Genomic DNA, 57,671 nt, shown 5'->3' with positions numbered 1-57,671 from the left:
ATGTTCTTCTGTCATACATTGGTTCTCTTCTATTCGGATTCTCATTTAGTCGAATTCCGAAAAGTTTTGCATCGTCACCGTCATCATCGCCAAAACCGATTTGAAAAGCAAATTTATAATTCAAGGTATCCAATTCTTTCACCTCTCCATTATTTCGTTCTAATAATGCAATTTTGTTGTTAATAATGGCAATTCTATCTTCAATATTCAAAGCTCTCTTTTCGGCCGCTTCCATTTTCAGAGTATCTGCTTCTTCTTGTGTGATTTCGCCTTTCTCTAATCTTTTAGAAATCGCTTCTATTTCAAATTTTAAAGCTTCCTTTTCTTGTCTAGTTACACTTAGCTTTTGCTCATTTAAGATTTCTACTGTTTTTTGATAATCTTCTTGCGCTACTGAATTTTGCACCATAAATAGGGTCAGCATCACGATTAAATACATTGTAATTGTTCTCATTTCGATTTTGATTTTTTTTGATGAATAAAACTCCGCCCCCTGTCCCTATAGCATATTATAGAGATTTAGGATAAAACGATTTGTGTTTGATTAATTATTGCGGTCTGCCACTGCAGTTCGCACTTTTATAAAACCGGCTTTTAAAGAATTAAAAATTTGGTCTCGAAAAGATTGATCAAGTTCTTCTTCAACCTCTGTCAACAAAGCCATTGCATCGACAGATTTATCTGTATTAAATATTCTATCTCGTAAAATTTCGTCTTGTGCTCGTTTCAATAACGAATCTACTTCTGCATCTGTGACTGCACTATTTTGCTCTAAAACATCTACCTGCGCAACTATAGCCGCAATTTTAGAATTTATAATTTCATCTGAAATTATTAGTTTAGAAGTAGTTTTTTCTGAAGATACATTCTCAACAACTGCTATTTCAACGGCATCATTTAAAGTTTTGTTCTCTTGTACTTCAGGTATTTTATACTTCTCAATTTCAACAGCCACACTTTCTGCCTTTGTATTTGTTTCTACTAAAACCACTTGTTCTTCTTTAAAAGTCACTGGTTCTTTAGCAATTACTTCTTCTAAAGTATCTTCTTTTTCTATGTCAACAATTTCTACTGGAATATCATTTACCACATCACTTCCATTAAAGTAAAAGAGTGCAACACCTATTAATACAACAACACTTGCCGCAACGCCCATCCATAGATACACAGGTTTCTTTTTTGCAGTATCATCATTTAATTCTGATGAAATTTTAGACCAAGCATTTTCTGACGGATGAATCTCCCGCTCTTGTAACTTGGCTTTTATATGTTTTTCAAATTTATCGGTTTCCATACCCTATAATATTTTGTTGCCTTAATTGTTCTTGAAGCAATTTTCGGGCTTTTAATAACTGAGTTTTTGAAGTACTCTCTGTAATTGAAAGCATTTCTGCGATTTCTTTATGCTTATACCCTTCGACTGTATAAAGCACGAATACCATTTTATAACCTTGCGGCAAAGCATCTATCAATTTTTGAATATGCTCGGTATCTAAATCGGTACTTTGCGATATTTCTTCAGATTGATTCTTTTCGTACACCTCATCATCATACACCACAAACTGCTGCTTTCGTAAATAAGAGATACTTTCTCGAATCATTATCCGCCTTAACCATCCTTCAAAACTACCTTCGAACTTAAATGTTTCTAGCTTGTTGAACATTTTTAGAAAACCTTGTACCATTACATCCTCGGCGAAATGAATATCTTTAATATACTGACGGCAGACACTCAACATTTTTGGAGCATGTTTTTTATACAAACGCTCTTGCGCATCGCGGTTACCCGATATTGCTTTTTTAATGAGCTGCTGCTCGTTTTTATAAAAAGGTATAATTTTCAAAATATTGGTTTGGTCTTCTATTAGCATAGACGCAGAAGAAGTAACTATAGTTGCCTGAAGATAATAAAAAAATAAAATTAATTTTTAAACTACTGAATTACAGCTATTTAAAAATTATTAAATTAAGAAATTTTTTACCGGATCTACATTTTACGATTCACCACGTAATTCACCATCAACTCTAAAGCACTTTTATACTCAGAATCAGGATACCTACTAAGCAGTTCTAACGCTTCGTCTCTATATTGTAGCATTTTAGTTACCGCATAATCCAATCCGCCTTTGTCTTTTACGAACCCGATAACTTCTTTGACCCGTTTTCTATCCTTATTGTGGTTTTTAACGGAATTGATTACCCAGCTTTTCTCTTTTTTAGTACAGTGGTTCAGTGCATATATTAATGGCAAAGTCATTTTTTGCTCTTTAATATCGATACCTGTTGGCTTTCCTATTTGTTTGGTTCCATAATCAAAAAGGTCGTCTTTGATCTGAAACGCCATACCGCAGAGCTCTCCGAATTTTCTGAAGGTTTCTACATCTGTACTATCTGGCTTAACCGAGCAAGCACCCAGCGAACAGCATGCCGCAATCAACGTTGCCGTTTTCTGCCTGATGATATCGTAATAGACATCTTCGGTAATATCTAAACGTCTAGCTTTCTCTATTTGTAATAATTCGCCCTCGCTCATTTCGCGAACGGCAACAGAAATAATTTTAAGCAGATCGAAATCTTCGTTATCTATGGAAAGCAATAGTCCTTTAGACAGTAAATAATCACCTACCAAAACAGCAATCTTATTTTTCCAAAGGGCATTTATTGAGAAGAATCCCCTGCGTTTATTACTTTCATCAACAACATCATCATGAACCAATGTAGCGGTATGTATCAATTCTATAACCGAAGCACCACGATAGGTGCGCTCGTTTACTTCGCCGCCATTCAACAGTTTTGCTGTTAAAAAAACAAACATAGGACGCATTTGCTTCCCCTTGCGATTTACGATGTAGTGGGTGATCCTATTCAGTAGCGCCACCTTAGAGGTCATTGAATCTCTAAACTTAGATTCAAACAGCTCCATTTCCTGATAGACAGGTTCTTTTATTTGCGCTACTATTTTCAGGTGCTATATATTAGAACTCCAAAATTAGTCAAAAGCTATCAGTTAACAGTAGTTGGCAAGGAGATAATAAAGTTTAGGAGTTAGGAGTTAGGAAAAAAAATAAATTCAAAATACAAGTGCAAGTGCAAAACTCAAGTTCAAGTTCAAAAATGCTTTTGGCTTTTGGCTTTTGGCTGTATTACAACTATTTAACTTCGCTAAAAACTCAAAATCAAAAAAGTCTATTATCTAAATTCTATTTTCTCTATTCGACCTAGTACTTCAGAATTCATACTTATTACTTTGTACTCTTTACTTAATACTTAATACTTATCACAAAAATCAAGATTTATTCGCCAACTGCCCACATGCGGCATCAATATCCTTTCCTCTAGAACGACGAACGGTTACTATTATATTATTCTTTTCTAATGTATTCACGTAGCGATCTATGGCTGCGTTTGAGGCTTGCTTGAACTCGCCATCATCGATAGGATTGTATTCTATTAGATTTACTTTAGAAGGTGCGAAACGGCAGAATTCTACCAAGGCATCGACATCTTTCTGGGTGTCGTTAATTCCGTCCCAAACTACATATTCGTAGGTTATTCTACTTCTTGTTTTCTCGTACCAATACACTAAAGACTCTCTTAAATCGCTTAAGGTAAACTTGGCATTAAACGGCATAATTGAAGTTCTGATCTCGTCGATGGCGGAGTGTAATGAAACAGCCAATTTGAATTTCACCTCATCATCTGCCATTTTCTTAATTAACTTAGGTACCCCAGAAGTTGAAACGGTAATTCGTTTTGGAGACATCCCCAATCCGTCAGGAGAAGTAATCTTATCAATTGCCTTTAAGACATTGTTATAGTTCATTAAAGGCTCTCCCATCCCCATAAAAACAATATTGCTCAATGGTCTTTCGAAATACAAGCGACTTTCGTTGTCTATGGCAACAACTTGATCATAAATCTCATCAGGATTCAGATTTCGCATACGTTTTAAGCGAGACGTTGCACAGAACCTACAGTCTAAACTGCACCCAACCTGACTAGATACACAGGCAGTGGTTCTTGACTTTGTCGGTATCAGCACCGATTCTACAATTAAATCGTCATGCAAGCGAACGGCATTTTTAATAGTACCGTCACTACTACGCTGCATTAAATCGACCTTAATATGGTTGATTACAAAATTAGCTTCTAGCATCTCTCTAGTTTCTTTCGATAGACTTGTCATCACATCAAAAGAATAGGCAGCTTTTTGCCATAACCATTCATATACTTGATTTCCCCTAAAAGCTTTGTCACCATTAGAAACAAAGAATTCTCTAAGCTGCTCTCGCGTTAGTGCCCGAATATCTTTTTTCTTTATTTCTTCCATCACGTTAAAGGTAGGTATTACTAATTATAAAAACCCGCTTTCTCCATTTGCAGATAAAGCGGGATTTTTTATTTATCCTTTTAACCAAGGATATTTTGAACTTATATAATCAACATGGCATCACCATAAGAGTAGAACTTATAGCTTTCCAATATTGCTTCTTTATACGCTTTGTTCATTAAATCATGACCCATAAATGCAGATACCATCATCAATAATGTAGATTTTGGCAAGTGAAAATTTGTGATCATCGCATTTGCTATACTAAAATCGTAGGGAGGAAAAATAAATTTATTCGTCCAACCTTCATAAGTATTCAACGTATGTTTAGATGAAACAGCGCTTTCTAAACCTCTCATTGCTGTAGTACCTACTGCACAAATACGACGTTTTTCTCTCTTTGCATTATTAACAATGTCTGTAGCTTTCTCATCAATAAATAACTCTTCGCTATCCATTTTATGCTTAGAAAGATCTTCAACTTCTACTGGGTTAAAAGTACCTAAACCAACATGTAACGTTAGTTCTGCAAAATCGACACCTTTAATCTCCAAACGCTTTAATAAGTGTTTAGAAAAGTGAAGACCTGCCGTTGGAGCTGCAACAGCACCTTCATGCTTTGCATAAATCGTTTGGTAACGACCTTCATCTTCTGGCTCAACTTCTCTTTTTATGTATTTAGGTAATGGAGTTTCACCTAATTCTCTAAGTTTTCTTCTGAAATCAACATATGCACCATCATATAAGAAACGTAATGTTCTACCTCTAGATGTAGTATTATCGATAACCTCAGCTACCAATGTTTCATCATCACCAAAATAAAGTTTGTTACCAATACGAATTTTACGTGCTGGATCTACAAGAACATCCCAAAGACGTTGCTCTTCGTTCAACTCACGCAAAAGAAAAACTTCGATACGCGCACCCGTTTTTTCCTTGTTACCATATAAACGGGCAGGAAAAACTTTAGTATTGTTTAGAACCATTACATCGCCCTCATCAAAATAGTCGATCATGTCTTTGAACATCTTGTGCTCAATTTTTCCGGTATCTCTGTGGATCACCATCAATTTAGACTCATCTCTATTTTCAGAAGGATGCTCCGCCAATAATTCTTTAGGAAGCTCAAAACTAAAATTTGATAATTTCATGTAGCTATTATATTTAATGCAGCAAATTGCGGCTGCAAATATACAATCTGAAGATAGGCCTTGTCAAGTAAATACCTATTTATAATTCTTTTATACTAAAATCTAGTTGTTTTAGATCGTTCCAAAAATCTGGATACGACTTAGAAACTACCTCTGCATCGTTCACAAAAAGTGTAGTTTTCATTGCCAAAGGCGCAAAAGCCATTGCCATTCTATGGTCGTTATACGTATCTATAGCTACATCTGCGTTAATTTCAACCGTTGGCAAGATGGTAAGTGTTTTATCGGTTACCGAAATACGCGCACCTAGTTTAGACAGTTCTGTATATAAAGCTTCTAAACGATCGGTCTCCTTTATTTTTAAAGTATGTAGACCTATTAAATGACAGCCCACTCCCAACCCGAAACAGGTAACCGCTATAGTTTGCGCAATATCTGGCGCATTTGCTAAATCGAATTCATTTTCAGCTAGTACCTTTTTGTCTGTCTTTGTTAAGGTGATTTTATGTTCACCAAATGTAGTTTCTACTCCAAAAGATGCATAAATATCTGAAAGTACACTATCACCTTGAAGACTTTTCTTTTTATATGCCGACAAGGTTATTTCTGTGCCTGGTGCTGCAAGTGCGCAAATACCATAGAAATAGGAGGCTGAACTCCAGTCAGACTCCACCACCAATGTTGTTGGTGCTACTTTAGATTTAGAAGACACTTTGATGATATTATCCTCAAATGAAGTTTCTACACCAATTTCTTCAAGTAATGCTAAAGTCATTTTAATATAAGGCACCGAAGTAATTTTACCGACCAACTCTAATTCTAGTCCGTTTTCTAAACTAGGTGCAATTAATAGTAGAGAAGATATATACTGACTACTCACATTTGCAGGCAAGCTCACTTTATCTTTTACAATACGTTGTCCTTTTATTTTTATTGGCGGATAACCTTCATCTTGTACATAAGAGATTTCTGCCCCCAAAGTTTTTAAGGCATTTACCAAAATTTCAATAGGTCGCTCTGTCATTCTTTTAGATCCGGTAAGAATTACTTCTTTGCCCTCTTGTGAAGAAAAATAACCTGTTAAAAAACGCATTGCCGTACCAGCATGATGAATATCTACCGTACCCTCTGAAATTTTCAAACCTTTTGCCATGACTTGGGCATCATCAGAATTTGAAATATTTTCTATTTTAATATCTGGGAATAAAGCAGCCAATAATAAACTACGGTTAGATTCACTTTTAGAACCTGTTATAGTTATAGTATCTTTTAATTGATGATTTGACGGACCGGTTAGATGGAGTTTCAATGCGTATAATTTTAAAAATAGAACGCCAAATATACGCCTATTTCAACTTTTTATTACTGTGATGACGGTCATGATCTCGCTTTGTTTTTAAATCTAACTTTTTATCGAAAGCTTGTTGTAAATCGATACCTGTTTGATTTGCCAAACATAAAACCACGAACATTACATCTGCCAATTCTTCGCCTAGATCTTTGTTCTTATCTGATTCCTTTTCACTTTGCTCACCGTAGCGTCTAGCAATAATTCTAGCGACCTCGCCTACTTCTTCTGTTAGCTGTGCCATATTGGTAAGCTCGTTAAAATAACGAACGCCATGTTCCTTAATCCAATTATCTACTGCAAGTTGTGCGTTTTCGATGTTCATTACTCTTTATTTTTTGTATCAATCAATATAGTCACGGGACCATCATTCAACAACTCCACTTTCATATCAGCACCGAATATACCTGTACCTACTTTCTTATCCATCTTTGATTCTATAGTAGCAATAAAAGCTTCATATAATGGAATCGCTACTTCTGGTCTTGCAGCTTTTAAATACGATGGGCGATTGCCTTTTTTTGTACTGGCATGTAGCGTAAACTGACTAACCACAATTGCATCGCCTTTTGTAGTTAAAAGTGACATATTCATCACCCCTTCATCATCATTGAAAATACGAAGGTTGGCTATTTTATTCGTAAGCCAATCAATATCTTCTTGGGTATCTTCATTTTCTATGCCGATGAGAATTAGAACACCACCTTCGATGGCGCTAATCTGTTTTCCATCAACCGTTACACTAGCTTTAGAAACGCGCTGTATTACTGCTCTCATTTTTTCTCGTCATGTATATCTACCCTATAATGCTCATCTTCGCCTTTTATCATTTGTAAGTAACTGTTATACCTACTCCATGCAATATCACCTGCATCTAAAGCATCTTTAACGGCACATTTTGGCTCATCTATATGTATACAGTTATTGAACTTACAGTGTTGTTTCAATTCAAAAAACTCTGGAAAATAATTGCCTATTTCCTCCTTTTCCATATCAACAATACCAAATCCTTTTATTCCGGGAGTATCTATAATACGTGCGTCAAAACTTAAATCGAACATTTCAGCAAAAGTTGTGGTATGCTGACCTTGAAGATGTTGTTTAGAAATTTGTTTTGTCTTAATATCCAAATTAGGCTCTATAGTATTGACCAATGTAGATTTACCAACACCTGAATGCCCAGAGAACATAGAGGTCTTGCCTACCATCATTTCTTTTACCTTATCTACATTTTTACCTGTTGCAGCAGAAATACCAATACAGGTATATCCTATTTTACGATAAAGGGCCGCCAAGAATTTGATCTCATCTAACTCTTCTGGTGTGTATGTGTCAATTTTATTAAATATCAAGACTGCCGGTATTTTGTATGCTTCGGCCGTAATTAAAAATCGATCGATAAAAACCGGATATGTAGGCGGGTTATTCAACGTTACCAACAAAAACACCTGATCTAAATTTGCAGCGATGATATGTGTCTGTTTCGATAAGTTAACAGACTTACGAATGATATAGTTTTTTCGTTTTTCAATTTCATTAATAATACCAAAGGTATCGTCGCCAGTAGTCTCTACCTCAAAACGCACAGAGTCACCAACCGCAACCGGATTTGTACTTTTTATACCTTTAATTCTAAACTTTCCCTTTATTCTACATTCATAGAAATCGCTATCTTCTGCCTTAACAGTATACCAACTTCCCGTAGATTTATAAACAATTCCTACCATTTATCCAAAATCCATTCCTTTTATACAAAGTAACTGCTTTAAATATAAAAATTAATATAAATTTGGAATTAGAACTATATTAGTAAATAACAACCAAAATCAAGAAAATGAAATCCGTTAAAAATTTATTGCTGACGCTAACCTTATCAGCGTTTACTTTTGGGGCAGCCCAGGAGACAATTACAAACGAATCTGTAGTACAAATGGTCGAGCTTGGTTTCGACGATTATATGATTATTGATAAAATAAACACTTCTGATGTAAAATTCGATGCTTCTATTACTGCTTTAGGTGCCATGAAAAATGCAGGTGTTTCTTCTGAAGTTTTGTCTTTAATTATGGATAAGTCTAAACAGAACACAATGTCTAAAACTGGTATTTATTTTACAGATGCAAGTGGTGAAGACAAATTGGTTCAACCAAGTGTATTTTCTGGAGCAAACTCTAATCAAGTTGCACAGAAATTAGTTTCTGGTTTAATCAACGCAAAGCAAAAAGCTCAATTACCGAAAACACAATCGAATAATGTTATTCGTCAAAGTCAGCCAGAATTCACCTTTATTTTTGATCCTAGTGTTACTCAAGTTGATAATATGCAAAACAATCAAGGTAGCGATGCCGGTATTTTTAACTGGTGGTTTAGAATGGCAAGTAACCCTAACGAGTTTGTGTTAGTAAAACTTACTGTAAAAGAAAATAAGAACCTTAGAGAAGTAATTACTGGCAAAAGTAGCTGGATCACAACCAGTAGTGGTATAGACCCTAAATACGCGCTTAACTTTGCCATAGAGGAAATTGAAGGAAATAAATTCAAAGTTACTCCTGATGCTTTAGAGCCAGGCGAGTATTGCTTTATCTACCAAGGTCAAGTACCACAAGGAAGAGAAAACCAATCTGTATTCGATTTCTCTATTCAATAATACTAGCACACATTTATAAAAAAACCCGATGTAAATACATCGGGTTTTTTTATTCCCAATACTTAGTCTTCAATTAATATAGTACCAGAATTAAGGTAATTTATACAATTTATCATGTTTTGAAGTGTTAGTAACTCATAATCATCTAAAAAGATGACCAATAATTAAAAAAACCAAAATCATGAAAAAAAGTATTTTTAGTATTTTATTAATTTTTAGTGGTGCTTTAAGTTTAAGCGCACAGGAGTTTAAAGTAATTACTAGCGTAGAATCTATCGTATCAAGTGGTATGGGACGTTCTAGAATTATAGATGGTAATGAGGAAAAAGACTATGCCGAATTCACCTCTACCCAAACCGAAGATGACAATACGCGTAACAAATCAAAAAGAGATGAGATTAGGGTAAAAGACTTTGATGAAACTAAATTGTTGAATTTCTTTAATATTGGTGGTATCCGTTTTCAGAATATAGCTGCAAATGATGCTGTCATAACTTCTAAGATAAATGCTATGGTTGCTGAAGGATGGGAATTAGCATTTGTTACCAGTGCCGTTGAAAGTGATAGCGGTAAGGGTGATTCCTCAGGTATTTTTATTACCCGATATATTTTTAAAAGATAAAAATTTGAAATAAAAAAAGCCCGGTAAAACCGGGCTTTTTTTATTTAATATATCTTATAACTATTGCGCTAAGTTTATTTCAACGCGTCTATTTTTCTGTCTACCATCTTTATACATATTGGTAGCAATTGGCTTACTTTCCCCATAACCGATAGCAGTTAACCTTGATGGTGAAATACCACCAGTAATTAAAAACTGCAATACGGCTTGTGCTCTTTTCTCCGATAATTTTTGATTGGTGGCTTCAGAACCTATACTGTCCGTATGCCCTTCAATTGTGAAGTTAGCATTTGGGTATTCATTCAATATACCAATAATATCGACCAAGACTGGTGTAGATTCAACTTTAAGCGTAGATTTTCCCGTCGTAAACAAAATTGTTTTTGCATACTCGTTCAAAGACTTTTGAACCTCAGCAGTAACTTCTGGCTCTGGACAACCTTTGTTTGCAACCGTACCCATTTCATTAGGACATTCATCATCTTTATCAACTACTAAATCGCCATCAGAATCTGCCCAAGGACAACCATTATTCTCTACTGGACCTGCCTCATTTGGACATTGATCTTCGTTATCCAATATAGTATCGCCATCAGTATCTACCCAAGGGCATCCATTATTTTCTAATGGACCTGCTTCTTCTGGACATTTATCTTCATTATCCATTACAGAATCTCCATCAGTATCACCCCATGGGCAACCATTATTTTCAATTGGACCTGCTTTTTTAGGACAGCCATCTTCTTTATTAGGAATACCATCACCGTCAGAATCTTTTGGCTGACCATAATACACCGGTATTTTTAAACCTGCATAAACGTCTGCTCCTTGAATCTCATTTTTTGTAAATGTAGATATCAATGACCCTGAACCAATATATAATGGTCCGGCACGTAAACCTGCGCCTACTTGCAAACCGCTATACTGATAGCTACTTACAGGTAAATAAAAACTAAACCACTTACTTTCAAAACGAGGGGTCAAAGAAAATACATTTGCAGTTCTAAGGTTATTCTCACCAGCAGAACGCATAGATACATCTGTATTGAAATTCAAATAAAAATTGTTCTTAATGTTCCAATCTGCATTAAAATGAAGTGCTGTCGGTAAACCAGCTTTCATATCTTCTGTAGCTTGTGTAAACGTATATAGATTCTGTAAATCATCAGAATCTTCAATGTTGTCATAATCATCTTGGGTAATGGTGTTGTTGATATTGTAATTATCAATTAAACTACCCCTATAATTAACGGACCCAATATCAGTAAGAGACAAGCCTAGTTTAAGCTTGTACTTATTCTTGTCTTTCATTACGGTTTTTTCACCGTCTGCGCCCGTAACCACATAATCTTCGTAATTAGGTCTCCACTCATAAACAAAACCTAAATCGAATCCGAACCCGTTTGCATCTGGCACTTCGTAATCATAGTTGTCATCATCATAATCATCTGCACGACCATAAATTAAATCGCCCGTAGATTCTAAAGTTCCTATCGTTGAACTATCAGGCAATGTTGCGCCGTCTGCATCATAATCTATGGTTACATTTCTACCTGTAACATATGCATTACCAAAACCTTTTAAATATTTTAACGAAAGTCCCCCTTTTAAAAAATGCTCCTCTTTATTCATTAATTCTTGAGCGTATGTAATACCTACTTCTGCCCAGCCATGCCCAGCGGCAAAGAAATCTCCTTCATCTACCAAAAAGTCTTGACTTTCATCAATGCTGTCATCTAAATCATCAATACTTTCGCCGTTGAATTCATTACCGGTAACAAAACTTCTTGCCCTAGTGAATACCGCTATAGATGATCTTCTACCTACGTTAAACATAAATGACGGACCTAATATATCTACGTTACCAGAAAAATTATTGTTGCTTGTCAACATTAGGTTCGCATCTCTATCAAAATCAAAATCACTTGACACTAAATCTGAATAACCGACACCTACATAATCATTGGCAAGAAAACCACTTACACCAACTAAATTGATGTCTGTTTTAAAGCGCGAGTCTGCGATATTTGCCGGGTTAGAAATGACTCCGTTTACCCCACTATAATTATCGGTTAAATAGCCAATATAAGATTGTGCTTTTGCTGATAGTGATACTACCAACATGATGGCAACTAATACTGCTTTTTTCATACTTTGGGTTTGGTTAAAATGGTTCTTTAGTCCCCTAAACGATACATATTGGGGGATATTGTTAATACGTACTACTTTTCTTACTATTTAAAAATTAGGCTAAAAAAAACATCCGCATAATACGGATGTTTTTTAGGTATAAAGTTAAGTTAACCTTAAGCGTTTACTATCTTTTCTTGATGACGAATAGACTCTTGGTGAATTGCTTTGAACATACGAAGAACAAACTCTTCACTTAAGCCCTTACTTTCTCCTTCTAGAATCATCGCTCCTAAAATTTCATTCCAACGTGTACTTTGCAATACTGCTACGTTTTTCTCTTTTTTAAGCTCACCGATAGCATCTGAGGTTTTCATACGCTTACCTAAAGTTTCAATTAATTGATTATCAATAATATCAATATTGGCTCTAAGGTTATTTAGCTTTGCATTATACTCAGCCTCCGTATTATCCTCTTTACGAATTTTGAGATCTCTCATGATCTGTACCAATTTGCTTGGTGTCACTTGCTGTGCAGCATCACTCCATGCGTTATCTGGATCATGATGTGTTTCTATCATCAATCCGTCAAAATTAAGATCAAGAGCAGTTTGTGATACATCAAAAATCATTTCTCTATTTCCTGTAATGTGCGATGGATCATTGATAATAGGTAAATCTGGAAATTTAGTTTGCAGATCAATCGCCATTTGCCATTCTGGAATATTTCTATATTTAGTTTTCTCATATGTAGAGAAACCTCTATGTATTACTCCCAAATTTTTAATATCTGCAGTAGCCAAACGCTCAACAGCTCCTAACCATAAAGCTAAATCTGGATTTACAGGATTCTTTACCAATACAACTTTATCAGTTCCTTTTAATGCATCGGCTATTTCTTGAACGATAAACGGACTCACCGTTGATCTTGCGCCGATCCATAATAAATCGATATCGTGCTCTAATGCTAATTCAACGTGTGCACGGTTTGCTACTTCTGTAGCTGTTTTCATGCCCGTTTCTGCTTTAACTTTTTGAAGCCATTTAAGACCCAAAGCACCTACACCTTCAAAATTTCCTGGGCGAGTACGTGGTTTCCAAATACCGGCTCTGTAATAGTTTACATCGGTATCTTTTAAGGAGTGCGCTATACCTAACACTTGTTCCTCTGTTTCCGCACTACATGGCCCTGCTATTACTAGTGGATGGTCTAGGTTTAAGTCATCCAACCATGTTCTCATTTGTTTTGAATTTTCCATTTTAATTATTCTATTTCTTGTTTAACGGTATTCCTATTTAATATTCCTTTAATCTTATTCGTATTGTTCATTTCATTATAAATGCCCTCGTAATCATCGTTTAACAACATTTCTTTAAATGCCGTTAAATTTTGAATATACTCTTCTAATGTTTCCACTACATTTTCTTTATTCTGTTTGAAAATGGGTGTCCACATGGCTGGCGAACTTTTTGCCAAACGCACCGTACTCTCGAATCCACTGCCCGCCATATCAAAAATATCGCGCTCGTTCTTTTCTTTTTCAATCACCGTTTTACCCAACATAAATGCACTAATGTGCGATAAATGCGATACATAAGCAATGTGCTTATCATGAGCTATAGGGTTCATATATCGAATTCGCATACCCACCGCTTGAAAAACTTTCAACGCCCTTTCTTGCAATTTAAAAGCCGTTAGCTCTACCTCGCAAATAATATTCGTTTTGTCTTTGAACAAATTGTTTATCGCTGCAGACGGACCAGAGAATTCTGTTCCTGCAATAGGGTGGCAAGCTAAAAAATTTCTTCTCTTCGGATGATTCTCTAAAGTTTTACAAATTAGCGCCTTCGTTGATCCAACATCAAAAACTACACAATCTTCATTAACGGCATCTAATATGGCAGGAAGCTCTGTTACCATAACATCAACAGGTATACTTACAATGACCATATCTGCCAATTGCAAATCTTGATAGATCGCTTTCTTATCAATAATGCCCAAAGTCAATGCCTCGGCTAAATTTGCTTCATTAGATTCTACGCCATAAACGGTAACATTGTCAAAAGCAGATTTTATATCTTTTGCCAAAGAACCTCCTATTAATCCGATACCTATTACAAATACATTCATAATCATCCGATAACCCCTCTAAAAATTGGGGATATTTTTTTGCTTCACTTTAGTTGATCGCCGTTGTTCTCAACTAATCAAATCTTTTAATTGCTTCTTTTATTTTTTCTTTTGCTATACAAAGCGAAAAGCGAATATAGCCTTCGCCATTACTACCAAATATGGTACCCGGGGTAATGAACAAATCTTTTGTGTACAATACATTATCTATAAAAGCTTCTGATGATACACTGCCTTCTGGTAATTTTGCCCACACGAACAAGCCCACGGCATTTTTATCATATGCACAACCAAGCTTGTCTGCCAATTTAAATACCAACTCTCTACGTTCGCTATATACCGCATTTAAGTTTTCGAACCATCCATCGGCACTTTCTAATGCTGCAATGGCTCCTTTCTGAATACCATAGAACATACCAGAATCCATATTACTCTTCACCTTTAAAATAGCATTAATATGCTCTTCGCTTCCTAATACAAAACCTACACGCCAACCGGCCATATTAAACGTTTTGCTTAATGAATTTAATTCTAAACAAACCTCTTTTGCATTCGGTATACTTAAAATACTCGCAGGTTCGTCATTTAAAACAAAACTGTACGGATTATCGTTTACCAATAGAATTTGATGATGTTTAGCAAAGTCGACTATTTTTACAAACTGCTCTTTGGTAGCCGAAGCACCTGTTGGCATATGTGGGTAACTTAACCACATAATCTTTACCTTAGATAAATCTTGCTTCGCCAATACTTCTAAATCTGGAAACCAACCATTGTCTTCGGTTAAATCATAGTATTTAGGCACTGCACCTACCAAATTAGTTACAGATGTGTACGTTGGATACCCCGGATTAGGGATGAGCACCTCATCACCAGCATTTAAAAAAGAAAGGCTAATATGCATTATACCTTCTTTTGAACCCATTAGGGGTAAAATCTCAGATTCTGGATCGACATCAACACTAAACCTTTTTTTATAAAAATTAGCAATTGCAACTCTTAACTGAGGTAACCCTTGGTAACTTTGATATTGATGCGCACCACTTTCTAAAACCGCACTCTGTATTGCATTCAATACTTCTTGAGACGGAGCCAGATCCGGACTACCGATTCCCATATTTATGATCGGTTTACCTTGCGCCATTAAGCCGCGTACCTCTCTCAATTTTTTTGAGAAGTAGTATTCCTGTATAGTATTTAACCTTTCGGCAGTACGTATCATTGTCTTACATTTTTATATTCACCCAAAACCTTAAAGTCTTCTGCCATGATGTTCAATAGACTTTTTGCTTTAGTAAAATCTGCATAATCAGTAAAAGTGACATCCACAAAAAATGAATACTTCCATGGCGTTTCTATTACCGGCAACGACTGTATTTTTGTCAAATTCAATCTACAATCGCTCATAACATTAAGCACAGCCGCTAAACTTCCCCTTTTATGGTCGGTTATAAACCTTAACGAAGCCTTTGTAATTTCAGCCTCTGGTAGCACATTGTTTTTTGTCTTTACAATGATAAAACGAGTAGCGTTATTTTGTATCGTCTGTATGTCGTTCGCTACGATGTCCAACCCATATAATTCAGCTGCAACTTTTGGCGCGATAGCCGCAACATGCTTTAACTTTTGCTCTTGTATGCGTTTTGCAGTCTCGGCAGTATCTACATCTTCTACCAATTTAATGTTCGGATATTGTCTAAAATAGTCCTTACACTGCAACAAAGCCATCGGGTGAGAACTGACCTCAGTTATATCTTCAATTTTCTGACCTTTTAATACCATTAAATTGTGATGGATATTTAAATAATATTCCCCAATGATGTGTAGATCATTATGGTTTACCAAAGCATAATTAGGAATAATCGAACCCGCAATAGAATTTTCTATCGCCATGACACCTTGATCTGCTTCTTTTGACAATAACTTATCTACCAAAGCATCGAAAGAAAGACATTCTACAAGTTCAATATCATTACCAAAATAATCTATAGCTACCTGATGATGGTTACTTCCTTTAATTCCCTGTATGGCTATTTTTAAACTCATAATTCACATTTCAACTTACTGCTTTACCCTTTAATTATGTTTGGAGTGATTTCAATTTTTAGACAAAAAAAAAGTTCCGATGTACATCGGAACTTAGATTCTATTTTATATTTAAAATATACTACAACAGTCCCGTACCTCTCTTAAAAAAGAAGTAAAAATAAAAACCGTTCCAGAAATATTGTTTTGTCATTGTGATTGTAAACTTTGGCTAATGTAGTAATTATATTTAAAAATGGTCATTTTCCGTTTTATTTTTTTTAAAAATTCAATTTCTATCTCAAAAAGCGAAGCTTTTGTGTTAAAAATTGAATTAATCATCAATTAACACCACGATACCATAAATCAATTAGAAACTGTATTGGGCTGATAATAAAAGGGAATAGTCCACGTAAACTCTTTTACATCACCCAGAGTTTTAGTTACCACCAAGGTATTCTCACCTTTCTGCAAGAACTCTCTATCTATAAAGCCTACAATACCAAATTGCTCAGAAATTAAATGATTTTTCTTTAGAAAATTAATTTTTACCGGAATACCATTCAATGTTACTTTATGATATTTCTCATAACAAGTAAGATCAAACTTTCGCAAATTCAACCTATTTTCATCTCTACTTAGACCATCATCTTCAACAAATTCTCCACAGGTATTTTTTTGATAATTAAGCTCATGGTGAAAAACAGGAATAAATAATTTTACAGTATTGCCTTCAATAATATCTGATTGTATTTGTGGAGTCAATAAAAATGATTCATCAGAATTTTGATCACTATAGTAACTTAAATACATAAGACTAACATCATGATCTTTTGGAAAAATCAAATGAAAAATATTTGTATCAGTTACTTTAACAAAGGTTAAAAACATACCTGATACAAAGAATAATAATACTAGATACACTAACGATTTTTTCTTTTTGAAATTGGACCCAAACACCATTGACACTTGTAGTAAATTACGATACAAAGGACCATAAGTAACCATTGAAACTAATCTAACAACTTTGAACATCCATGTTTGAACATCAACATTGTTTTTGAACTTTTTCAAATTTCCTACAATACCAAAAATCGTTTGAAATACAACAAGGCCAAAGATTAGAAAAAGAGGTATTAATAGTATATAACTTGGCACATAATCTAATAACAAATTATAAATCAGCATGTAAATGCTTAAAAACAATGACATGTATGAGTAAATCAAAAGAATGGTGAATGCCACAGAAAAAATCACACTACATAATTCATCTACCTTTTGAATAGTATCTTCTTGCTTTGGCAGTATGGCCAAAATCTTCTCTGTATAAATTTTAGAGTATGCACTGTCTTCAACACTATAATCAGGAAACACAGAGTTTAACCCCACCAGGCCTATCCAATAGGCCCGTAAAATAAAATGTATTACAAACATAGATACCAGAACACTAATCGCCAGCAATCCTATGATTGTTATCATATAGCCATAAATATGCTGTTCAATAGGTAATAGATCTATTAATCTATTGGTAACCCACTCTATAAACCCAAATAATTGAAATGTACCGAATATGGCAATTGCAGAAACCAATAATTCTGCTTCCCAACTTTCTTCTTTAAGTCGTTGAAGCCATTTTATATTCTTTTTATTTTCTAAAACGGGAGTGGTTTCTGGTGGTAAGCTCATTCTGTATTATAGTCTCAATGGTTAGTGAGACTAATATACCGTTTCTTTAAAACTTAAGAAACATTAAATCATTAAGAATCAATCTCGTCAAAAAAGCAATTGATTACGGCATCTAGCTCTTGTTGTATTTTTGGGTCGGTGCAATTAATCAAGATCGAAAAAACAAGCTGCTCTTCGGGGTAGACAAAGAAATTAGCATATCCGCCTACTCCATTACCAACATGTCCAAAGAACTTTCTTCCTTTGGCATCTTCACTCACCTGCCAGCCTAAACCGTAATATGTAGAATTACCTTCAACTTGTTGCGAGGTTAAAAATTGATTGAGAATCTCTTCGCTGATTTCAACTTTCTTATCTAAAAATGCTTGTCCGAATTTTGCAATATCTTCAGAGGAAGACAAATATCCGCCGCCTGCTAGTTTGTAAAAATTATCGACAGGTATTGCTTTTCTAAATCCAGTTATACCTTTTGTATAAAATTTGGTTACCAGGTCTTGTTTTTCGGATGTAGAAATAAAATTAACATCTTCACCTGTTTGTCTTTGGTTAAGGTCAGAATGAGATTTTGGAATACATGTGTTTTTCATCCCTAACGGATTCAGCACCTTCTCTTGCACATATTCTTCAAACGGAATTCCGCTTGCCTCTTGCATTGCTGCAGAGATCATTACCCAGTCAAAACTATTATATAAATACTCGGTACCCGGTTCATAAACTAAAGGGTCATTTTTAAATATATCTAAACCTTCTTTTATAGACAAAGGTTCATTCAAACCATATTCCTTTCCTTTGTATACTCTAATGCCTGCTGTATGGCTAGCTAAGTGACGAATAGTAAAATCCCATTCTTTTTTAGGATAATCTGGTAAATAGGTATAAAAAGACTCATCTATATCTATAAGACCATCTTGAACCATATAAGCCAATGCCGTCGCAGCAACAGGCTTCGAAACACTGGCAATTCTGAAAATTGTTTTTTTCGGATGTATAAATTGTTTTTGTTCTAAATCGGCATAACCGTACCCTTTTTGAAAGATGCTTTTCCCGTCTTTTAATACGGTAATTGCAATTCCGGGAGCTTTGTTGTGTTTTATTAATTCTTGTAGTAAGAAATCTGCATTTACAAGTCCGCTTAACTGAGTATCATCTACCAACACACGTTTAGCAGCAAATATGTTTTTCAGATATTTGAGTATCGGTTTCATTCCACAAAAATCAGGCGACCGTTATACAATTCTTCTACGGCAACTGTGGGTGGTCGGTTATAACTTCGCAAATCTCCCGTACCTCTCAAAACGCCAGTTAAACTCTCTTGCGGATTCACCAATAGATCATTCGAACCTCTATGATTTACATTTACCCGCTTTGTTATCAGTTCTTGAGCTTCTACTCTAGAATCACCTGCAGCAATACTAATATTGAAACTTTCTGCGCTGCCTTTCAACTTGAAATAAGAAATTCCATTACTGGTTAAACTTAAACTGGCTACATCTAATTCTAAGTTAAATTCACCATCTGTAGTTTCTGCTTCGGGATCTGTAAAACTTTCTGAAAGCAGGCTTAAACTCTCAAAAGCCAGCACTCCGTCACTTTGAATAGGAAAACCGGTACTACTACGAATACTGGTTAAATTCGGTGTAGTAACATAAACTATGGTTGCACCATAATCACGTACATAATTACAATCATTAATATCGGTAAGTAATAATCGACCATCTTCAACAACAGCAGCTACCTCATTACGCAAATTTTGTCCTGTTTCAATTTCTACTTTTTGAGTGTCGCCTTGTTTAATAACCAAGGTTACATTTTCAAAAGCGGTAATAGTCGTAAAGGCTGCCACCGAAACTTCTTCTCTACTAATTTCACCAGTTTCTTGAAAACAATCTGAAGCATTTTCAGAGTCGCAAGAGCTTAACAAGAGCACTAAAACTAATGACAAGAAAAAGAGGTCTTGACTGCGCTCGACCAGACAATTAAGTGAATTACGTATCATTTTTATCATCTTACAATCTTATTCCAATTCCGAATTCTACAGCTTCTGCCTTTGCACCGTGAGATTTTAAGGTTACCGCTCCATATACCTTTTCTCCAAAATAGCGCTTTAAACCCATTCGGTTATACATACGCCCTTCAAAATCAAACGGATAATACACGTAATAACCCAATTGAGAAATGATGGACATTTTGTTGATGAACAGCTCATGACCAACAAACACCCCTACTCTTTTATAATCGTCATCTGCATCAACTCCGTTTTCTGGAAAAGCGATATTTTGATATCGAATTAACTCCTTTAAGAAATTAGAGTAATAAACATCTGTACCCAGTTGAAGTGCGCTTTTTCTACCTACTCTTTTATCGGCATATGCAGATAGCACAACAAACCCGTATTTACCAGAATCAATAACATCACTCTCATTTATACCCGTTCTTAATGCAAAATTGTAACGCAAAGGCTCTGTTACTTTTTCCTTTACTCGATGTATATATTCTATTTCTTTACCTCCGTCTAAATCATAGACAACACCAGCATTAAAAGCCAAAGTATTGGTCGATGTATTCGGAGCCCTAAAGTTGGCATTTGAATAATGTATTACAGAAATACCTGCCTTAAACCCTAAGCCTTTTATAATATTCTCTTTATGATAATTGAACATTAAATACGTAGAACTCAACACATCAGAACCATAGGCATTATTTCTAAAGTTGGTTTCTTTGTCATACGGATTGGATGCGTAAGCAACACCTTGACCTACACGAAGCTGTACGTTTCGCTTAAAAAAATAAAAGTTATAGTGCGCGTAGAGTCCGTAATTATCACCTAGCGTACTATTGTTCGTATTCTGGTAGATAAACGAATATCCTAAATCTGGATAGTTATATAATTCTTCCCATTCTTCAGAACCATACGTTTTACGGTTATAACTCAAAATTACACCAGCAGGGTGTGAAGTTATCAAGTGCGATATATCTGGATTATGCAAAATGATAGACCCGTAGAACTGACTAGCATCTAGGGTATACTTTTTTTGCTTACTAGATTCTTGTGCGAAACAACAACTTACTGAAATCAGTAAAATGGATAGAAACTTAAAATTCATTGAAGGCAAAAATAGTTATAAGTATTAAGTCGTGAGTATTAAGTATTAAGTAAATCCATAGCCTCTAATTCTTACTTTGTACTTAGTACTCTTTACTTAATACTTTTTTACAACCTAAAAAAGTGCTTCTGCTATCGCCTTAATATTATCAGATTTCCCCATAGAATAATAGTGTAATACAGGCACACCGGCAGCTTTCAATTCTTTAGATTGTTGAATTGCCCATTCAATTCCTACAGCACGCACCTCTTTATTTGTAGCACAACTATCTACCGCTTCAATTAAGTCTTGTGGCATATCTATTCTAAATACTTGCGGCAATAATTGCATATGTCTTTTAACCGCAATTGGTTTGATACCCGGAATTATCGGTACGGTAATTCCCATATTTTTAGCCGCTTCTACAAACTCAAAATATTTTTTATTATCGAAGAACATTTGTGTAACTATATAATCGGCACCTGCATCTACTTTTTCTTTTAACCGCTTTAAATCTGATTGTAATGAAGGAGATTCTAAATGTTTTTCTGGATAACCAGCTACACCAATACAGAATTCACTAGAATGCTCACTTTCTATTGCTTCGTGCAAGTACTTACCACTATTTAAGTCTTGAATCTGCCTTACCAAATCAATGGCAAAAGGATGTCCGCCATCGGTAGCTTCAAAATATTTCTGTTCGCTACGGGCATCGCCACGTAGAGCCATCACATTTTGTATACCTAAATAATGGCAATCGACCAACATGTATTCTGTTTCTTCTTTAGTGAATCCGCCACAAATTACATGCGGCACCGTATCCACATCATATTTATGCTGAATAGAGGCACATATACCCACCGTACCTGGTCGCATACGGGTAGTTTTCTTATCTAGAAGTCCTTCTTTTTTTACATAAATGGTCTCCTCACGTGAAGTGGTCACATCAATAAACGGAGGTTTAAATTCCATTAATGGGTCAATGTTATTATATAACTCTTGAATATTCTTACCCTTTACTGGTGGCACTATTTCAAATGAAAAAAGAGTCTTTCCTTTTGCGTTACTAATGTGATCTGTTACTTTCATATCCTATACTATTACCTTTTTTGAGAGCAAACCTCAATGAGGTATTATTACTTATGTTTTATTTATTTGGGCGTTCGAACGGGCTTTCAGCTCTATTTTTTCTATTCAATTTCAATACTTCAGTATAGAAAAAGATGCAGCTTCAATCCCTAACGCACTAAGATTCTACTATATTCGGCGCTAACCATCTTTCAGCATCCTCTAATGGTATGCCTTTTCGTTCTGCAAAATCTTTTACTTGATCTTCCTTGATTTTTCCTAATCCGAAATAACGTGCTTGCGGATTCCCGAAATAATACCCACTTACCGATGCTGCCGGCCACATGGCTAAACTATCTGTCAGCTCTACTCCGATATTCTCTTTCACTTTTAAAATATCCCAAATGGTCAATTTCTCTAGGTGATCGGGACAAGCAGGATACCCTGGCGCAGGACGAATACCTTTGTAAGATTCCTTAATTAAATCTTCATTACTCAACTCTTCATTTAAAGCATAGCCCCAGTGTTTCAGTCGGACTTCCTTATGCAAATATTCTGCAAAAGCTTCTGCCAATCTATCTGCCAAGGCTTTTACCATAATTGAATTATAATCGTCTAAATCCGCTTCATATTTTGCCGCTAATTCCGCAGTACCAAAACCTGTAGATACACAGAAACAACCCATGTAATCTTGCTTTCCAGATTCTTTCGGTGCTATAAAATCTGCCAAAGCATAATCTGCTACTCCTTCTCTACGCTCTAATTGTTGACGCAGGGTTCGGAAAGTATAGTTCTCCTTCACTTCGACTCCGCTCAGTGACCCATTCTTCTCATCCGCAATCGCGCTTGCATCAATTGAAATATCATCATCGTTAATGGAGTTTGCTGGGAACAAACCGAATATACCTTTTGCTTTTAATTTCTTTTCAGAAATAATCTTATTAAGCATTGCTTTAGCATCGGCAAATAAATCGGTCGCTTGAGCACCTACAACCTCATCTGTTAATATTGCCGGGTATTTACCATGTAATTCCCAACTTCTAAAAAACGGAGTCCAATCAATAAATGGTACTAGTATATTTAAATCTAAATCTTCAATAACCTGAATACCTAATTTGTTTGGTTTAACTATCTCAGAGGATTTCCAATCTATTTTAAACTTATTTCTACGTGCAGCAGAAATAGGCTTATAGGTTTTACTTGAAGAACGATTTAAGAACTTTTCCCTAAAAACATCATAATCATCCTTAATGCTCTTTTTATAGCCTTTTGATGTATCTTTTTGAAGTAAATCGCCCACAACGGTTACCGCTCTAGAGGCATCATTTACATGTACTACAGCTTCCTTGTATTGTGTATCTATTTTTACTGCCGTATGTGCTTTGCTTGTGGTTGCACCACCAATTAACAACGGAATCTTAAAGTCTTTACGTTCCATTTCCTTCGCCAAATGCACCATTTCATCTAATGACGGCGTAATTAATCCGCTAAGTCCTATAATATCTACATTGTGTTCAATAGCAGCTGCAATAATTTTTTCAGGTGGTACCATAACCCCTAAATCAACAATCTCATAATTATTACATGCCAAAACAACACCCACAATATTTTTACCAATATCATGAACATCACCTTTAACAGTTGCCATCAGAATCTTTCCAGCTCCCTTTGCATCACCTTCTTGTGGGTTCAATAATTTTTCTTCTTCAATATAAGGTAGTAAATAGGCTACCGCTTTTTTCATTACTCTCGCAGATTTTACCACCTGTGGCAAGAACATTTTTCCGCTTCCGAATAAATCACCTACTACATTCATTCCCGTCATTAAATTCCCTTCAATAACCTCAATCGGCTTATTTGCGGCAAGCCTAGCTTCTTCTATATCTTCAATTATATATTGGTCAATACCTTTCACCAAGGCACGTGTAATTCTATTTTGTAAAGGTTCTTCTCGCCAAGATAAATCTACCTTACTTTCTTTTGTTTTACCAACTACAGACTCTGCAAAATCAAGCAAACGCTCGGTTGCATCGTCTCTTCTATTCAGAATAACATCTTCTACACGTTCTAATAAATCTTTAGGAATATCATCATAAACCTCTAGCATACTTGGGTTAACGATACCCATATTCATACCTGCTTTAATAGCATGGTACAAGAAAACAGAATGCATTGCCTCACGTACAGGATTGTTTCCCCTAAACGAAAAAGAAACATTACTGACACCACCACTAACACTAGCATGTGGTAGGTTTTCGCGCACCCATTTTGTTGCTCTGATAAAATCTAGAGCATTCAATTTATGCTCATCCATACCTGTAGCAACAGGAAAAATGTTTAAATCGAAGATGATATCTTCTGGTGCAAAATTTACTTTATTTACCAAAACGTCATAAGATCGTTTGGCTATCTCAATACGACGGTCATAATTATCTGCTTGCCCAACCTCATCGAACGCCATTACAATTACCGCAGCACCATATCTTTTAATCAATTTTGCATGATGCAAAAATTGCTCTTCACCTTCCTTTAAACTAATAGAATTTACTACACACTTACCCTGCACTACTTGTAAACCAGCCTCAATGATTTCCCATTTAGAACTATCTATCATAATAGGAACACGAGAAATATCTGGCTCGGCAATGACCAAGTTTAAAAACTTGACCATGGCCTCTTTCCCATCGATCAGACCATCATCCATATTAATGTCGATAATCTGCGCTCCATTTTCTACCTGCTCTCTTGCGACCGCTAATGCCTCCTCAAATTTTTCCTCTTTAATCAAACGAAGAAACATTTTAGAACCTGCAACGTTGGTTCGTTCACCTACGTTGATAAAGTTGGTTTCGGGGGTGACTATTAGGGGCTCAAGACCTGATAATTTCAGGTATTTAGTTGTCCGTTGACCGTTGACCGTTGATGGTTTTTTTGAAATACTTCCAGACATTATTTGGTCTTTTTATAATAATTTATAAACCCATTGATGAGTTTTTTGCATTTTAAAATTTGCTTCGCAATCAAATCAAAATCTTCTTTAATCAAATATTGTTGATCTAATGCGATGAATAACTGAGTTTCTAATTCATATAAAGAACCTCTAGAGACGTGTAAAAACTGGATAGTATCTGCCGCTGTCCTTCTTCCACATCCTTCAGCTATATTTGAAGGAATAGATACAGCACATCGCCTAAGTTGGTTAGTAAGTCCGTAAGTCTCTTCTTTTGGAAACGACTTGGTCATAGTATAAATATCCTTCACAAGAATTCTTGACTCCTTCCAAACTTCCAATTCTGTATAGACTTTCATAGTATTACTATTTTTTTCCAACAACTAACAACTGACAACCAACAACTAAAATTGCCGCGGAGCAAAATTTTCTACCATCTTTGCTATCGCTGTAATATGCTCTGGTGTTGTTCCACAACAACCTCCTACGATATTAACTAATCCTTTTTCTGCGTATTCTTTTATTTGTGCTGCCATTTGATCTGGAGTCTCATCATATTCTCCAAACGCATTAGGTAAACCTGCATTAGGGTGTGCAGAAACTGCATGCTCACTTTTTTTAGATAATACTTCTAAATGAGGCACCAGCTGACTTGCGCCTAGAGCGCAATTAAACCCTACCGATAAAATTGGAATATGTGAGATGGATATTAAAAAAGCTTCCGCTGTTTGTCCGGACAATGTTCTACCCGAAGCATCGGTAATTGTACCGCTCACCATAATTGGCACATCAATATTTCTTTCCTCTTTTACTTCTTCTATAGCAAATAAAGCTGCTTTTGCATTTAAGGTATCAAATATGGTTTCTACCAATAATAAATCTGAACCTCCATCTAACAAAGCTTCAACTTGTTGTTTATAGGCTATTCTTAATTCATCAAAAGACACGGCTCTATATCCTGGGTCATTTACATCTGGAGACATGCTTGCCGTTTTATTCGTAGGTCCTATACTACCAGCTACAAATCGTGGTTTATTAGGTTCTTTCGCAGTGAATTCATCTGCTACTTTTTTGGCTATACGTGCAGATTCATAGTTAAGCTCATACACCAAATCTTCCATGTAATAATCTGCCATTGCTATCGTGGTTCCAGAAAATGTATTGGTCTCTACGATATCGGCACCAGCAGCAAAATATTTACGGTGAATCTCTTCAATCGCTTCAGGCTGGGTTAAGGACAATAAGTCATTATTACCCTGTAATGGGTGCTCATAATCTTTAAAGCGTTCTCTTCTAAAATCTTCTTCGGTGAATTTATATTGTTGTAGCATAGTACCCATGGCACCATCCAATATTAAAATTCGTTCTTTTAAAATTTCTTTTATATCCTTCATTATACGTTGTAAAAGATTCAACATTCAATAAAAAATTAATATGAAATCAAGTATGGAAAAAGTAGGCATAGCGCCTTTTTTTTTAAGTTATCTGTCTTTAGTTTGCTACTGAAAAATAACAACTCCTGCACAAGTAGCCAGGTTAAAGATAGAATGTAGCACCTTCTATTCCTTTAAGGAAAGGGTTGCCAAGGTTTCATAGGGTCTAGTCCCTCCGCCTTTCTTGATAACGTTTCAATTTATTAATGAACGAATTGCAAAGTAACGGCACAGTACGTTCTAATCCAAAACTTCAATAGGTTTTTTAACCAACGAAATATTTGGAAATTGTCATAAAAAAAACCTCTGAATACATAAAGCATCCAGAGGTTTTACTAACCAAATAATTACTTTATGCAATACTCTGTACTACTTCTTTTTTAGCTTCTTTCTTAGAACCATCAAATCCTTCAACACCACCTACCGTAGTGTATTTCATAACATATCGTTTACCAGGATTAATTTGTTGGTATGCAAATTGACACATTACCGCTGCTTCATGAAAACCAGATAAAATCAATTTCAATTTTCCCTCGTATGTATTTACATCACCTATGGCGTAAACCCCAGGTATATTTGTTTGATAGTCTCTTGCGTTATTTACTTTTATCGCATTTTTCTCAATATCTAATCCCCAATCTCCAATAGGACCTAATTTTGGAGATAAACCAAAAAGCGGAATAAAATTATCAACCTCTAAATAAGTGTCTTCTTTCTCTTTATCCGTATGCTTAATAACAACAGCCTCAAGTTGATCTTTACCATGTAATTCTTTTACCTCAGCTTTAGTTATCAGTTTTATTTTACCAATCTTTGCCAATTCAGCTGCTTTTTCAACAGAATCCAAAGCGCCCCTAAATTCATCTCTTCTATGCACCAAAGTCACTTCTGAAGCTACATCGGTTAAAAAGATAGCCCAATCTAAAGCAGAATCTCCACCACCAGAAATCACAACCTTTTTATCGCGATATACTTCTGGATCTTTAATCATATAAGCAACACCGGTATCCTCAAAATTTACAATGTTCTCAATGGGCGGTTTTCTTGGTTCAAAAGAACCTAAACCACCTGCTATAACTACTACTGGTGCATTATGCTGTGTTCCTTTATTTGTTGTTACTACAAAAGAACCATCTTCCAATTTATCTAAAGTTTCGGCTCTTTCGCCTAACGTAAATCCTGGCTCAAAAGGTTTTATTTGTTCCATTAGATTATCTACCAAAGTACCTGCCAAAATTTCTGGAAATGCAGGAATATCATAAATAGGTTTCTTTGGGTATATCTCTGAACATTGTCCACCTGGTTGTGGCAACGCATCTATTAAATGTGTTTTTAATTTTAACAATCCTGCTTCAAACACCGTAAACAATCCGGTTGGTCCCGCTCCTATAATGAGCATATCTGTTTTAATCATAACTATTTATTGATATAGAGCAGCTAGAATTGAGTCTTCACTCCCTATGCTACTTCTTTAAATTCTACTTTATATTTAAACTACTTACTTATTACTATTTACTCAATGAGGTTTCTACTGGACTAAACCTGACATTCTCATTACTTGAATATTCAAGCTTTGCCTTCATCAGTGATTCTCTATGCCTTACAACTTCCCCTATTATAATAATAGCCGGATTAGATAACTCCTCTTTTTCCACTACATCAACAATAGTTTCTATAGTGCCTATACCTACCTTTTCATTTTCACGTGTTCCATTCTGAATAATTGCAACAGGCATATCTGACTTACCTTCGCCTTTAAACAATTCTACTATCTGTGGTAGTTTGGACATTCCCATGAGTATTACTACAGTAGCGCTACTTTTAGCTGCTAGAGCAACATCGGTTGATAGTTTATGCTCTTTTGTTGTTCCCGTAATTACCCAAAAACTTTCTGACGCTCCTCTTTTTGTTACTGGAATATTTTGATATGCCGGTACACTTAAACTAGAGGAAATACCAGGAACCATTGCAACTTCTAAACCATGCGATGCAGCATATTCCATTTCCTCAGAACCACGACCAAATACAAACGGATCTCCACCTTTTAAACGAACTACATGTCCGTACGATTTTGCCCTACTTATAATGAGCTCATTAATCTGCTCTTGCTGATAGGAATAGCATCCTTTGCGTTTACCAACAAAAATTAATTCTGCATTTTTAGCGTAGTCTAGCAAATCTTCATTTACCAAAGCATCGTACAACACAACATCGGCATTTTCCAATGCCTTAATCGCTTTTAAAGTGATCAATTCTATATCACCAGGTCCTGCACCTACTACGGTTAATTTTGCCTGTATATTTTTATGTAAATTACTATCTGCCATGATTTATGCTTCTGCTAATTCCTGTTCTCTAAATTTCGCAACAGTCTCTAAAAATGCTTTAGCATCTTTAATATACGATGCTGCAAAAGCTTTTGATGGCTCATTTTGATTCAATTGAAGAACCAATTTCTCGAATCCGCCTGCAACAGCAATTCTTCCATCGGCTACAAATTTCTCATCGAAATCTTTAATGATACTTACATGCGTATTTACTTTCGTATTCTCTGACGTTAACATCGCTTTCGCTGAATTTACCATTGAAGAATATGCGTGGTAGATACTTGCCGACCATTTTTCTGCATCGAACATATCTTGTGCATTCTGTATTTTCTCTTCACTTTCAAAAAGTAGCGTCGCAATTAAATCAATTACAACTCCGGCACACTCACCTACTCCAATAGCTTTTTCATAACGCTCCGTATTTCCCCAGTCTATAAAGTCTTCCGGCGTTAAATCATCTATTGATGAAAGTGGCGTAAGAAAATCATAGAAATACATTTGACCTTTTTCTGCATAATAATCCGGAAATGATAAATCGCCGCCATTCGCATCAAAATCATTTAATATTAAACGTAATGCTTCCGGACCTCTTTTACTTGGTACTTTTACCACCTTATCAGCAAAACGTCCTTGTCCGTTACCATCTGTACTTCCTCCCAATAGAACCTGAAGTGCAGGTGCAACTAATTTATCTTTTGTACGAACGGACATTCCTTGAAAACCAATATTTGCCATATTGTGTTGTCCACAGGCATTCATACATCCACTAATTTTTATAACAACATCTTCGTTATTTATATAATCTGGATATTCTGTTTTTATAACTCTTTCTAATTCTTCTGCAATACCTGTACTACTAGCAATACCTAAGTTACACGTATCTGTACCTGGGCAAGCAGTAATATCTAAAGCCTTGTTATAACCAGCATCTGTAAAGCCTAATTCTTTTAATTCAGTATAGAAAAATTCAATGTTTTCTTCTTTTACGAAAGGAATTAAAATATTCTGACGTAGCGACAACCTTAATTCTCCTGCAGCATATTTCTGTACCAAATTCGCCAATAAGCGTGCTTTATCAGTATAAAAATCACCTAATAAAACTTTGATACCAATAGCAACATAACCTGGTTGTTTCTGTGGTACTACATTCGTTGATTTCCACTGCTCAAATTCTTTCTGATTAGAAATTTCTACTTTAGGAACTTCTAATTGTGAAACTTTTATCTTCGGATATTCTTCTGGATTAATTGGAAAAGTATCAAAAGGCACAGCTGTTTTCTCTGCTGCCAATAATTCTTTGAATCCGTCAAGACCTAAATCCTTCAGCAAAAACTTCATTCTAGCCTTTGCTCTACTCTTACGCTCACCGTAACGGTCAAATACTCTAATAACCGTTTCCATTAAAGGAATAATTTGATCCGCTGGTAAAAAGCTATATAACTCATCTGCATGTCTTGGCTGAGAACCTAATCCGCCACCAAGCATTACTTTAAAACCTGGCTCTCCATTTTCAAGCTTAGCAATAAAACCTAAATCGTGCATGTATGAAAGTCCGGTATCGGCATCACTTGCAGAGAAGGAAACCTTGAACTTACGTCCCATTTCTTGACTTACAGGGTTTCGAAGGAAATACTGAAATAATGCATGTGCATAAGGCGAAACATCGAAAGGTTCATCTACATCTATACCTGCAGTTTCACTAGCCGTTACATTACGTACCGTATTACCACATGCTTCTCTTAATGTAATATCATCCTTTTCCAATTCTGACCACAACTCTGGAGTCCTGTTCAAATCTACATAGTGAATCTGTATATCTTGACGCGTAGTAATGTGTAACCTACCTGTAGAATACTCGTCTGATACATCACAAATACGAAGCAATTGCTTAGAAGTTACCTTACCGTATGGTAATTTTATACGAATCATTTGAACCCCTTCTTGACGCTGACCATATACTCCACGAGCCAAACGTAGGCTTCTAAATTTCTCCTCATCTAATTTGCCGCCATGGAACTCATGAATCTTGCGTTCCAATTCTAAAATATCCTTCGCAACTACTTGATTCTCTATTTCTGTTCTAAAACTCTGCATCGTTCGGTATTAAGTATTCAGTACCAAGTACTGAGATAAATTATTACTATATTTTGCCTATAGATTTTATAGACTTATTAAAAACAGTCAATATTACAATTGACCTTTTATATTTAACTAATGAATCCCGCTCCTACGGTACTATTAGATTTGGTGTCTATTAAAATAAACGAACCGTTAGTTCTGTGATTCTTAAATTGATCATAGAAGATTGGTTTATTTAAACGGAAGCTAACTTGAGCAATATCATTCATACCCAAAGAATCTGCTTCTGTATCGATACCCGAATAATCTGGAGCGATTTTATGATGTACCTGTTCCACTTTTGCCAATACCTTGTTGACACCGTGTTGTACTATATATTTATTTCCTGTAGCTAGAGGCAATGAATCCATCCAAGAAACAGTAGCTGTAAATTGCTTATCTACTATAGGTAAATCATTAGCTTTCACTAACATGTCTCCACGGCTTAAATTAATTTCATCATCTAATGTGATTGTTACCGATGAACGTCTAGAAGCTGTTTTGTATTTTTTATCGTGAAAATAAATGTCCTTTATCTTAGAACGTGTTTGCGATGGAAGTGCAACTACCTCATCACCTACACTTAACTCGCCACCATATACCTTACCTGCAAATCCTCTAAAATCATGATGCTCATCTGTCTTAGGGCGAATAACATATTGCACCGGAAAACGTGGTGTTCCTACATTAAAAATATCTTTTCTATCTAAGGCTTCAAAATGTTCTAACAAAGTAGGACCTGTATACCAAGGTGTCTTGTCCGTTTTATTTACTACGTTATCTCCTTTCAATGCACTTACTGGAATAAAGGTGATTTTCTGGTCTTGGTAATCGCGTTTTGCCATCAATTCTTGAAAATCGGCTTTAATAGCGTTATACGTTTCCTCAGAATAATCAACCAAATCCATCTTATTAATTGCAACTACCACATCTTTTATGCGTAGTAAATTATTAATAAAAAAGTGTCTGTTTGTTTGTTCAATTACACCTTTTCTAGCATCGATCAATATAATCGCCGCCTGTGAAGTAGAGGCACCCGTAACCATGTTACGTGTATATTCTACATGCCCAGGGGTATCTGCAATAATGTAACTTTTCTTTGCCGTAGAGAAATAAATATGGGCAACATCTATAGTGATTCCTTGCTCACGTTCCGCTACCAAACCATCTGTTGCCAAAGAGAAATCTAAATAATCATATCCCTTTTGCTTACTGGTTTTTTCAATTGCCTCTAACTTATCGCTGGTCAATGATTTTGTATCATACAGTATTCTACCGATTAAGGTACTTTTACCGTCATCTACACTACCTGCTGTTGCTATTTTTAGTACTTCCATTTTTGTTTAGTTTTCGGTTGGCAGTTACAGTTTGCAGTTGCAATTATTATAAAACTGCTTACTGTTACTGAATACTGCCTCTTTTAAAAGTATCCTTGTTGTTTTCTCTTCTCCATTGCTGCCTCAGAACGCTTGTCATCTATACGTGCGCCTCGTTCTGAAATAGAAGAATCTCTAATTTCCTCTACTACTTTATCTATAGTTTCGGCATCTGAAAGTACTGCGGCAGTACATGACATATCACCTACCGTACGGAAACGAATTAAACGTTCTTCTACAACCTCATCTTCTTCTCTAAATACAATACCATCTTCCGCAGACCAGATCATACCATCTCTTAAAAATGTTTTACGCTTGTGTGCAAAGTAGATTGATGGAATTTCAATTTGCTCTTCTTTGATATAAGACCAAACATCTAATTCTGTCCAGTTAGATATTGGGAAAACTCTTACGTTTTGACCCAATTCAATTTGCCCGTTCAACATATCAAATAACTCCGGACGTTGGTTACGTTCATCCCATTGACCAAAATCATCTCTTACAGAGAAAATACGTTCTTTAGCACGTGCCTTTTCTTCATCTCTACGAGCACCCCCAATACAGGCATCGAATTTAAATTCCTCAATTGCATCTAACAACGTAGTTGTCTGCAGGCTGTTTCTACTAGAATATCTACCTGACTCTTCTTTTACTTTACCTTGATCGATGGAATCTTGCACATTGCGTACAATTAACTCTAAACCTAATTCTTCTACCAATCTATCTCTAAATTCAATAGTCTCAGGAAAGTTATGTCCCGTATCAATATGCATTAATGGGAAAGGTATTTTTGATGGCCAAAATGCTTTTTGCGCCAAACGAACCAATGTAATTGAATCTTTTCCTCCTGAAAACAAAAGAACAGGCTTCTCGAACTGAGCCGCTACTTCTCTAATGATATAAATTGCTTCATTCTCAAGAGCATTTATATTAGAGGTATCTTTTAAAAGTTCTAGGGATGGTGTTACTTCCAATTCGGTGCTTGTATTACTCATTATAATTTTTTAGATAAATTATCTTTATTCTTTTCTACTACCTAGATTTAACTATGTAACCCGCATTCTCTATTTTCCAAAACTTTCGTTGGATCAAAATAGTTATGCTCATTAGGTAGATTATATTTCTTTAAATAGGTATCTAGCTGCGTATCGTTCCAGTGGTAAAACGGACTCACCTTTAACACGCCGTCTTTGCTTAGACTTAAAATATCTAGACTATCGCGGTGTGCAGTCTGCCCTTTTCTTAAATTTGTAAACCAAACATCTGGCTTAAATTCTGCCATTGCTCTTTTAAAAGGCTCTAACTTTACTTGCTCAGTAAACTCTGCATGCCTTGGGTCATCGATTTGCGGAATACCCATAACAGCATCTCTATGTGCAGTAGTTTGTCTTGGCACATATAACTTTACGTTCAAATTCAACTTACTGATTATCTCATCTGCATGTTTATATGTTTTCGGTGTGTTATAACCCGTATCGCACCAAACCACAGGAATATCTTTTCTTACACCGGACACCGCATGTAAAATAGCTACTTCATATGGTCTAAAGTTTGTAGTTACTACAGGTGTTTCTGCATGTTTTACGGCCCAAGAAATAATTTCTTCTGGCGGTATACCTTTAAATTGTATGTTTAACTTCTGAACTTGTGCTTCTGTTAATGCCATTATCCTTTTCTTTATTATTTACCCCACTTTACTAGATTCCAAATTCTTTCGTGAAAAAAGTACAACACCATTTTCGTTACAAAATCTATAGACGCAATTGAGGCAGCAAGTGATATTTTACCTGTAAGTAAGTATGAAATAACTAAAGTATCTAACGTACCAATAACTCTCCAACTAAAAGCCTTAGCGATACTACGCATAGGTTTCTCTGAAGTTTTATCTTCTTTATAGGTAGTTTTAGACTCTTTTTTATTTAAAATAAGTTGATCTGCAATCATCTTTTACTTAATTTTTATTACCCTACTAATTTAATAGAGTTTTCAAAAATAGTATATATTTTGAAAGTAGTCGGGTAAAATCAAAATAAATTTCCATTACCCTATAGATTTAGTAGATTATTAACAAAAGGGGGTGAAAAATTAATAATTCGCAATGAATTATTGTTTACAAATAAAACGAAGAGAATGAATTGGTTCTTAAGTTTATGATAGAATTAATGCTTTAATACCTGGATTAAACATATCGTTTTTTATGAAAAAACTCACTATCAAAAACCTATTTTTTACAGGTGAATAGTTCTTGACTGCGCACGAATGGACTATAGAATAATTTAATCATTCTTAAAGTCAAATAAATATATTGTCGTGAGCCCAAGTTTTTTGAGCAAAAAAAAAATTAACAATGAAGATTTTACGAAATGATGTCCTTCAATGTATTATTTCTATACACATCTAAAGCACTATCACGTACTTGAAGCATTAATTTATGAACAGAACAGGTATGCTCATCGGGACAGTCATCGCACGTTTCATAAAAGTTTAGACTTACACAAGGTACCATGGCAATTGGTCCTTCTAGCACTCGCATTACATCGGTCATTGATATTTCTTCTGGGGATCTTAATAAATAATAACCACCTCCTTTGCCTTTTTTTGAACCTAAGAATCCTGTTTTTCTTAAACTCAATAATATACTCTCCAAGAATTTCTGGGAGATGTTCTCTTTCTCAGCAATTTCTGAAATTTGAACAGGTTTTTTATCGGGTTGTGTCGCTAAAAACGCCAGTGCCTTTAACCCATATTTTGTCTTTTTCGAGAGCATAACGCTAAGATAGCCAAATAATAAAATATGTATTAAATACTTGAACAAGTCTTTTTTACGTTATAGGCATCCAAATCAATTCTACCTATTTATGAAAAAAGTATTTTTTTTATCGCTTATCACAGTATTTAGTTTAGTCTTTACATCTTGTTCAAATGACGAAGATGCAGTTTCAAATGCTAACGAAAATGAAATCATAGGCACATGGAATTTAACCGCGCTTCAAACTAAAGACGGAAAATCGAATACCGATTTTGACGGAAATTCTATAGAAACCACTTTCTCTTCTGTTGGAAAAGATTTTGACACCGTAGTCACTTTTTCTGAAGACCCGCAGAATGTTACTAGCGAAGGTTCATATACGACTATATTAACTACAACCTTTATGGGCGAGTCTCAATCTGAAGAAATAGAAGGGGATGATTTTTTTCAGTCTGACAAGTGGAGATTAGATGGCAGCACTTTATATTTTGTTTCTGCTGACGGAGAAGAAATCGGATTGACCATTACTGAGCTAACAGATTCTAAAATGGATCTTAAATACGATTTAAATGATACTGTTGAAGTTTTTGGAGGTATTACTACTGTTAGTGCTACTTATACAATGACGTTAAGTAAATAAAAATAGTGTTTATACATATTAAAATGCCCGGTATATACCGGGCATTTTTTGTTTCTATCAGAAGTTCAAATCTAACTAATAAATATTCAATTAATTAAACTGATAGTATTACTATCAATATTTAATACTTTAACTATTATTTATGAATAGTAATAGTTTCATTTTTAGTTTTGCTATTTACATTTGCAAAGAATTAAATAACAATGATTATGAGACAAAATTTAGTAATACTGGTTAGCTTACTTGCATTTTCAACTACCATGACCTCGCAACAATCTGAAAACGAAACAATTGAGATTGACAAAAGTAAAATCCTGGTAGAATCTGTACTTTCTGCAGAGGAACAAGCGGCATTAACACCTTTAGATGTATTTAATAGTTTATCAGCAGGAAACGAAAGGTTTGTAATGAGCGACCTCACAGCTAGAGACCATTCTATGCAAATTAGAGAAAGTGCAGAATCTCAATATCCAAAAGCAATCGTTCTTTCATGTGTTGACAGTAGAGTACCTGTAGAAGATGTTTTTGACAAAGGAATTGGTGATATTTTCGTTGCTCGTGTTGCAGGAAATTTTATTAACGATGATATTCTTGGTAGTATGGAATTTGCAACCAAAGTGGCGGGTGCAAAACTAATACTCGTTTTAGGTCATGAAAATTGTGGAGCAATTCATGCTGCTATAGATGGCGCAGAGTTAGGTCATATTACCAAAATGTTGAAAAACATAGAACCAGCCGTAAAAATGTCAACTATATCTGAAGGTCCTAGATCGTCCAAAAACAGATTGCTTGTACATGAGGTAAGTGAAAATAATGTTCGAGTAGCTATCGATAAAATAAAAACGGACAGCCCAATACTTAACGAAATGATGAACAAAGGCGAAATAGATATTAGAGGTGCCGTTTATGACATGGATACCGGAGTGGTCAATTTTTTTTAAAACATAAAATTATAAATGAAAAAGCCCTTTCTCTGCAGAAAGGGCTTTTGTTATGTTTATCAATACCTACCAAAACAGTCTGTCCTTATACTATCCCAGTGCCTGAGCAATATCTGCAATGATATCATCGATATGCTCTAAACCTACCGATATTCGTACCATTCCGTCAGAGATGCCAACAGCTGCGCGTTCTTCAACACTTAATTTACTATGCGTAGTTGATGCCGGGTGCGTTACTATTGTTCTTGAATCTCCTAAATTGGCAGAAAGGGACAACAGTTTAATAGAATCAAAAAACTCCCTACCTGCGTCCAGTCCTCCTTTTACTTCAAAAGCTACTACACAACCACCCGCTTTCATTTGCTTAATGGCTATCTCGTATTTCGGATGTGATTTTAAGAACGGATATTTTACCCAATTTATATTTTCATGAGCTTCTAGATACTCCGCCAGTTTCAACGCATTTTCACAATGTCTATCTACTCGTATGGCCAACGTCTCTAAGCTTTTAGAAAGTACCCAAGCATTAAATGGAGATAAAGCGGGACCAGTAATTCGAGAAAAACGATATACTTTGTCCATCAATTCTGCACTACCTACCGTAATACCTGCCAATACTCTACCTTGACCATCCATCAGCTTTGTACCTGAATGGATGACCAAATCTGCACCGAATTTTATTGGTTGCTGTAAATATGGTGATGCAAAACAATTATCGATGACCAGAATTAAATTATTCTTTTTCGCAATCTTACCCAGCTCCTCTAAATCTAAAACATCAACACCAGGATTCGTCGGAGTCTCTGCATAAATGATTTTTGTTTTCGGAGTGATTAAACTTTCTATTTCTTCTAATGCATCTATCTTGAAATAGCTATGGTCAATATTCCATTTCGGGAAGAAATTCGTAAACAACGAATGCGTTGAACCAAATATGCTTCTTGCCGAAAGTACATGATCACCACTATCTAATAATGCCGCTAATGTCGAAAACACTGCCGCCATACCCGATGCAAATGCAAAGCCACTCTCCGCGCCTTCCATCTGGCATACTTTATCTATAAATTCAGTTGAATTCGGGTTCGAATATCTAGAATATATATTACGTTCTTTCTCCTCTGCAAACGATGCACGCATATCTTCTGCATCTTCAAATACAAAACTAGATGTCAAATACAACGGTACAGAATGTTCTAAGTTCTCTGTCCGTTTTAGTTGCGTACGTATGGCGTTCGTTTCAAATTTATTGTTGTTCTTTTTCATTGTACTATTTCTTCTTTATTCGCATTTCTGCTTTCTTGTACTTTGTACTTTTCACTAGCCTTTCTCCGCAATTCTCAATATATCTCCAAATACGCCTCTTGCCGTAACAGCTGCTCCTGCCCCTGCTCCTTGAATTACTAACGGATTTTCTCCGTAAGATTCGGTGTATATTTCTATGATAGAATCTGATCCTTTTACCTGCCCTAAAGCACTTTCTTTTGGTACGGATATCAGCTTCACATCTAATACTCCTTTTTCTTTTTGAAGGTTTCCGTGTAAATCACCTACATATCGTAATACATGATTTGGCTTCTGATTCTTTTTAATTTCATTGAATTTGGCATCTAATATATCTAAATTCTCTAAAAAGAAATCTACCTCGCCATCTTGTAATTTCTTCGGAATAAGATTATCAATATGTATATCGGCAAACTCATTATGCAAATCTAGTTCACGTGCTAAAATCAATAACTTTCGCCCGACATCGTTCCCAGATAAATCTTCACGTGGATCTGGCTCTGTAAATCCTTGTTGCATTGCATCTTTTAAAATAGATGAGAATGGTAGATTGCTTTCTGAAAAAGTATTAAATATATAACTCAATGACCCTGAGAACACTCCTTTTATTCTAGTAATATTTTCTCCGGATAAATGCAATAACTTAATAGTATCAATTAGTGGCAAACCTGCACCTACATTGGTTTCATATAGGTATTGCTTTTGATTCTTCTGCAACTCATCTCGCAATAGCTGATAAAAATCGTATCGTAAGGTATTGGCTATTTTATTTGAAGACACAATGTCAAAGCCGTGATCTACGAATTCGAAATAGTTCGCCACAAAATCTTTACTTGCCGTATTATCAATAACAATCAGGTTCTCTAAATGATGGCGTTTTGCAAATTCAAACACATCATTAACTTGATATGATTTTCCTTTTTGCTTTAGATTCGTTTTCCAGCTTTTGGTAATTCCCTTTTCATTCAACAAAATCTTCTTGGAATTCGCGATTCCAAACACCCTTAAATCTAACTTTTTACGATCCTTAATCGTTTTGGCAGATTTCAGAATTTGGTCAATCAGCGTTCCTCCGACATTTCCATGTCCGAAAATCAGAATATTTATCCTTTTACTGATACCAAATACTTGACCGTGCATGACGTTTACCGCCTTGTGTAAATCAGATTTCTTCACCACCAAACTCACATTCTTACCCGATACCGTATTATTGAATAATAATGGCACTATCTGATTCTTAATTAATGCGTTAAAGGGATTATGGAACGTACTCAGGTCTTGACCTACAATAGATATGATCGAAACATCATCTATCACCGTAATCATATTCACATCTTTAGATTCAAAATCATTACTGAATTCATTCTCTAAAGCCAATCTTGCTCTCTTAGCCTTATCTTTCTTCACCACAAGACCGATTCCCCTTTCTGAAGAACCTTGAGAAATTATACTTACACTAATATTACTTGCTTCTAACGCCTTAAATATTCGAGCATCTACACCTACTTTACCCAATAAGCCGCGACCTTCAATATTGATCATCGCTACATCTTCGATTACAGAAAGTGACTTTATACCTTCTTTACTAGATTTTGCACTGATCAATGTTCCTTCATTATCATCATTATACGTATTCAAAATACGCAATGGAATATTCTTTTCAATCAACGGAATTATCGTTTTTGCATGCAAAATAGTTGCGCCGAAATTCGCTAATTCATTTGCCTCTTCATAAGACAGGTTCGCTAACTTTTTAGCCTCTGGAACATAATCTGGGTTTGCAGTGTATATTCCGTCAACATGTGTGTAGTTCTGTAATTCTTCAGCATCTAAAAAATTAGCCAATAGTGCTGCGGAATAATTACTTCCGTTTCTACCTAAAGTGGTTGTTTCTCCATCTAACGTAGACGAGATAAAACCCGTAACCACAGCTACGGTATCTTTCGGTATATTAGCAAACTTCAGTAATACCTGCTCTTTTGATTCTGCCTCCAATACCTTGGCATCACCAAATGTATTATCAGTTTTTATCACTTCGCGAGTATCCACTAATTGGGCATTGACACCCTTTCCTATCAATAATTTAGTTACCAGTTTTGCAGAAATCAATTCTCCGTAAGCCAGTACCTCATCTTTGATTTTGGCACTATAATCGCCCAACAAAGAAACACCTTCGTATAACTTCGCCAAGCCTTTAAACTCTGCCGATAAATTGACATTCTTATACGTATGTTTTTGATATTTTTCTAAGGCCTCAAAGTCCGACTTATAATCTTTTCCCCTTGCAGCTTTCTCTAGCATATCTTCTAACTGATCCGTCGCTTTTTCTCTTGCGGATAAAACGATGGCTATATTTTCATCATTTTTCACCTTATTGGCAACAATCTCTAAGACACGTTCTAATCCTTCTCCGTTGCTTAGGGACTTACCTCCAAACTTCAGAATCTTTATTTTCTTGATATTGCCGTTGGTATTAAAAATACCCGACAATAATTTCTCCATCTGATCGAACTCGATCAAAAAAGCATCATGACCATGAAGCGACTGTACTTCGCCATAGGTTACATTGCTCTTCGCTTGCGCCAATTGCTTGAACGTATCTTTATTTTCTTGTGCAGTAAAGAACATATCAGAATCGACACCTATAATATGAATATTGGTATTGCTATTCTGTAATTTGGTAAAATTCTCTTCTCCACCTCTAGTGACATCAATTGTCTTCAATAACTGATTCATCAATTTATAGGCAGATAATTGAAACCGTTCTTGCAACTTATCGCCATGATGCATCAACCAACTTTCTACATTAAAGACCTTCAACTCTTCATTCGTACTTCTTTTGAAGCGCTCTTTGAAAGAAGCGGGAGTTCTATAACATAACATTGCATGCATACGTGCATCATGTACAGGCTGCTTGGAATTTACTAAAAACTGCTCTTGAATTTGACAGTTGGCAATAAGCCAATCGGTCGATTTCCAATCAGATGCCACAGGTATTAAATGCTCGGCCAATGTTGGGTGTAGTGCTGCCATTTCCCATGCTATACCACCACCTAAAGAACCTCCTATTAAAGCAAACAATCGGTCTATTTTTAACTGCTGCAAGCCCAATAAAAACATTCTAGCCACATCGCCTGCTACAAAATCTTTGTAGTTTTCAATCACGAATTTATCATGACCGTTACCGGGTATATTGAATGCCAAAATGGTATATTTCTGGGTATCAATACATTTTTCGTCACCAATAAGTGCAGACCACCAACCATCTTCGCCAGTAACATTTGAGTTACCTGTTAAAGCGTGGTTCACCAAAATTATCGGTGCCGTATGCAACTCTTTGCCGAATACCTGATAAGACAATTGAATGTCTTGAGAAATCCCGCTTAAGGTCTTGTATTTTTTAATCTGTAATTGATGTAGCATCTATTTCAAAATCAATTTATGGCTTGGCTTCGACTACGCTCAGCCACCTTATATAAAAATTATAAATTTCGGACTCTTATCGAAGCCGAAGAGAACTATTATTTCGTCTGCGTTCAGTCACCAAAATTAAAGACTGGCAAATGCCTGCTCTAAATCGGCTTTTAAATCTTCAATATCTTCTAGTCCAACAGATAAACGAATTAAATCTTGACCTACACCTGCACTATCTTGCTGCTCTGCTGTCAATTGTTGATGTGTTGTACTTGCTGGGTGAATAATCAATGATTTCGTATCACCAATATTTGCTAGCAATGAAAATATTTTAGTAGCATCGGTAACTTTTTTAGCAGCTTCGAACCCACCTTTTAAGCCAAAGGTAACAATTCCGCTTTGCCCTTTTGGCAAGTATTCTTTTGCCAACGCATTGTATTTATTGCTTTTAAGTCCCGGGTAATTCACCCATTCTACTTCTTTTTTACCCTCTAACCACGTAGCCAATTCTAATGCATTTGCACTGTGTTGCTTAATACGTACCGGTAATGTCTCTAAACCTTGAATTATTTGGAATGCGTTAAACGGACTCAATGCGCCACCGAAATCACGTAAGCCTTCTAATATTAATTTGAAGGTAAATGCTGCCGCACCTAATGCTTCGCTATAAACCAAACCGTGGTAACCGGCAGATGGCTCTGTGAATTCAGGGAATTTTCCGTTAGTCCAATCGAACGTACCGGCATCGATAATTGCTCCACCTAACGAAGTTCCTTGTCCGCCAATATATTTTGTCAGTGAATGAATTACCAAGTTTGCCCCGTGTTCAATAGGATTTAATAATGACGGAGTAGCCACTGTATTATCTACAATAAAAGGTACACCCGCTGCTTTAGATTCTTTTGAAATTGCTTTCAAATCCAACACATCTAACTTCGGATTCCCTAAAGACTCCACAAAAAATGCTCTGGTATTATCTTGTACCGCTTTTCCGAAATTTTCAGGATCTGATGCATCAACGAATGTTGTTGTGATTCCGAATCTTGGTAAGGTCACGTTCAATAAGTTAAAAGTACCACCATATAAACTGCTCGATGCTACAATGTGATCACCTGCTTTTAATAAAGTCAATAATCCTGTAGAAATTGCAGCTGTACCCGATGCGAATACTACCGCACCAATACCACCTTCTACAGCAGCTAATCTATCTTGTAAGATTTGATTCGTCGGGTTGTTTAAACGAGTGTATATAAAACCTAGTTCTTTTAAAGAAAATAAGTTTGCCGCATGGTCTGTATCTTTAAACACATACGATGATGTCTGATAAATAGGCACTGCTCTTGTACCACCATTGGTAGTTGTGTCGTGACCTGCGTGTAATGCGTTTGTTGCTAATTTGTAGTTACTCATGATTTTGTTGTTTTTAAAAATTGTTTAAATAATTAAAAAGCTCAACCTCGACCTACAAAAATTGCGGGTAGGTAAAATCAAAAAGTTATAAGAAAGTAATATCGAAGAAAATTCGATTACTGTTATCCATCCCCTAAGGGTAGAATGTAGCACCTTCTTTGTGCGAACAAAGGGTTGCTAAGGTTTCAAAGGGTCTAATCCCTCCACCTTTCTTGATAACTATTCAATAAGTGTTTGAACTTTGAATTAGCAAATATAAGGTCAGAAGATTTTAAAAACCTAGTATTTTATGAAAAATATATAATTCTAGTTGATGTTGTTATTTTTCTGTGGGTTTTAAGGGAATTAGAAACCTCTTCAACTACAAGGTTTTCGATACGTTTTTGGGTATCCGTTGCACTACACTAGAACTGATAATACGTTAATTTAAATATTAACCCCTTTATGGATTCTACTACGAATGTCACTTCGAGTGATTTTCACGACCTTTTCGGGAGTAAAAATTGTTTAGAGAAGCTTACTTGCTATAAGTTATTTTTTGAACGAAAATCATTTACAATTATGCTTACCCTAAAGGTTCTCGAGTGCTTTCAATCTAATTGAAAAATTAGATTGAAAGCACTCGAACTGACATTCCTACCATCAACCGACAACGCTCAACTAATAACGAAAATCAACAACTATTTAATCATTCCAGCGCTCTTGTACTTATCAATATACTTCTGATCTTGCTCTGGAGAATCTTTGTAGTACTTTCTCATTTCGACTAAATCTGCTGTCAACTTTTTAACTGTAGCTGCGTAAGCTGGGTCGTAATATACATTGTTCATTTCCTTAGGATCATTCAACCTATCATACAATTCCCATTCATCTACATCATAATAGAAATGAACTAGTTTAAACTCCTTATTTACAATTCCGTAATGGCGCTTTACCATGTGTACCGATGGGTATTCGTAGTATTGATAATACACAGCATCTCGTGTCCATTTGTCTTTTTCGCCTTTCAATAACGGAATCAAACTCTCCCCTTGCATATCACTTGGCGGAGCGATGCCTACTGCTTCTAACATGGTTTGTGCAAAATCTAAATTCTGTACCATTTCATTTTCTACAGAACCTGGTTTTATTACATTTGGCCAGCGAACCAATAACGGAGTCTTAAAAGATTCGTCATATATAAATCGCTTATCGAACCAACCGTGTTCACCCAAGTAAAACCCTTGGTCAGATGTGTAAATGACAATAGTATTCTCAGCTAATCCAGACTCATCTAAATAATCTAACAAGCGACCTACGTTATCATCTACCGAAGAAATACTACCCAAGTAATCTTGCATGTATCGTTGGTACTTCCATTTCATTTTCTCAGTATCGGTCATCTTTGGCCAATTCTCGTAGAAAAAATCATTGATAGAATCTAAAACTGGATCATACATTGCTTTTTGCTCAGCCGTAGCACGGTTATACGGACCATAAAAACTATTCGGATATTCTTCAACTACAGGAAAAACCTTGCCTTCCATTTTAGCTAAAGTCTCGGGTCGTATTTTGCTATCATGACTATACATCATGTGCGTCAATAAATTCATTTCTGCCGTTTTTGCAGCAGAACCTCTATTGCTATAATCATCAAAAAGTGTTTCTGGTTCTGGAAATGTTTTTTTGGTGAACTCCTTAAATTTATCTGGTCTTGGCCACCACGGTCTGTGGGGTGCTTTATGCAAATACATCATCATAAAAGGCTCGTCGTCAGACGCTTCTTTCTTTAACCAATCTAAAGACACATCTGTAATAATATCGGTGACATACCCTTGCTTGGTAATAGTATCGCCATTGGTTACAATAAAATCGGGATTAATATAGTGCCCTTGACCTGGCAGTATCATAAACTCATCTACCCCTTTCGGGTTGTTACCAAAATGAAGCTTGCCGAACATCGCCGTTTTATAACCGTTCTTTTTAAAGATTTGCGGAAAGGTCGTTTGCGTAGTATCAAACGGGAAGTAATTATCCACTTTCCCATTGATATGTGTGTGCTTACCTGTTAATATTGTTGCGCGCGAAGGTGCACAAATAGAGTTGGTAACGCTGGCATTGGTAAATAGCATACCTTCTTTTGCTAGACGATCAATATTAGGTGTTTGCAGCAATTTATCATCATACGCACTAATTGCTTGGTACGCATGATCATCTGACATGATAAAAATGATATTGGGCTTTTTAGCATTGCTTTTTTGCGCCTCAGAAGTAACTGGCAACAGGAATAGTATACCTGCAATGGTTAAGATTAGATTTTTCATTTTGGTGGTTGTTTGATGAATTTTAAAAATAGGGATATTTCACTGATTTATCCCGATCAAAATAACTAAATGGACTATTTAATTTACTGGAAATAATTCAGCCAGAAGACGCCACTTATATAAATCCATAGTATTGAAAAAGTGATATGAACCATGGTTTCAAACTTTTTACCTTTCCATAATAAAGAAGAATATCCGAAGAATTGAATCAATAATCTTATTGTCCAAAAAAAAGCCAAGCCCAGAGACACGGTTTTACCTAAATTAGTCTCTATCAAATCATTTGAAGAAGTCAAACATAACAGCCCCATTAACAATACTGTCAAAGCGATAAAAATGGTATGCACTTTCATCATTTGTCCATTAACAAGACTAAGCTTTTGTAACTCATTTTTCCAATTAAAATAAACGGGAAAGATGATATGAGCAAAAGCTAAAATAATTAGAATAGCCCCAATAATATTAATATGTATTTCCATTTTTCTTTAAAACAAAGGTTGAAATAAAAGGAGTTGTCTTAATCTCCCTTACTAGATATAAATCTGATTTCTCAAAAACTTTCAGCCAATTGATTTTAGAGTAAAAATGTAAAAAGCCAATATTATAAGCCACAAAATTATTTAAATCTCTTAAATGCTCAGTAACATAAATATGTCCATTTAATTCTGTAATTCTATTTAACTCCTTAAAAAAAAGAATACGCTCATCTTTTTTTCTAATTTCATGGGCAGAAAGAATTGTAATCACGCGAGAGAATGTAGCATTTTCAAAAGGCAACATACTAGAATCAACGCTTATTGTATTCTCATAGTACGGATAAGCTTTTCTTGCTCTTTCAATTGATATTTCAGTATGTTTATCTGGATTATAAAAATCGCAAATAGTCAAATCTGACTTAGGAAAAATTCGCTTTATAATTGCACTTGTCTCATCAAAGCCTGCATTTATATTTAATACTTTTTTATCATTTAAATCTGACAACCAATAAAGTTTGTATAAATCTGAATAGTCATACACATAAAATGAAGTTAATACCGAAACTGTAATAGATATTAGAATTAGAAAACCCAACCATATTATAATTGATTGGAGAAAAACTGGCACAAAAGAATTTATGACAAACAAGACAATTAATACGGCACCTGCAATGACGTAAAAATGCCAATTGAAACGAATAATATTGAATACGCCTTGAAAAGGCTTTCTTTCTAATCCCATTTTTCAATCTTACCTTTTTTCCAATAATACGGGACATCTGTTATTTCAAAAGCACTGGCCAATATTACCTTCTTAAAGTTGAAATTATTTAGAAAACCAAAATGATAATTTTCAACTGTAATTGGTTTTGGAGTCCAATTTTGACGTATCCCTTGAATTATTAATACTGAATTATCAATACTATCATATGTGAAGGTATGCGGTAATGGACCAGCAAATTTTCGAGCATCTTTCCAATTTTCAAAAGGTGAATCGCCAGGTATTTCATTGCTTTCATTTGAATCTGAAATAACCACCTCAAAATCTGATTTATCTGATTTTATTACTCGAAAATTATCCTTTTTAAAATCGTTGATATCTGTTTTAGAATATTTGTAATGAGTAAAAACATTACCCAACAATTCCATTTTTATTTTATCTGTTTCCGATTTAATTATATAAAGACCTCGTAAACTTTTACCTTCTTTATTTCTATACCGCACAAAAATTCTATACCCTAAAAGGAAAAAATCATTTCCCAACATCTTTGGAAAACCTTTTGGACGAAGATTCTTTGTTTTCACCATAGCAACAGCTATAAATGCCCATTCATCCTGAAACGTATCTAATTCTAAACAGTTTGGTATATATTCAATTAGTTCTTCCTTTGGCACTGCAAAAGTCAACACAACCGAACTTTCAAAATAGGCTTCTACCGCAAAAGGATGATTTTTTAAAAACTTCATATTGAAACTTCTATCTATGAGTGTTCTTTTAGGATGAATTCACTATAATATACTAACGCAACAAAGAACAAAGCAAATACAATATTCATTTTTCCCCACAACAATAAATCTGGCGCTATATAATACTCTAATAGATTCATTGTTAAAACAATAACCATTTGTGCAATCGCATTGAACTTAGATTTGTATTTCGACAAAACCCAAACAGCCATCATAATTTCTGAAATACCAATCAAAACTGTTATTTTTCTAGCATACTCATCACCAAGAATTCTTGCAACAATTTCCTGATGTCTAGGAACTAGATTCAACACTTTGAATACCAACCCATTTAAGAACCAAACCATGGTAATTAAAAGAGTTAAAATTGCTTTTATATTTTTTTTGATAGCTGCATTTTAAAATTAAGATAAATAACATCAATTTTCATTTATTTACTTCAAGACCGAAAACTCAATTCTAGAATCTGTAAACACTGTATGTGTTTGAGTTTTAAAATCAGATTCATCTGCCTCGAAGATATTATCTACATAAGTCTGAGGATTTAAATCTATTAACGGAAACCACGTGCTCTGTACTTGCACCTGTAATTTGTGCCCTTTCTTAATAGTATGGAATACATCTTGCAACTTAATGGTTACATCTGTTTTTTCATTTGGCACAAACGGTTCTGGGTTGGCAAAACTATTTCTAAAACGCCCACGCAATACTTCGCTACGTACCATTAAATGATAGTTACTCATTTTTAAGTGGTCTTGCATGTCTTCATAAGCAGGTTCATCTGCTGGGTGTACGTCAATGATTTTTACGATCCAATCTGCGGCTGTACCTGTAGTGGCTACTTTTAGCTTCGCTAGAATATCTCCGGCCAAGGTCATATCTTCTTCCATAACCTCGGTCTCAAATACCAAAACATCACCACGGCGAGCCGCAAAACGCTGATCATCTGTCATGTATTTTCTTGGGGTAAATACCGTTTTAATATCTTCTGAATACGGGACTGGTTTTTTAATGTCACTAATAAACTTCACTTCTTCAACCGCTTTTGGCTCAAAAGTAAGTTCTTGATCCGGCGATAAATACATGTCTTTTTTCACTACACCTGCTGGTGGCCAAGTATCGTAAGTTTTCCAATCTTTTCTACCGGAATCGAAAACGTAGGCTTCCGGTAATCCGCTATTATTATCTCCGTTTCCTTTTAAGAAGTGATCAAAGAATTTCGTTTCTATATTCTCTTGAAAAAACTCTGAAATACTATCACCGAAGTAATAATTACCCACAATACTCTGACCTTTTCTTCGTGCCCATCCGCCGTGATCCCATGGTCCGAATACCAAAGTGTTGTAATTATCGGCATTGTACTTTTCAATATTCTTGTAAGTTTCTAATGGTCCGTATAAATCTTCGGCATCAAACTCACCCGCAACGACCATTGTTGCTACTGTTGGTTTTACATTTTTTAAATGCTGAATTAAACCCTTACTCTGCCACATTTCATCATAATTAGGATGCTCTTTTAGCTCGTTCCAGAAATAATCGTCAGTTACCCCTTCTTTTGCCATACGTGGCGTATCGGTAGTTTCATATTCAAAGAAACGGTCTAAGTTTTTCAGCGGACCTTCATCTAAAAAGAATTGGTACTGATCCTCCGTCGGTAATTCTGGTAAAACGTACCATGCAGTATCTATTGGTTTATCGCCATCTGGTCTCGGAGTACCAAAAAGTGAAGTTGCTCTAAAATAACTCAGTAAATAGGCTCCGTTATGGTGAAAATCATCAAAAAAGAAATCGGCAATACTTGCCTGTGGGGAAGCTGCTTTTAATGCTGGGTGTGCATCTACCACCGCGTAAGTAGAATAGTAACCAGGATACGAAATCCCCCAAATACCTACATTACCGTTATTGTTTTCAACATTGTTTACCAGCCATTCAATCGTATCATAGGTATCTGAACTTTCGTCAATATCTTTCTCCGTTTTTTTGTTCGGATTATAAGCGCGCATGTTCTCATAATGACCTTCGCTTAACCAACGGCCACGAACATCTTGATACACCACAATATAACCATCTTGCATCATATGAATATTCGGTGCAATTTTCGATTTAAATTTATCAGCTCCATAGGGTTGAGAACTATAAGGAGTTCGTTGCATGATAATCGGATATTCTTTTGAAGTGTCTTTTGGCGAATACACCGTAGTGTGCAGTCTAATACCATCACGCATGGTGATATCGACTTCCTTTTTAGTGTAGTTGTCTGCAACGTAGGTGTCAGAAACTTCTGCGCCTGCTACTTTAGGTGCTGTTTTTCTACAAGAAACAAGCACTGTAGCTAGTAAAATAAAGGTGAAAAAGTTTTTGATGGTAATCTTCGGCATGTCTTAAGAATTTGAATTCTTAAAGCTAAGAAAGTTTACTCGATTTTTGAAGATTTATGAATAGGTAGACGCATTAAAACTTTAACCTATCGAATACCTAAGTTGAAGCTTACCAAATTACGTCATAGTCTATCAACTAGGCAATACCGATTACTAGGCACACTCCATATATTTTAAAAAATAAAAAGTGTTATTTAGAATGGGAAAATGTTTCATAAATGCTATCAGACGATAGCATTTATGAAACATTTATGAACAAGATTATACCATGAACAACTTTCTAACAAGCATAATTATACCCGAAAAAAAATCTCCTTTGTATTCTTGAACAGTAGTTTCTTGGAGTAATTGTTTTTTCATTAAGTTAATGTTTAGTGTGCTGGAATTTAATCAGAAAAAGGAGTCAATGCAACTGTTTCTTTATTTTTTTTAATTTGAAAATCCGGATTGATTTTCACCGAACGATATTCGGTTTTGGCAGTATCTAAAACAACATACTCAGAAATTAGGTCGGTTTCTTTTGAGCAAGATTGTAATACTATGCATGCCAAAATGGCTAGCACAATTCTTTGGGGTTTTGACATGGCATTCGTAGGTTAAGTTTTTATTTTATTAGGTTTTTTAAAGATTCAACACCTTTAAACAGTAAAGAAATCAAGTCGACTTTTGGGGCTTCAACTTGAACTTGTTTCTGTCCGTTTTTTGTTTGTACTACTAGTATATATTTCATCTTTGTAGGTGGCGAGATTTGGGATTCTCTAATTATTACATTTCAAATATATGTAATCTTTTTCCTACAAAATAGTTTTTGTGGTCAAACCATCTTAAGTTGTTGTGAAGAGGTGTTAATTAGTTTGTGAGGTAATTTTGAGGCAAAAAAAATGCCCCGTGTTTCACGAGGCATTTATATTCTAATCATTTGAAAAACAAAACTTATACTACTTTGAACAAACTTTCTAACAGCCATGTATTTCGACTGCACTTAATATGACAGAGAAATACGAACTTACTATAAACATAGCGCTTCGCTTTGCTCGCAATGATGTTACAAACTAAACGCTGACTTTATCTCTGCTACTTTATCTAATTTTTCCCAAGTGAATAATTCGACTTCCCTTTCGATGCGACCATTATATGGCGATTCAAAAACCTTAGTAACTGTTACGGGAGTTTTACCCATGTGTCCGTATGCAGCGGTTTCTAAATAAATTGGGTTTCTTAATTTTAAACGTTCTTCAATAGCAAAAGGTCTCATGTCAAATAACTGCGCTACTTTCTTGGCAATATCACCATCGCTCAACCCTACTTTAGATGTACCGTAAGTATCCACATAAATAGATGTTGGCTCTACAACACCAATCGCATAACTGACTTGAACCAAAATCTCAGTTGCTACACCGGCAGCCACTAAATTCTTTGCTGCATGACGTGCCGCATAAGCTGCACTACGGTCTACCTTGCTTGGATCTTTACCACTGAAAGCACCACCACCGTGAGCTCCTTTACCACCATACGTATCAACAATAATCTTACGACCTGTTAAACCGGTATCGCCATGGGGACCACCGATTACAAACTTACCTGTTGGGTTAATATGATACTTGATCTGATCATCAAACAATTTCTGAGTATCTGCAGGTAATTGTGCTTTTACTCTAGGTATTAATATGGATATAATGTCGGACTTAATCTTTGTCAACATTTTTTCATCATCTGCATCAAAAGCATCGTGCTGTGTAGAAACCACGATAGTATCGATACGCTGCGGCTCATTAGCATCTGAATATTCTATAGTAACCTGTGCCTTAGCATCTGGTCTTAAATAGGTAATCTCTTTATTTTCACGACGCATTTCTGCCAAAGTATGGAGAATTTTGTGAGAAATATCTAAAGCTAACGGCATGTAGTTTTCGGTCTCGCTAGTTGCATAACCGAACATCATACCTTGATCACCGGCACCTTGCTCTTCTTTTGAACCACGGTCTACACCCTGGTTAATGTCTTGAGACTGCTCGTGTATCAACGAAATCACTCCACAAGAATCGCCGCTGAACTGGTATTCTCCTTTTGTATATCCTATTTTATTGATGACTTCACGGGCAATGTTCTGTACATCTAAATAGGTATCACTTTTAACTTCTCCCGCTAATACAACTTGACCAGTAGTTACTAAAGTTTCACAAGCAACTTTACTTTCTGGATCAAAGGCAAGAAAATTATCTAATAATGCGTCACTGATTTGATCCGCAACTTTATCCGGATGTCCTTCGCTAACAGATTCTGATGTAAATAAATATGGCATAACAATCTTTTTTTTTAAAGGATTTGAATGAATGCCGAAAAGAAGTGTGATGTGATATAGTATCAACATCAACTGCTTTAGCATTTTTTTCGCTTTATACCCTAAGGCTAAAACAGAGGTTGCAATCAGTCAAATCCCTCCTCACTTTTTTAATTCAGATGCAAAAATAGAAAAAATGTTCTGTTCAATTCTTAATATGATGTTATTTATTGACTCAATTAAATGAATCGATAATTCTCGTATCTGAATTATCAGCATAATTATAGTATTCATAATGCACCAGAGTTATTACATTCTTTTAAAACTGGCATCTAAACGAATATTTAATTTAATCGAACTTGATAAATGAATCGACTTCGGTAATTATTTTTATGCCATACAACAAATATGTTTTTACTTCCTGTTGTTATCTTGTATCTTGTACCATCGAAATTTTATGAGATTAACAACACAACCATTAATCAAAATAATTCTATGCACATAGCAGTTGCCGGAAATATCGGTGCAGGAAAAACAACCCTAACTAGATTACTTGCTAAACATTATAAATGGGAAGCTCATTATGAAGATGTAGTGGAGAACCCGTATTTAGATGATTTTTACAATCAGATGGAACGTTGGAGTTTTAACCTACAGATTTACTTTTTAAATAGTAGGTATCGTCAAATTCTTCAGATCAAGGAAAGCGGTAAAGAAATTATACAAGATAGAACCATTTATGAGGATGCGCATATTTTTGCGCCCAACCTTCATGCGATGGGTTTAATGACTAATCGTGATTTTCAGAATTACTCTAGCTTATTCGACCTTATGGAAAGCTTGGTGCAACCGCCAGACCTTCTTATATACTTGCGTAGCTCTATACCCAATCTGGTAAAACAAATTCATAAAAGAGGTCGCGAATATGAAAACTCTATTTCAATTGACTACCTAAGCCGATTGAACGAACGCTACGAGGCATGGATTCATGGATATGAAAAAGGGAATTTATTGATCATCGATGTTGATGATCTAGATTTCGTTGACAACCCCGAAGATTTAGGTAGTATACTTAATAAAATTGACGCTCAAATTAACGGTCTATTTTAAACGCACCTTTCAAAAACCCGAAAGCATTGGAAGATTTTGAAAAAAAAGTTACACACTTTCTTCAAGATGGAATTCCATTTTTATTTATCATCGATTTTGAAAAATCGGTAAAACAGGTTTTTACATATGAAGAAGCTGCCAAAGAAAACATCTTCTTTTCTATTAAAGGTAATAGAAATGACCAACAACTTGCCAATACGAAACTTGAAGGTTTAAATTTTGATTTAAAGCCAACATTGCTTTCTAAAGAAATTTACGAGAAAGCCTTTAACATAGTTAAACAAGAACTCAATAATGGCAATAGCTTTTTACTAAATCTTACTTTCCCTACAGCGCTTAAAACAGCGGTAGATTTAAATGAGATTTATCAAAAGGCTCATGCCCCTTACAAGCTTTTATACAAAGATAAATTCGTTGTTTTTTCGCCTGAATGCTATTTAAAAGTCAAGAATGGGAATATTTTCTCATACCCTATGAAAGGCACGATAAATAGCGACATACCTAATGCACAAGAATTATTGCTTTCTAATAAAAAGGAGCTCTACGAGCATAATACCATCGTTGACCTTATACGCAACGACCTTTCTATGATTGCTAAAAAAGTAAAGGTCAATAAATTTAGGTTCGTAGATAAGATTAAAAAAGGTAATCAAGAATTACTACAGACCAGTACCGAAATACAAGGAGAATTACCAGAGAGCTGGAAAGATAACTTCGCCTCATTATTACTAAAAACATTGCCGGCAGGATCAATAAGTGGAGCACCTAAAAAGAAAACTTTAGAAATAATTTCTAAAGCGGAAATTGAACCACGTGGTTTCTATACCGGAATCTTTGGCGTATTCGACGGACAACAAATTGATAGCGCCGTAAGCATACGGTTTATTGAAAAAATTAATGACACCCTTTTTTACAAAAGCGGCGGTGGTATTACTCACTTGAGCGAAATGGAAGAGGAATACCAAGAACTTTTAGAAAAAATTTATGTACCCATTATTTGAATCTGTTTGCATTGAAAATAGCCAAATTAAGAATGAAGAATTTCATGAAGCTAGATTCAATAGGTCTTATATTCAACACTTTAAAACCCAACCAACCTACTCGTTATTCGACGGAATACATCTTACTAATTTAGACAACACCTTAAAATATAAGTTGCGCATTGGTTACAAGCAACATGGTACTCGATTCTCAATTTCTGAGTATAAAAACAGCATACCGAAATCCCTAAAACTGGTTACCGATAACAGTATTTCTTATGCCTTAAAAAAGAACAATCGTAAAAAATTAGACGAGCTCTTTCTTCAAAGAGGCGAAGCCGATGATGTTTTGATTATTAAAAACGGACTAGTAACAGACGCATCTTACTCGAATATACTTTTCTTTGACGGTAAACAAATAGTTACGCCTTCTACCCCCCTACTTGAAGGCACTTGCAGAGCAAGACTTTTAGCTAAAAATAGTATTGTAGAGAAGTCAATTTCGGTAGATGAGCTACAAAACTTTGAAAGCTTTCAATTGGTAAATGCCCTCAATGATTTTGATGAAAGCAGGTGGATTTCAATTCAAAAAATCAAAAAGTACTAAGGCTTAGATGAATCCGTTTTTTTTTGCATGGTCTATAGCTTCAGATGTTTTATTTACCATCAAGAAGGGAATATCTTTGAAATCTATAAATAGATTTTCTATTCTCTTCATTCGTTTGGAGTGATTTACACTTCGTAAATAAATGGCTTTTATTCTACCAGGAAAAAGTGTAGAAATTTCTTGATAAATATCCCCATCTTTTTCACCACTATCACCAATTAATATAAATTTTAGATTAGGATAAGATTTTAATAAATTTGATATCTCTTTCTGTTTCTGAGGCTTTTCATCACTCTTCTTCCTCATCTTAAAGCTTGCCATGCTGCGCAAAAGAATAGGACCTTTAGGGAAATTATTCGTTTTTAAGAAGAGCTCAAGATATCTGTATAAATTCCACGGACTATGACTTACGTAGAATATTGGGTTTGCTTCATTACCCGTTTTCCCTTGGTGTAGTTTTGTGTAAAAATCTGAAGTCCCTTCTAATTGCAATCGCTTGGTCGCTCGTTTGAACATGGTATTCAATATCACTTTCCATTTAAGTGAGGATACTACACCAGTATGCAAAATAGTATCATCAATATCGCTGATAACCCCAAACCTTGCATTTTCACTAGGGATCAACATCTCCCCCGGAAAACGGTTCTGCAAAATTATCTCTCGTTTTAAATTGGCATTAGTAAATGATAACTCGAAGGTAACCCAACCTTCTTCATTTGCTAATTTTTGGAGTCCCTCTATATTTTCATCAATCAGGTAATAACCGTCTTCATCTGTAGTGCCGTTAACCGTTTCTCCATTAGAGAAGCTGATTTTTAAAGGAGCATTTTTAATTTCATCGGTTTCAAAACGCTTCCAAGTATTTTTCATCAGATTGAAAATGCCCTTCTGATCTAAATCGATATTTTCATCTTCAATAGCTCTACCTCTTACATACAGTCGACTAGTGCTTCCGTATGACTGAAAGTTGATTATTTGAAGTTTATCTTTCTTAAAAATACCCATGGGCATAAAATTACGGTCTTTCAACAACCTTTAAAATTTTTATTTAAATAATTATTGATTTTACCATTCTAAAATATTATTTACTGATGTAGATAAAAAATTAAAGTGCTTTCACTCACCCAAAAGCAGCGTTAACTCATTACCCGTTTCACAGCCTTTAGGTTTGCCATAGTTTTAAACAAGTAAATAAATAATAACCCTACTTGTTTATGCAAGTCTAAAATTCAAACATTATGAGACCAAAAAAAAATCCACAGAATGACCTGAATAAAAAGAGCGGAATGTTCTTTGTAGTCGGACTATTATTAGTATTAGGTATGGTATACACCGCCTTAGAATGGAAATCGTTTGAACCAGAAATTGATTACACAAGTATGCTAAATGTTCCTGAAAACGAGATACAAGAAGATGCACCAATTGTTCAATTTCAAGTTACACCACCACCAAAACCACCAGTTTTACCAACTGAAATTGAAATTATTGAAGATGATGACCCAACTGAAGAAACAGAAGTTATCGCTATTGAGGTAAATACTGAAACCGAGGTGTTGGACACATCAGATTTTGAGGTTGAAGAAGTAGAGGAAGAGGTAAAAGTAAACTGGATTACCATTGAAGAGGTGCCCGTATTCCCGGGTTGTGAAAATGAAAAAGACAAAAGAGCTTGCTTTAATGACATGATGCAAAAGCATATTCGTAAAAACTTTCGTTATCCAGAACTAGCACAAGAAATGAACATTCAAGGTAGAGTAAATACTACGTTCATGATAAATAGTGATGGTACTATCGGTACTATTCAGAAAAGAGGTCCGCACGATGTATTAGAAAATGAAGCCGTAAGAATTTTGTCTAAACTGCCAAAAATGACCCCTGGCAAACAAAGAGGTTCAGCAGTAAAAGTATCTTTTGCCATACCGATAACATTTAAACTACAATAATTTTAAAAACAAAAAACCATCAGCTAGGCTGATGGTTTTTTTATAATGTAAGCGTGAAATTACTGTTTATTAATCTCCACTTTTTCTATTGTAATTTCTGTAGCGGTTCCTTTTTTGGCTATTGTTGCATTTTCAAATGCTTGCAACTGTGCCTCTACTTCTGCTTTGGTACCGTTATAAACTACTTCTTCAGTAATAGATTCACCATTTACCGTTGTAGAATACGTAACAATAGCTTCCGCCAAGTCTGCACTTTGTACATTCATTTCAATAGTAACATCTTTGGTGTCATTTAATAATGCAACACCTTCTTCTGAATGACCACCTAATATTGGTGCAATTACCAAACCGATCAAGCAAGTCAATTTAATTAAGATGTTCATTGAAGGACCTGAAGTATCTTTAAAAGGATCACCAACCGTATCACCAGTTACGGCTGCCTTATGAGCTTCTGAACCTTTATACGTCATTTCACCATTAATTTCAACCCCTGCTTCAAATGATTTCTTGGCATTATCCCAAGCACCACCAGCATTGTTCTGGAAGATTGCCCATAACACACCAGACACAGTAACACCAGCCATATAACCACCTAACATTTCTGCAATTGCCAATTTGTTCATTCCGAATAAAATTGGAACGAATGCGATTACCAAAGGAAAACCGATAGTTAATAAACCTGGCAACATCATTTCTTTCAAAGAAGCTTGCGTAGAGATAGCTACACATTTATCATATTCTGGCTTTCCAGTACCTTCCATAATTCCAGGAATTTCTTTAAACTGACGTCTAACTTCCTGTACCATTTCCATCGCCGCTTTACCAACAGCATTCATTGCCAATGCAGAGAATACCACTGGCACCATACCACCTACAAAAAGCATCGCCAATACCGGAGCTTTAAAAATGTTGATACCATCAATACCAGTAAAAGTTACATATGCTGCAAATAGTGCCAATGATGTCAACGCTGCAGAAGCAATTGCAAAACCTTTACCTGTAGCGGCAGTTGTGTTACCGACAGAATCTAATATATCTGTTCTTTCTCTTACGATAGGCTCTTGCTCACTCATTTCAGCGATACCACCTGCGTTATCAGAAATTGGTCCGAAGGCATCAATCGCCAATTGCATAGCTGTAGTCGCCATCATTGCAGATGCTGCTAAAGCCACACCATAAAAACCTGCAAATGCATAAGATGCCCAAATTGCACCCGCGAACAATAAAACCGATGGAAATGTAGAAATCATACCCGTAGCTAGACCT

The 57,671-nt window shown here is 35.4% G+C and carries 52 protein-coding genes and 2 riboswitches (2 of these 54 cut by a window edge); of the genes, 8 read left to right on the top strand and 44 right to left on the bottom strand.

Annotation, left to right across the window (positions count from 1 at the left end):
* The 10 genes from ACEN2N_RS13745 to rsgA form a co-directional block, all read right to left on the bottom strand.
* Nucleotides 1–454, bottom strand: the beginning of a protein-coding gene (locus tag ACEN2N_RS13745; RefSeq protein ID WP_441824862.1) for a hypothetical protein. It extends 629 nt beyond the left edge of the window; 454 of the gene's 1,083 nt are visible here — the first part of the coding sequence; it begins with the start codon at nt 452–454; its stop codon lies beyond the left edge, outside the window.
* A 90-nt stretch (nt 455–544) separates the two neighbouring features.
* Nucleotides 545–1,294: a hypothetical protein gene (locus ACEN2N_RS13740; RefSeq protein WP_441824861.1), complete on the bottom strand. Its 750-nt coding sequence runs from the start codon at nt 1,292–1,294 to the stop codon at nt 545–547.
* Complete coding sequence (locus ACEN2N_RS13735; RefSeq protein ID WP_441824860.1) at nt 1,281–1,844, bottom strand: RNA polymerase sigma factor; 564 nt, start codon at nt 1,842–1,844, stop codon at nt 1,281–1,283. Before ACEN2N_RS13735 ends, ACEN2N_RS13740 begins: the two co-directional genes overlap by 14 nt.
* 143 nt (nt 1,845–1,987) lie before the next feature.
* Nucleotides 1,988–2,965, bottom strand: coding sequence for a polyprenyl synthetase family protein (locus ACEN2N_RS13730; RefSeq protein WP_441824901.1), 978 nt, complete (start codon nt 2,963–2,965; stop codon nt 1,988–1,990).
* Between the two features lie 321 nt (nt 2,966–3,286).
* Nucleotides 3,287–4,330 (bottom strand): 23S rRNA (adenine(2503)-C(2))-methyltransferase RlmN, encoded by a 1,044-nt coding sequence (gene rlmN / locus ACEN2N_RS13725; RefSeq protein WP_441824859.1) that lies wholly within the window; start codon nt 4,328–4,330, stop codon nt 3,287–3,289.
* Between the two features lie 101 nt (nt 4,331–4,431).
* Nucleotides 4,432–5,481: a tRNA preQ1(34) S-adenosylmethionine ribosyltransferase-isomerase QueA gene (queA, locus tag ACEN2N_RS13720; RefSeq protein WP_441824858.1), complete on the bottom strand. Its 1,050-nt coding sequence runs from the start codon at nt 5,479–5,481 to the stop codon at nt 4,432–4,434.
* A gap of 79 nt (nt 5,482–5,560) precedes the next feature.
* Nucleotides 5,561–6,790, bottom strand: a complete 1,230-nt coding sequence (locus ACEN2N_RS13715; RefSeq protein WP_441824857.1) for a 3-phosphoshikimate 1-carboxyvinyltransferase — start codon at nt 6,788–6,790, stop codon at nt 5,561–5,563.
* Between the two features lie 37 nt (nt 6,791–6,827).
* Nucleotides 6,828–7,154: a nucleotide pyrophosphohydrolase gene (locus ACEN2N_RS13710; protein ID WP_133674707.1), complete on the bottom strand. Its 327-nt coding sequence runs from the start codon at nt 7,152–7,154 to the stop codon at nt 6,828–6,830.
* The gene (gene dtd / locus ACEN2N_RS13705; protein ID WP_441824856.1) at nt 7,154–7,606 is read right to left on the bottom strand and encodes a D-aminoacyl-tRNA deacylase; all 453 of its coding nucleotides are present in this window, start codon (nt 7,604–7,606) and stop codon (nt 7,154–7,156) included. The genes ACEN2N_RS13710 and dtd overlap by 1 nt, the downstream gene beginning before the upstream one ends.
* Nucleotides 7,603–8,556, bottom strand: a complete 954-nt coding sequence (gene rsgA / locus ACEN2N_RS13700) for a ribosome small subunit-dependent GTPase A (protein WP_441824855.1) — start codon at nt 8,554–8,556, stop codon at nt 7,603–7,605. Before rsgA ends, dtd begins: the two co-directional genes overlap by 4 nt.
* 107 nt (nt 8,557–8,663) lie before the next feature.
* On the opposite strand from rsgA, the gene ACEN2N_RS13695 reads away from it, so the two are divergent.
* Both ACEN2N_RS13695 and ACEN2N_RS13690 read left to right on the top strand, forming a co-directional pair.
* A complete protein-coding gene (locus tag ACEN2N_RS13695) occupies nt 8,664–9,476 on the top strand; it encodes a hypothetical protein (protein WP_441824854.1) in 813 nt (270 codons plus the stop codon).
* A gap of 181 nt (nt 9,477–9,657) precedes the next feature.
* Nucleotides 9,658–10,098, top strand: coding sequence for a hypothetical protein (locus ACEN2N_RS13690; RefSeq protein ID WP_441824853.1), 441 nt, complete (start codon nt 9,658–9,660; stop codon nt 10,096–10,098).
* A gap of 60 nt (nt 10,099–10,158) precedes the next feature.
* On the opposite strand, the gene ACEN2N_RS13685 is transcribed toward ACEN2N_RS13690, so the two are convergent.
* The 21 genes from ACEN2N_RS13685 to ACEN2N_RS13585 form a co-directional block, all read right to left on the bottom strand.
* On the bottom strand, nt 10,159–12,249 hold the full coding sequence (locus ACEN2N_RS13685) for a DUF5723 family protein (protein ID WP_441824852.1): 2,091 nt from the start codon (nt 12,247–12,249) through the stop codon (nt 10,159–10,161).
* 155 nt (nt 12,250–12,404) lie between these two features.
* The gene (locus tag ACEN2N_RS13680) at nt 12,405–13,487 is read right to left on the bottom strand and encodes a bifunctional 3-deoxy-7-phosphoheptulonate synthase/chorismate mutase type II (protein WP_133674701.1); all 1,083 of its coding nucleotides are present in this window, start codon (nt 13,485–13,487) and stop codon (nt 12,405–12,407) included.
* Nucleotides 13,488–13,492: 5 nt separating this feature from the next.
* Complete coding sequence (locus ACEN2N_RS13675; protein WP_441824851.1) at nt 13,493–14,359, bottom strand: prephenate dehydrogenase; 867 nt, start codon at nt 14,357–14,359, stop codon at nt 13,493–13,495.
* A gap of 73 nt (nt 14,360–14,432) precedes the next feature.
* Nucleotides 14,433–15,581, bottom strand: coding sequence for a pyridoxal phosphate-dependent aminotransferase (locus tag ACEN2N_RS13670; RefSeq protein ID WP_441824850.1), 1,149 nt, complete (start codon nt 15,579–15,581; stop codon nt 14,433–14,435).
* A complete protein-coding gene (locus ACEN2N_RS13665) occupies nt 15,578–16,405 on the bottom strand; it encodes a prephenate dehydratase (protein WP_133674698.1) in 828 nt (275 codons plus the stop codon). The genes ACEN2N_RS13670 and ACEN2N_RS13665 overlap by 4 nt, the downstream gene beginning before the upstream one ends.
* 345 nt (nt 16,406–16,750) lie before the next feature.
* Nucleotides 16,751–18,070: a hypothetical protein gene (locus tag ACEN2N_RS13660; protein ID WP_441824849.1), complete on the bottom strand. Its 1,320-nt coding sequence runs from the start codon at nt 18,068–18,070 to the stop codon at nt 16,751–16,753.
* 71 nt (nt 18,071–18,141) lie between these two features.
* Nucleotides 18,142–19,275, bottom strand: a complete 1,134-nt coding sequence (locus tag ACEN2N_RS13655) for a serine hydrolase domain-containing protein (RefSeq protein ID WP_441824848.1) — start codon at nt 19,273–19,275, stop codon at nt 18,142–18,144.
* Nucleotides 19,272–20,066, bottom strand: a complete 795-nt coding sequence (locus tag ACEN2N_RS13650; protein ID WP_441824847.1) for a head GIN domain-containing protein — start codon at nt 20,064–20,066, stop codon at nt 19,272–19,274. Before ACEN2N_RS13650 ends, ACEN2N_RS13655 begins: the two co-directional genes overlap by 4 nt.
* 10 nt (nt 20,067–20,076) lie before the next feature.
* Nucleotides 20,077–21,174, bottom strand: coding sequence for an acyloxyacyl hydrolase (locus ACEN2N_RS13645; protein WP_441824846.1), 1,098 nt, complete (start codon nt 21,172–21,174; stop codon nt 20,077–20,079).
* 114 nt (nt 21,175–21,288) lie between these two features.
* Complete coding sequence (metF, locus tag ACEN2N_RS13640) at nt 21,289–22,242, bottom strand: methylenetetrahydrofolate reductase [NAD(P)H] (protein ID WP_441824845.1); 954 nt, start codon at nt 22,240–22,242, stop codon at nt 21,289–21,291.
* A gap of 157 nt (nt 22,243–22,399) precedes the next feature.
* Nucleotides 22,400–25,171, bottom strand: a complete 2,772-nt coding sequence (metH, locus tag ACEN2N_RS13635; RefSeq protein ID WP_441824844.1) for a methionine synthase — start codon at nt 25,169–25,171, stop codon at nt 22,400–22,402.
* Nucleotides 25,171–25,530: a four helix bundle protein gene (locus ACEN2N_RS13630; RefSeq protein WP_441824843.1), complete on the bottom strand. Its 360-nt coding sequence runs from the start codon at nt 25,528–25,530 to the stop codon at nt 25,171–25,173. The genes metH and ACEN2N_RS13630 overlap by 1 nt, the downstream gene beginning before the upstream one ends.
* Nucleotides 25,531–25,575: 45 nt before the next feature.
* Nucleotides 25,576–26,565, bottom strand: a complete 990-nt coding sequence (locus ACEN2N_RS13625; RefSeq protein WP_441824900.1) for a homocysteine S-methyltransferase family protein — start codon at nt 26,563–26,565, stop codon at nt 25,576–25,578.
* A 115-nt stretch (nt 26,566–26,680) separates the two neighbouring features.
* Nucleotides 26,681–26,798, bottom strand: a riboswitch (SAM riboswitch).
* 158 nt (nt 26,799–26,956) lie between these two features.
* The gene (locus ACEN2N_RS13620; protein ID WP_441824842.1) at nt 26,957–28,018 is read right to left on the bottom strand and encodes an NAD(P)/FAD-dependent oxidoreductase; all 1,062 of its coding nucleotides are present in this window, start codon (nt 28,016–28,018) and stop codon (nt 26,957–26,959) included.
* A gap of 94 nt (nt 28,019–28,112) precedes the next feature.
* Nucleotides 28,113–28,931: a uroporphyrinogen-III C-methyltransferase gene (gene cobA, locus ACEN2N_RS13615; protein ID WP_441824841.1), complete on the bottom strand. Its 819-nt coding sequence runs from the start codon at nt 28,929–28,931 to the stop codon at nt 28,113–28,115.
* A 3-nt stretch (nt 28,932–28,934) separates the two neighbouring features.
* Nucleotides 28,935–31,025 carry a nitrite reductase gene (locus ACEN2N_RS13610; RefSeq protein WP_441824840.1) on the bottom strand — a complete coding sequence of 697 codons (2,091 nt, stop codon included), beginning with the start codon at nt 31,023–31,025 and terminating at the stop codon, nt 28,935–28,937.
* Between the two features lie 113 nt (nt 31,026–31,138).
* Nucleotides 31,139–32,386 (bottom strand): sulfate adenylyltransferase subunit 1, encoded by a 1,248-nt coding sequence (locus ACEN2N_RS13605; RefSeq protein WP_441824839.1) that lies wholly within the window; start codon nt 32,384–32,386, stop codon nt 31,139–31,141.
* 83 nt (nt 32,387–32,469) lie between these two features.
* Nucleotides 32,470–33,420: a sulfate adenylyltransferase subunit CysD gene (cysD, locus tag ACEN2N_RS13600; protein WP_051638385.1), complete on the bottom strand. Its 951-nt coding sequence runs from the start codon at nt 33,418–33,420 to the stop codon at nt 32,470–32,472.
* A gap of 47 nt (nt 33,421–33,467) precedes the next feature.
* On the bottom strand, nt 33,468–34,091 hold the full coding sequence (locus tag ACEN2N_RS13595) for a phosphoadenosine phosphosulfate reductase domain-containing protein (RefSeq protein WP_441824838.1): 624 nt from the start codon (nt 34,089–34,091) through the stop codon (nt 33,468–33,470).
* Between the two features lie 14 nt (nt 34,092–34,105).
* Entirely contained in the window at nt 34,106–34,369 is a 264-nt protein-coding gene (locus ACEN2N_RS13590; protein WP_091905055.1) for a DUF2061 domain-containing protein, read from the bottom strand.
* A gap of 412 nt (nt 34,370–34,781) precedes the next feature.
* Nucleotides 34,782–35,192, bottom strand: a complete 411-nt coding sequence (locus ACEN2N_RS13585; protein ID WP_441824837.1) for an RrF2 family transcriptional regulator — start codon at nt 35,190–35,192, stop codon at nt 34,782–34,784.
* Nucleotides 35,193–35,283: 91 nt separating this feature from the next.
* On the opposite strand from ACEN2N_RS13585, the gene ACEN2N_RS13580 reads away from it, so the two are divergent.
* A complete protein-coding gene (locus ACEN2N_RS13580) occupies nt 35,284–35,814 on the top strand; it encodes a hypothetical protein (protein ID WP_441824836.1) in 531 nt (176 codons plus the stop codon).
* 209 nt (nt 35,815–36,023) lie between these two features.
* Nucleotides 36,024–36,755, top strand: coding sequence for a carbonic anhydrase family protein (locus ACEN2N_RS13575; RefSeq protein ID WP_441824835.1), 732 nt, complete (start codon nt 36,024–36,026; stop codon nt 36,753–36,755).
* Nucleotides 36,756–36,845: 90 nt separating this feature from the next.
* Here the strand turns inward: ACEN2N_RS13575 and ACEN2N_RS13570 are convergent, their stop codons facing one another.
* The 11 genes from ACEN2N_RS13570 to metK form a co-directional block, all read right to left on the bottom strand.
* Nucleotides 36,846–38,018 carry a trans-sulfuration enzyme family protein gene (locus ACEN2N_RS13570; RefSeq protein ID WP_441824834.1) on the bottom strand — a complete coding sequence of 391 codons (1,173 nt, stop codon included), beginning with the start codon at nt 38,016–38,018 and terminating at the stop codon, nt 36,846–36,848.
* A 54-nt stretch (nt 38,019–38,072) separates the two neighbouring features.
* Nucleotides 38,073–41,459, bottom strand: coding sequence for a bifunctional aspartate kinase/homoserine dehydrogenase I (thrA, locus tag ACEN2N_RS13565; protein WP_441824833.1), 3,387 nt, complete (start codon nt 41,457–41,459; stop codon nt 38,073–38,075).
* A gap of 126 nt (nt 41,460–41,585) precedes the next feature.
* Entirely contained in the window at nt 41,586–42,860 is a 1,275-nt protein-coding gene (locus tag ACEN2N_RS13560) for an O-acetylhomoserine aminocarboxypropyltransferase/cysteine synthase family protein (protein ID WP_441824832.1), read from the bottom strand.
* Nucleotides 42,861–42,979: 119 nt separating this feature from the next.
* Nucleotides 42,980–43,082: riboswitch (SAM riboswitch) on the bottom strand.
* Between the two features lie 458 nt (nt 43,083–43,540).
* Nucleotides 43,541–45,163 (bottom strand): sulfatase family protein, encoded by a 1,623-nt coding sequence (locus tag ACEN2N_RS13555; protein ID WP_441824831.1) that lies wholly within the window; start codon nt 45,161–45,163, stop codon nt 43,541–43,543.
* An 83-nt stretch (nt 45,164–45,246) separates the two neighbouring features.
* Complete coding sequence (locus ACEN2N_RS13550) at nt 45,247–45,642, bottom strand: hypothetical protein (RefSeq protein ID WP_441824830.1); 396 nt, start codon at nt 45,640–45,642, stop codon at nt 45,247–45,249.
* Nucleotides 45,626–46,381 (bottom strand): methyltransferase, encoded by a 756-nt coding sequence (locus ACEN2N_RS13545; RefSeq protein WP_441824829.1) that lies wholly within the window; start codon nt 46,379–46,381, stop codon nt 45,626–45,628. The genes ACEN2N_RS13550 and ACEN2N_RS13545 overlap by 17 nt, the downstream gene beginning before the upstream one ends.
* Nucleotides 46,372–47,106, bottom strand: coding sequence for a DUF2071 domain-containing protein (locus ACEN2N_RS13540; RefSeq protein WP_441824828.1), 735 nt, complete (start codon nt 47,104–47,106; stop codon nt 46,372–46,374). Before ACEN2N_RS13540 ends, ACEN2N_RS13545 begins: the two co-directional genes overlap by 10 nt.
* Nucleotides 47,107–47,120: 14 nt before the next feature.
* Nucleotides 47,121–47,453 carry a DoxX-like family protein gene (locus ACEN2N_RS13535; protein WP_441824827.1) on the bottom strand — a complete coding sequence of 111 codons (333 nt, stop codon included), beginning with the start codon at nt 47,451–47,453 and terminating at the stop codon, nt 47,121–47,123.
* Nucleotides 47,454–47,540: 87 nt separating this feature from the next.
* Nucleotides 47,541–49,484, bottom strand: a complete 1,944-nt coding sequence (locus tag ACEN2N_RS13530) for a CocE/NonD family hydrolase (protein ID WP_441824826.1) — start codon at nt 49,482–49,484, stop codon at nt 47,541–47,543.
* A gap of 386 nt (nt 49,485–49,870) precedes the next feature.
* Nucleotides 49,871–50,068: a hypothetical protein gene (locus tag ACEN2N_RS13525; protein ID WP_441824825.1), complete on the bottom strand. Its 198-nt coding sequence runs from the start codon at nt 50,066–50,068 to the stop codon at nt 49,871–49,873.
* A 461-nt stretch (nt 50,069–50,529) separates the two neighbouring features.
* A complete protein-coding gene (metK, locus tag ACEN2N_RS13520) occupies nt 50,530–51,786 on the bottom strand; it encodes a methionine adenosyltransferase (RefSeq protein ID WP_441824824.1) in 1,257 nt (418 codons plus the stop codon).
* 474 nt (nt 51,787–52,260) lie between these two features.
* Here metK and ACEN2N_RS13515 point away from each other — a divergent pair, with 474 nt between their 5' ends.
* The 3 genes from ACEN2N_RS13515 to ACEN2N_RS13505 are packed head-to-tail and all read left to right on the top strand — an operon-like array spanning nt 52,261 to nt 54,462.
* Nucleotides 52,261–52,875 (top strand): deoxynucleoside kinase, encoded by a 615-nt coding sequence (locus ACEN2N_RS13515; protein ID WP_424002250.1) that lies wholly within the window; start codon nt 52,261–52,263, stop codon nt 52,873–52,875.
* A 26-nt stretch (nt 52,876–52,901) separates the two neighbouring features.
* Complete coding sequence (locus tag ACEN2N_RS13510) at nt 52,902–53,876, top strand: aminodeoxychorismate synthase component I (protein WP_441824823.1); 975 nt, start codon at nt 52,902–52,904, stop codon at nt 53,874–53,876.
* Nucleotides 53,860–54,462 carry an aminotransferase class IV gene (locus ACEN2N_RS13505; RefSeq protein WP_441824822.1) on the top strand — a complete coding sequence of 201 codons (603 nt, stop codon included), beginning with the start codon at nt 53,860–53,862 and terminating at the stop codon, nt 54,460–54,462. Before ACEN2N_RS13510 ends, ACEN2N_RS13505 begins: the two co-directional genes overlap by 17 nt.
* Nucleotides 54,463–54,465: 3 nt before the next feature.
* Here ACEN2N_RS13505 and ACEN2N_RS13500 read toward each other — a convergent pair whose 3' ends face one another.
* Nucleotides 54,466–55,491, bottom strand: a complete 1,026-nt coding sequence (locus tag ACEN2N_RS13500) for an App1 family protein (RefSeq protein ID WP_441824821.1) — start codon at nt 55,489–55,491, stop codon at nt 54,466–54,468.
* Nucleotides 55,492–55,700: 209 nt separating this feature from the next.
* Between ACEN2N_RS13500 and ACEN2N_RS13495 the strand changes: the two genes are divergently transcribed.
* Nucleotides 55,701–56,405, top strand: a complete 705-nt coding sequence (locus ACEN2N_RS13495; RefSeq protein ID WP_441824820.1) for an energy transducer TonB — start codon at nt 55,701–55,703, stop codon at nt 56,403–56,405.
* A 59-nt stretch (nt 56,406–56,464) separates the two neighbouring features.
* On the opposite strand, the gene ACEN2N_RS13490 is transcribed toward ACEN2N_RS13495, so the two are convergent.
* Nucleotides 56,465–57,671, bottom strand: the 3' end of a protein-coding gene (locus tag ACEN2N_RS13490; protein WP_441824819.1) for a sodium-translocating pyrophosphatase. The gene runs 1,220 nt beyond the window's last position; 1,207 of the gene's 2,427 nt are visible here — the last part of the coding sequence; its start codon lies off the right edge, out of view — the gene reads right to left on this strand; the stop codon is at nt 56,465–56,467.

This window comes from Maribacter spongiicola (assembly GCF_052119685.1).
Classification (GTDB): domain Bacteria; phylum Bacteroidota; class Bacteroidia; order Flavobacteriales; family Flavobacteriaceae; genus Maribacter; species Maribacter spongiicola_A.
The sequence above is the reverse complement of the archived record's forward strand: the minus strand, read 5'-3'. Positions and strand labels throughout refer to the sequence as shown.

Bases quoted from the DNA above. Each gene is read 5' to 3' on its own strand.
- ACEN2N_RS13740 (WP_441824861.1), bottom strand. From the start codon at position 1,294: ATGGAAACCGATAAATTTGAAAAACATATAAAAGCCAAGTTACAAGAG.
- rlmN (WP_441824859.1), bottom strand. From the start codon at position 4,330: ATGGAAGAAATAAAGAAAAAAGATATTCGGGCACTAACGCGAGAGCAG.
- queA (WP_441824858.1), bottom strand. From the start codon at position 5,481: ATGAAATTATCAAATTTTAGTTTTGAGCTTCCTAAAGAATTATTGGCG.
- ACEN2N_RS13710 (WP_133674707.1), bottom strand. From the start codon at position 7,154: ATGAACATCGAAAACGCACAACTTGCAGTAGATAATTGGATTAAGGAA.
- dtd (WP_441824856.1), bottom strand. From the start codon at position 7,606: ATGAGAGCAGTAATACAGCGCGTTTCTAAAGCTAGTGTAACGGTTGAT.
- rsgA (WP_441824855.1), bottom strand. From the start codon at position 8,556: ATGGTAGGAATTGTTTATAAATCTACGGGAAGTTGGTATACTGTTAAG.
- ACEN2N_RS13695 (WP_441824854.1), top strand. From the start codon at position 8,664: ATGAAATCCGTTAAAAATTTATTGCTGACGCTAACCTTATCAGCGTTT.
- ACEN2N_RS13690 (WP_441824853.1), top strand. From the start codon at position 9,658: ATGAAAAAAAGTATTTTTAGTATTTTATTAATTTTTAGTGGTGCTTTA.
- ACEN2N_RS13685 (WP_441824852.1), bottom strand. From the start codon at position 12,249: ATGAAAAAAGCAGTATTAGTTGCCATCATGTTGGTAGTATCACTATCA.
- ACEN2N_RS13680 (WP_133674701.1), bottom strand. From the start codon at position 13,487: ATGGAAAATTCAAAACAAATGAGAACATGGTTGGATGACTTAAACCTA.
- ACEN2N_RS13675 (WP_441824851.1), bottom strand. From the start codon at position 14,359: ATGAATGTATTTGTAATAGGTATCGGATTAATAGGAGGTTCTTTGGCA.
- ACEN2N_RS13670 (WP_441824850.1), bottom strand. From the start codon at position 15,581: ATGATACGTACTGCCGAAAGGTTAAATACTATACAGGAATACTACTTC.
- ACEN2N_RS13665 (WP_133674698.1), bottom strand. From the start codon at position 16,405: ATGAGTTTAAAAATAGCCATACAGGGAATTAAAGGAAGTAACCATCAT.
- ACEN2N_RS13660 (WP_441824849.1), bottom strand. From the start codon at position 18,070: ATGAGCTTACCACCAGAAACCACTCCCGTTTTAGAAAATAAAAAGAAT.
- ACEN2N_RS13655 (WP_441824848.1), bottom strand. From the start codon at position 19,275: ATGAAACCGATACTCAAATATCTGAAAAACATATTTGCTGCTAAACGT.
- ACEN2N_RS13650 (WP_441824847.1), bottom strand. From the start codon at position 20,066: ATGATACGTAATTCACTTAATTGTCTGGTCGAGCGCAGTCAAGACCTC.
- ACEN2N_RS13645 (WP_441824846.1), bottom strand. From the start codon at position 21,174: ATGAATTTTAAGTTTCTATCCATTTTACTGATTTCAGTAAGTTGTTGT.
- metF (WP_441824845.1), bottom strand. From the start codon at position 22,242: ATGAAAGTAACAGATCACATTAGTAACGCAAAAGGAAAGACTCTTTTT.
- metH (WP_441824844.1), bottom strand. From the start codon at position 25,171: ATGTCTGGAAGTATTTCAAAAAAACCATCAACGGTCAACGGTCAACGG.
- ACEN2N_RS13630 (WP_441824843.1), bottom strand. From the start codon at position 25,530: ATGAAAGTCTATACAGAATTGGAAGTTTGGAAGGAGTCAAGAATTCTT.
- ACEN2N_RS13625 (WP_441824900.1), bottom strand. From the start codon at position 26,565: ATGAAGGATATAAAAGAAATTTTAAAAGAACGAATTTTAATATTGGAT.
- ACEN2N_RS13620 (WP_441824842.1), bottom strand. From the start codon at position 28,018: ATGATTAAAACAGATATGCTCATTATAGGAGCGGGACCAACCGGATTG.
- cobA (WP_441824841.1), bottom strand. From the start codon at position 28,931: ATGGCAGATAGTAATTTACATAAAAATATACAGGCAAAATTAACCGTA.
- ACEN2N_RS13610 (WP_441824840.1), bottom strand. From the start codon at position 31,025: ATGCAGAGTTTTAGAACAGAAATAGAGAATCAAGTAGTTGCGAAGGAT.
- ACEN2N_RS13605 (WP_441824839.1), bottom strand. From the start codon at position 32,386: ATGGAAGTACTAAAAATAGCAACAGCAGGTAGTGTAGATGACGGTAAA.
- cysD (WP_051638385.1), bottom strand. From the start codon at position 33,420: ATGAGTAATACAAGCACCGAATTGGAAGTAACACCATCCCTAGAACTT.
- ACEN2N_RS13595 (WP_441824838.1), bottom strand. From the start codon at position 34,091: ATGGCATTAACAGAAGCACAAGTTCAGAAGTTAAACATACAATTTAAA.
- ACEN2N_RS13590 (WP_091905055.1), bottom strand. From the start codon at position 34,369: ATGATTGCAGATCAACTTATTTTAAATAAAAAAGAGTCTAAAACTACC.
- ACEN2N_RS13585 (WP_441824837.1), bottom strand. From the start codon at position 35,192: ATGCTCTCGAAAAAGACAAAATATGGGTTAAAGGCACTGGCGTTTTTA.
- ACEN2N_RS13580 (WP_441824836.1), top strand. From the start codon at position 35,284: ATGAAAAAAGTATTTTTTTTATCGCTTATCACAGTATTTAGTTTAGTC.
- ACEN2N_RS13575 (WP_441824835.1), top strand. From the start codon at position 36,024: ATGAGACAAAATTTAGTAATACTGGTTAGCTTACTTGCATTTTCAACT.
- ACEN2N_RS13570 (WP_441824834.1), bottom strand. From the start codon at position 38,018: ATGAAAAAGAACAACAATAAATTTGAAACGAACGCCATACGTACGCAA.
- thrA (WP_441824833.1), bottom strand. From the start codon at position 41,459: ATGCTACATCAATTACAGATTAAAAAATACAAGACCTTAAGCGGGATT.
- ACEN2N_RS13560 (WP_441824832.1), bottom strand. From the start codon at position 42,860: ATGAGTAACTACAAATTAGCAACAAACGCATTACACGCAGGTCACGAC.
- ACEN2N_RS13555 (WP_441824831.1), bottom strand. From the start codon at position 45,163: ATGAAAAATCTAATCTTAACCATTGCAGGTATACTATTCCTGTTGCCA.
- ACEN2N_RS13550 (WP_441824830.1), bottom strand. From the start codon at position 45,642: ATGGAAATACATATTAATATTATTGGGGCTATTCTAATTATTTTAGCT.
- ACEN2N_RS13545 (WP_441824829.1), bottom strand. From the start codon at position 46,381: ATGGGATTAGAAAGAAAGCCTTTTCAAGGCGTATTCAATATTATTCGT.
- ACEN2N_RS13540 (WP_441824828.1), bottom strand. From the start codon at position 47,106: ATGAAGTTTTTAAAAAATCATCCTTTTGCGGTAGAAGCCTATTTTGAA.
- ACEN2N_RS13535 (WP_441824827.1), bottom strand. From the start codon at position 47,453: ATGGTTTGGTTCTTAAATGGGTTGGTATTCAAAGTGTTGAATCTAGTT.
- ACEN2N_RS13530 (WP_441824826.1), bottom strand. From the start codon at position 49,484: ATGCCGAAGATTACCATCAAAAACTTTTTCACCTTTATTTTACTAGCT.
- ACEN2N_RS13525 (WP_441824825.1), bottom strand. From the start codon at position 50,068: ATGTCAAAACCCCAAAGAATTGTGCTAGCCATTTTGGCATGCATAGTA.
- metK (WP_441824824.1), bottom strand. From the start codon at position 51,786: ATGCCATATTTATTTACATCAGAATCTGTTAGCGAAGGACATCCGGAT.
- ACEN2N_RS13515 (WP_424002250.1), top strand. From the start codon at position 52,261: ATGCACATAGCAGTTGCCGGAAATATCGGTGCAGGAAAAACAACCCTA.
- ACEN2N_RS13505 (WP_441824822.1), top strand. From the start codon at position 53,860: ATGTACCCATTATTTGAATCTGTTTGCATTGAAAATAGCCAAATTAAG.
- ACEN2N_RS13495 (WP_441824820.1), top strand. From the start codon at position 55,701: ATGAGACCAAAAAAAAATCCACAGAATGACCTGAATAAAAAGAGCGGA.